This window comes from Pseudomonas sp. LBUM1644, assembly GCF_059716195.1.
This window is the reverse complement of sequence record NZ_CP166812.1, coordinates 3512865-3570535: the sequence shown is the minus strand read 5'-3', so window position 1 is coordinate 3570535 and position 57671 is coordinate 3512865. Positions and strand designations below refer to the sequence as shown.

The window sequence follows — 57671 nt, the reverse complement described above, 5'->3', positions numbered from 1 at the left end:
GTACGGTGATACTTGTGATCGTTAACATGGCCTTTTTCTTTGAGATTTGCACCCAGCATTTCAACAAGGGGGAATAGCGAATTACCCGAAAAACTGTCCTGAGCGGTAATCCCCCGCTCATAAGGTAATGCCAGTTTATAGAACGTTCCACCTAGATACGTCACGCCATCCTCATATAATATTTTCAATCGATGGCCATGATTTAAATACTCAACAACCCATTCGTGATCATCCCTTTCATTAGACGCACCGCAAAGTTTAACCTCAAAGCAAGAATTATCATCCAAATATATAAGGGATAGCTCTATTTCTTCGCCGTGCGCGTTAAAACTAATCCCATCTTTGTAATCTAAATAAAGAAACTCAGCATGGATTTCGCCATGCCCAATCGGTGTAGGGCCAGCCAGCTCAGTAAAATCCAGTAGTACCGAAAGAATTTCTGTATCTGGTTTGTCGGCTATAGGTTGAGCATAAGATTTGATAAGACGTCCAGCGTTGCCGCCTGCCTCGATACACTGACTGATAGCGTCGATCCACTGCGAAATATCATACAGCGTAAAATTTGACTCTTTCTGGTCTACGATCCGCCCAGATCTAGCGCCAATATAGAAGCTGCTGTCTCTCTTACCATCCACTCCAATATTATCGACTTTCACCATCGTTAGGGCGTATCGAGAGTTACTCTGGTTACTGCGGCTACCATCGAGATTTTGCCCTTTTAAAGCCACAGACTCTGGGCGACGGACAGCTTGCCCAATAGCTCGGGCATGAGTTTCTTTGATCTGATTAATTTTAGTCTTGGCTGCTAATGCCGTAAGCTTATCAATATGTATGGCATTACGAAGACGGTACTTCTCTTGATTGTAGTAACGTCCACCTCCACTATCAAATACCGCTACACCAGACTCAATTTCTTTCACGATTATCACGTGAAGCTTCGGCTCAAAAAAAAGTTTGTTTGAGAAGAATTTTGAACTATTGAACTCCACGTAGACCATGATTTTTAAGTCAAGGAAATCTTCATATACCTTGACCAGAGCCCCAGCCCCATGGAGTTCCCAGTACAACCTGTCCATTAATAGAGGAAGGGAAAAGTCATCTTCCTTCTGTATAAAGCATACTGACGCATGAGGAATTTTAAGATCATCTTCCGGGTTTAGGTGATTTAAGTCCACACGCTCCTTGAATCGTCCATCGAAATAGCTATATTTAGGAAAGCTTTCGAGAAAGGATTCAATCAAGTAACTTGTACTGAGAGAGCTTAAAAATTCTGAAGCCCCTCCGCTGGCAAGATAATCGTCGAACTTCAGATAACCTTCCCACATTCCCTCATTTGCGCCTCGGCTGAGGTCTAGCACCAATGGTTGCGCTTCTCCATAGTGGCGAACGATTCGGCCAACAGCCTGCACTAGCTCACGGCCACTACCTAATTCGTAAGTTAAGATTAATAGTTTGGCTTCGGGAATATCAACACCTTCATCCAACTTGTGCTGATGGATGATTACTCTGAGCCCTTCGACCTTAAGCGCTGGGCCGACTCGCTTGAATTTATTTTGTCCCTCGTTGATTTCTAATCGCTCATGCACGCTTGCTGTTACAAATAATGGAGACAATAATTCATGGTACTTCTGTATTTCTTCAAGGCTCTTACACTTAACAATGCACTTTAAACTGTCATCAGAATCAAGATGCTCTTTGATTTTTTCGAGCAGCCTGGGTTCATTGGAAACTTGTTCGTAGAGAGGTTCTGTGATGACCCCATCAGCAACAGCTTCCCTGAATGTAAAAACGTAAAAATGTTCCGTACTGACATTTAATTCGAATAAGTCATTTCGATATGGAGTCGCCGTAACGACTACTTTCATGGCAGAGGACTGGCGTATTATTTCCCGCCAAACAGGGGACGGCTCAGAGTGCCCCTCATCCACTATGATCAAATCGAAATCTCTTTGAACGTTTTCAAGCTCTTGATCCCCAAGCACCGTTAGCTTTTGAAAGCTAGTAATGTAGATGCCTTCGCCTTGGTCAAAATTATAATCTCGGTACGTTTTCTTCAGATCGAAGTTTTCATCTTTAATCGTGACGCGGAAGAATTTTTTCGATATCTCCCGGAATAGCTGGTCCTTAACAGCCTTACGGTGACATATAACAAGTATTTTTGAAGCCTTGGACAGATGCGATATAAGCGAAATCACCCCAGTCTTTCCTGCACCTGTTGGTAGATTGATCAGAAAACCTCTACCTGACTCATTCTCTTCAGCATACGCAACGAAGCTGCGCACTGCCTCCAGCTGGCAGCTCCTCAATTTTTCTTGTGCAGAGTCCAAATATTTCAAAATATCCACAACAGTCTTCCATGCGATTAAGGAGTGCTAATGTCAACTTGCTAGGCATGCGGCGTGCCGAGCAAGAGTAGCAGAGTGCCATGATCTGGTATTAGGAACCGAGTACACAAGGTGTTATTGAGCTGGAAACTTATCACTCAGAGCCGATGAATGGAGGGTGCGAGGGGATCGCAAATTAGTTAAAACGGTTCTGCACCGGATGAAGCGAGAGTCGGCTATTTGCGGTCTACTAGCTGCTGCCACCGTCAGTTTTGGGTAGAGCGATTTGGTGAAGGCCGGCTGCTTTTGGCCGGTAGCTACCTGTCGTTAGCAGCTTAAGGGGATAGGATTCCATCAGCAAAAGGTGCCTCAGGGGCACCTTTCGTGTGAATCGGCGACGGTACTTTGCTACCTAAACCAAGTCCTCAGGCTGCATCGTCAGTATGATTTTTCCAACATTCTCGGAAGACTCCATCCGGCGATGAGCATCGGCGGCACGTGAGAGCGGGAAAGTGCTATCCACGACTGGCTCTAGGCTTCCAGCGCCTTCGAACCGATCAAGCCAATGCTCCCGAAAGCGCTTGATCATGTCGTGTTTCTCCGGCTGAGTCCGGGACTTCATGACCGTGCCGATGATTTGCAGGTGACGGTAGAGAATATGCTCCAGCTCCACCGTTACCTTGCCGCCACCGCCCAAGATACCGACCTGGACCATGCGACCTCCGTGAGCGAGCGACGAGATGTTACGGGTGAAATACGCTTCCCTTTTGCTTGGTAGATACCATCGGTTGGGCGACGCCGCTTGCAGTCTGCGTGCTGGCCTACACGTTTTTTGGATTGGATGCCTTAGGTGATCAGATTTCGGATCCTTTTGACAGCCAAGCGAATGATCTGCCATTGGATGCCATATGCAGAAGCCTAGAGATCTCATTGCTGGAAATGCTTGATGAAGAAGCACCACTGCCGCTAGAGGCTGTGAATGACGTGTTGCTCTAAGCCCAATGCAAATGCAATATTTTGATCTTTTCGTTGCCAATTTGTAACTACGAAACTTGTTACTAAAACAAAAAAGTGGAGGAGATCAGATGCGTATCCTTCGACCTGTTTGAGGCGGTGGAGCGGCCCCCTCAAGTAGCTCAGGGTGTGCAGTGAGGTAATCCCGACACCAAGGGCTGGATGTTGTGAGGTACACCTTGAAGCATGTTGAAAACGTTAGAGCTGCGATAAAGCATGTTATTTGCGCTCAAACCACCGGCGACGCCATCCTCGGGTTCGAAGTAGCGAGTGTTTTCGTGTTCAAGTATGTAGGGGGCTAGGTAAGACTTCTCGGCGGGGGTCAACTCGCGTAAACGTTGTTCGCGAACGAGGCGGGAGGATCGGGTATTCCAGGCTTTGGCGATGATCTCTTTTAGCCAGAGGGTCAGTGTGGCTGAGAGATACGCGAGGGAAAGAAGGAGCGCGCCGCCGATCTCTGCCTTGTGCACTGTTCGGATGGTCGTGATCCCAAGGCTTTCGATCAAAGCGTCTGGTGAGAAGAGGACAAGGCCGCTTGCAATGCCAATGGCGAGTATCGGTCCTGGGGCGTTCTTAAGCACAGCGGATACGATGCTACCCAGCCATTCCATCGACATGCTCCGCACTCCAATAATTTTGGTGAATTGAAGCACATGGAGTGGGCATGGGTTTTCTTTTATAAGATGACAGTGTTGCTATTTGACGCCCGACTCTGTTGGGGTTCTTCTTTCGAGTTATCGGTTCTTGGCCTTAGCTTTTGTGCCTGAATGAGGGCTTCCGGGGTGCTGCTACAGAGGTGATCGTATTAGAAACAAGCAAGGATGTTGAAGCGGGCTTGCCGTGCCTACGGACGGATAAGCACGTACGGAACGCCTAGGGTCGACAGCTCGCCAAAAGAGCATGTCCGAACGTGAATGTTGACGTGATGCCTTGTCCTGCTAAGAGCTGCCCAGCGTCCAGGCGAATGGATAGTTTATTCTGTGACCGAAATTGACTTTGTGGAATTGGCTGTAGCCCTTGAGTTACGAGGGTTTCAGCTGTCGTAAACCGTATATTTTCTCTTAAAAGAAATATCGGTGGTGACGACTAACCAGCTTCGCTGAATTAGGCCAGTGGGACGGTGCTAGGGGAGGGGGGAGGAGTGTGAATATTGAAGGAGCGGGTGGTGCGGGGTGCGGGACTTGAACCCGCATGTCTTGCGACGGCGGATTTTAAGTCCGCAGCGTATACCAATTTCGCCAACCCCGCATAACGCGAGCGGATCATACTGATTTTTCACGGGTTTGTCACAAAATTTCCTTCAACATCGGAGTACCCGCTGGCCAGCTCAGCTCCGAAGGAGCTGTAAAATCCACTAACAAAGCAACATAATAACTATAAAATTTCACTTTAGCTTGAAAATAACTCTAAAGTCCGTTATACTGTAAATAAGCCGAACAAATTCACGAGTAAAAAAATGAACGTTCTTATCCTTTCAACCCATGATTCCTCATTGGGCCTGCCAGACATTGCTGGCTTGAGCTTACCTAACGCCCTTGTTCCGACAGTTGTTTATAGTCCGGAAGAGTTAAAAGCCGAAGCACACGAATACAAAATACGTTGCGAAAAATTCTATGTGATGAACACCTGCGCCCAAGCGGTTCTGCTTGCCATGCAATGTAAAGCTCCTATCTGCGACAAATTAGGCAACGCCATGTACTCCATTTCGTCGCAGCGTCAAGGCGAGCACGAAGTCAATGGAACCGTCTTCACCCTCAAAGAAATTCAGACCAGGGCAATCATCGAGTCTTCCTGCAATGTCCGCGATGCGGAACAAGCAAGTTGGAAGGTGAATCGGATGCTGAGCAATGGCCTGAATTTTTTCGGAGAGCTAACAAAACGAGATATTATAGAGCGCAGCGTTAACTCTCCTGAAATACTAGCTGTATTTCAAAAATCGTATGCGAAATATGTCAACGATTTCGAAAAGAGAGTTAGTCGAATTATCAAGCCATGTAGCCCTGAGATCGTGGATCTAAAGACCTTCCGTCCAACCGGTGCAAGCATCCTCAGTTTTGAAATGGGGTCAGGTAAATCCGTACTGATGAACAACGAGTTTGACGCAGCTCTGAATGGCGGTCGCTTGCCGATGATGCTTGTTCCAAACATTGCACTAACTGGACCGCATGCCTTACGTGATGAGCACTACAAAAATACTGTCGATGCAGACGGTCGAAAAATTATCAAAAAAGGTGCTATTTCGACGTTAAACTCCGCAAAAATCAGCACCCACTCTAGGATCAATGACAATGGAAAGGTGCTCATTGTTGATGAGGCCATTAAGGGCATTGAGCAGATCAATGGAGATGCGTTCTTTGATGGAACCATCGCGGACAAGCGCTCAGGTTTCAAATATCTGTTTGAGCGAATTAAAGACTGTGAAGACGTAACGATTTCTGATGCCCATTTCGGTCAAGAATACATTGATATCCTGGAGAATATCACCGGAAAAAAATTCACTGCTTTTACGGACAACGGTGGTCGCTATAAAAACACCAAGCTGAATTACGGAAACTTGAAATATGAAGATCTAATTCACAAGGCAAAGATTCAACTCGGTAACAAAGAGTCAATTATGTTTTTTTCTGATCGTAAGCAGGTTATTGCCAAATCAATGCATGATGAGCTTTGCGAATATGCCAAAAATAAGGGTGGCACTTCGATTCTGCTGAACGCTCATGAAATGAACATCGATGGAAGCATAGCTTCACGAGCAGCGTCGGACCCGTCAAACGTTCTAAAATGTTTCAACATGATTTTCTGCACACCAGCTGTTGGCCCAGGATTCAGTGCCGTGCTGCCAGAAGTTAAGAAAATCTTTATAGATTGCTGCGGAACGATATCACCACTTTCGCTAATCCAAACCTGCATGCGTTTTCGTAATGTAGAAGAGATTTATATCTCATTTTCACTAAATAAAAGAAAGGCGGCGCTTCCAGAAACGCGCTCAGACGTTTGCTACAGCCTGATCGAGCGCGAAAATGAAGTGAATCTCAGCGAGGGTGATACAGTCCTTTCGCATAATACTGCATTTCACTCAAATATGATGACTGACACAATTTTATGCGCGGCGTTTGATTTTCTAGCAATAGAAAACTGGGCTAGAAACAATTACACAAATTTTGTGATAACTGCTATGAAGCAACTGGGGTTTGTTTTGAAATTCTTATCTAGCGATAAGGATGAAGTGGCATTACAGTCTTCAAAATTAGCTGTGCGTAAAGCCGCTGAAGCTGAGTTTAAACGTAGTGTCTATAAATCTCCTGAGTTTATCGAAGCTAAAGACCTTTTACTAATGCAGAAGAAAGCCAAAGCCGGATTGGTTGGTCAACAAACTAAATATCTGATTGAAAAGACCTCTGATGCGTCAATTATGGGGGTGAAGGATTCTTTCTCAGATATCGATTACGACTTTGTAAGACGAAAAGGAGTGGCTTTGATTGGTAGAATTTGCTTGGCAAACGGAAATCCTGGTTCAGAGCGCACGACAGCTGATCGAGTGAGGGCGCAAGTTCTGAGAGATATCCGCAATTTCGTAAGCCTTGGCGAATTCACAACCGAGGCTTTCGAAAAATTTTTGACTCACATGAAATCCTCAAAGGGTATTTACGAAGGCAAGAACATTTCGCAAATCAAATTGCTAAAAAATTACTTCATGCTAATTGTTGATTCTAAAGATCACTACAAAGCGGTCAATTCAATGATCGGTCTGATGGGGTATAAGCTGCGTTCGGATAAGAACAAGAAGACAGGGAAGGGGGTAGACAGGAAAAATGTGTACGTTCTCGATTCTTCGTTTCGAGATGAGGCACTCAATTACATGCACAAGGCTGATCTTTGCTCGGTAGATTCCACCCTGCAAATTCTGGGCAAGATCGCTATGATCCAAGACAGCCAAAAGCTTGGGGCACTGGATCTTGAGGGGGGACAGGCTTGATACAGCTTTACCAATTTTAATCCGAAGGGATCAACTCGTCGTTCCTTCGGGCCGCTCTGAGCTGCTCTCTCAGCTGCACCAAGGCTTCTCGGTCAGTACCCTTCAGCATCCCTCCAAGATTGTCCAAATTGACCCCCCAAACCTTCGGAGAAGTCGTTTCCATCAGCTGAACCAAAGGTTCAGGGCAGGGCGCTGCAACTCCCTTGAAAGCGACTCCATCTTCCGACTGGTCTCAGTCATTCTCACCGCCTTTGAGCTTCTCGAACGCGATGCTTTGTCAGTAGTAACATGGCTACAAAACCCGGAGATACTGTTGGGCGGTCGCGAGCCCCAGGGCATGGTGAGTACTCAAGTTGAGGCGAACGATGTTTCGGCTTACTGGGCAGGTAGAGCATGGTGTCATTCGTTGAATAGCAGACAAAATAAAAGGGCTCTCACCGAGAGCCCTTTTATGGTCGCCGAACCAAATTGATACGCAAAGAATAAACGTTCCAACAGTTATAATTATGACTGCAATTAATTTACATGTCAATTAAATAACTATCTTCGAGTTTATTTTTTTGCATGCATTTCCAGGGCGAGTTTCAGGATTTCGGGATCAAATTTGCTGAACAGCTCAAGCGCATGTTGCAGTTCGTTCGTTTGGCTCTGTTCAATGCCAAATTCAGCTTTTGAGATTCCGCATTCCCTCATGATGAAATCAGTAACCTTCTGACTGTTTTTGAGCAGATAGTCGAAGTCATTTTTAAGGTTTGCATAGCCGTCTGTGACGTTCTGTTTCGTCGAGTGGTTCACAAGGTGCTTCATTTCAACGTCACCAATCCCTGCGCGACCACCGAGATTGATGAAGAAGTTTCTCATGGCGTTCAGGTTGTAGCGCTTGATTCCCGCCAACTCGCAAATTTTTGACATGTACGGCCTAAGAGAAGATTCAGAAAGCGGCGCTTCCCTCACGTCGCTTTGAAAAAGATAAGTTTTTTGAGGATCGTATTGCTCCACGGCAATCGAACGCAACACGTCTGAAAAGGCGACGACGTATCTTCCCGAGGTTTTCAGATGCTGGTCTGCATACACATCGGTGAAATCGAAGCCAATGGGAGAACCTGTTTTCGAAAGCATAAGCATTGAGTTTGGCGTTCGCCGCAGCTCACCACTTCGCATTCCAACAAAAACGTTTGTTAAAATTACATTGGTACATGCTCGGGCCTGATTCGTGCTGCGCCCGCGACTGGGTTGCTCTTCCCTGAATTTGAGGGCAGCGTTAAGGAATTTAGTTGCGGACTCAATGGTAATGTCATGCTTTCGGCGAGGTGTAGTCTCCTTTACCTTTGTCCTTTTCAAGATTGCTGTTGGGTCCGCAAATGCAGGGTCATCCTTATTTTCTCGGATGAAGGTGTAGAGTGCCGAAATGTACGTTCTCAGGTGTCTAGCCGTGGTTTTGTGTTTCTTCGGTTCGCCGTTCTCATCGAGCTGAGGTATTTCCTTCCCATCAGAATCAAGGACGGGAGCGCCTTTATTCCGCTTGATGCGTAGCCGTTCTTTCAGCGCTTTGTAACGCGTTTCGAACATCTGTTCTGTGATCTGACGCATGTCCAATTCGAGCCAATCGTCCGCATAGCTCCTCAATATTCGCTCATAATGTTGGCGGGTTGTTACCTTCCGTCCGTGTTCATTGTCCGGAGACTTTATGCCAAAAGCGGAAAACCGCAGCTCAATGGCGTCCATCAGCGTGATTTTTCCGCCGACTTTCGCTAGTTCGATTTCTGCGTCTTTTTCATCGAGAATGGCACGTGCTTTCGCCCTGAGATCATCCAAGTCATAGGCGTTCGGGTCATGCTCGATGTTTCGTTTGATGAGCTTGCCGCTTGCGTTCCGGCCGTTAACATAGAATCTCTTAACACCGGTGCCAATGCGTAATCGGAGTGGCGAATCAGCATCCTTCAGTAGCACCTCGGTGCCTGGGTCGGCGAAGGGGATCTTGTCGATTTCCTTCTTTTTGAACACCATCTCCGGGACTGATTCTTTAGCTTTTTTGGCGATCATGAGCGGCTCGGCGAAAGCTTAGTAACAGAGTTTAATCTGTCTTTCGCACGATGCCAAATGATTAGTAACGTTTTAGTAACAAGCCGCAGTTCTCGGGTTCTTAAAAAACGTGATAATAAATTGGCCAATTAGAAAGATGATTGTTTTGTGATCAGATTAGCGCCGTAAAGCCGGCACTTTTAGGTAATTTTGTTTAATTTGTCAATGTAAATATACAGTTATGTAAGTAGCGCGAGAGACTTAAAATCCCCCGCTCGTAAGGGCGTGCCGGTTCGATTCCGGCTTCGGGCACCATCTCTAAAACAAGGGTTTGCGGGCGAAAGCTGATGCAAACCCTTGTTTGTTTCCGGGTCGCAATAGTAGATGTGTTTCGCAATTCACAATTGCTTATCGATCACGCGGTCAGGTGAGCCAGTTCCTTAGCATCCCAAAACCGATATCTACTTTGCGAAAAAGCTCGGCGATGTACCGGACTGCCTGCTTTAGCTCGGCGCAGCATTGTCGGTTGGGTTGGTGGGTCCTAATGAAGAGTCACAATTCTGCGACTCTCCCCAATCCTGATTCGGTCCAACGCTCGATTTAGAGAATCCAAGGCATCAAGGAGAGCTTTCGCCTCGATCTCTCGCCCATCTCCCCAAAGGCGCTCAGCCATTTTATTCAAGGCTTGAATAGAACGCTCAATTTCAGCAGCAGTCGCTGCTTTACTTTCCGGTTGTTTCTTCGGCATTTAATAGCTCTGCAGGGCGTTGCTTTGTCGTTTTCGTGGCATTGTCTTTTGAGCCGAAACGTACACGATATCTCATGCGGTAACAGGGTTTGTAGCAGCTGGCGAAGCCTGCGCCCGGCTGCGCAGCAGTCGTGAAACCAGGCCCCGCGGTGTATAAGGAACACCGCGTGCTCAGGGTTTACGACTGCTGCGCAGTCGGACGCAGGCTTCGCCAGCTGCTACATAATGCCCGCAATTTCATAACTGATCTGTATTAAGCCCTGCAGCTATTCAGCCGGATCAGCATTGCGCCGATCCTCCCCGGCAGGGTTGCCGGTGTCGACAAGCCTTCTCTCTATCAGGACATTTTGCAGTGCTTGGCGAGCCGTAGGATCTAGCTGATGTTCTCTCTCCTTGAGCTCAAGCAGGATTGGGCTGGACCAGGCGCGATAAGTTTGTTCGGCAGTAGCAATGGGTGTCATCTGTCTCCTCCTTGATTAGGCGCCGGTCAACAAGGCGCTGCATTTCTATGCGCTAGAAACCCTAGTTGACGAACCTGATTGGCGCCATCAAATGACCGGGTGCTCTTAGTGTCGCGACTCCGATTTCAACCCTGATTTCCCCACACGCCCGTGGCGGCCGTACGCCGGACATAATCGGCAAAATCACGCGCCGGTCGGCCCAGTGCACGCTCCACACCATCAGCAATCGGCGTATTGCGTCCATCGAGCACGGTAGTAAAGAGGTACAGCACCAGATCGATCAGTTGCGCGGGAAGTTGTGCCTGTTCCAGCGCCTGGCGATAGGTGTCCGCTGGCACCGCGGCGAAGTGGATGGAGCGATTTGTCTCGCGGGCGATCACAGCGACGGCCTCTGCAAAGGTCAATGCCCTCGGCCCCGTCAGTTCATAGAGTTGGCCTGCGTGACCCGGTTCGGTCAGCGCCAGGGCAGCGATGTCGGCGATGTCTTCTACATCGATAAACGGCTCCGCGATGTTGCCGACGGGTAGGGCCAATTCTCCGTGCTGTATCGGCTCGAGGAAATGAGCCTCGCTGAAATTCTGGCAGAACCAGCTGCAGCGCAGGATTGTCCAGTCGACGCCGCTGTTCTGGACGACGCGTTCAGCTTGCTCCGCTTCAACTTCTCCACGGCCCGATAGCAACACCAGGTTGCTGATGCCGGTTTTGACGGCCAGGTCGATAAACGCCTGTACGGTGTCCAGTGCGCCGGGGATGGCGAGGTCCGGTTGATAGGCGATATAGGCTGCGTGAACCCCGTCAAGTACAGCCTCCCACGTGGAACGATCCTCCCAGTCGAACGACGGGGTTGCGCCACGCGAGCCGCGGCGCACGGATTGCCCGGCCACTTCAAGTCGCTGCGCAATGCGCCGGCCGGTCTTGCCGGTAGCGCCAAGGATCAGGATGGTTTGTTGTTGGTTGTTTTTCATCGCCTTCATCTCCATCGGTTTAATGTGAGTGATGCTCATGTTTAAAAGATGATAAACGCTCACGTTCTACCGTCAACTGACAGAATCGATGAAACCGACGTATGGCCAGTGCTAAGGTGAGCCTATGTCACGTTATTGATCGGGAGGCGCACAGTGCCGAAGAAAATGATTGAAGTGCCTGTACCGCCTACGCCGGAGTCGACGCGGCGTAATCCTACGCAGCAGCGCAGCCGTGAGCGTCAGGAGCGAATTTTGGCGGTGGCGACTCAACTGATCGCCACCAAGGGCAGCGATCAGGTAAAGATGAGCGAAATAGCCGAGCGATCCGAGATATCGATCGGGTCGCTATATCAGTATTTTCCTGACAAGAGTTCGGTTATCCGCACGCTCGCCGAGCGCTACAACGCCGAAAGCCGTCGCTGTATTGAAGAGGCTTTGGGGGCGGTAGACGATGAGCAAAGCCTGTGTGCGGCTTATTCAGGGCTTTTGGATTTGTATTACAAGGTCGTTCTGGCAGCACCTGCGATGCGTGATATCTATTGCGGCACGCAGGCCGATAAGCAGCTGATGGCGCTGGAACTGCAGGAGAGCCGGATCGCTGGCCGATTATTGGCGGACGCGGTGCTTCGAGTGTTTCCCGGCAGTGATGCGCAACAGATCGAGGAGTCGGCGTTTCTGATCTGGCAGTTGGGCGAAGCGACCATGCGCCTGGCCATCTCCTGCACACCCGAGGAAGGGCGGGGTCTGGTCGATGCCTTCAAGCGCATGTCGTTGCGGGAAATCCTGCAGCCAGCGGCTGGATCGAGTGAACCCGATGCAGCCACTGAAACTGTTGGCTAAACGAATGGTTGACCAGTAAACCCACGAGGCAACCGTTGCAGGCCGGCCATTGCGGTAAGCCGTTCAACCCAGGCGGCGCGCCAATCATTGGCGGTGTGAGTGACCTTGGCTTTGCGGGCGGCTCGACGAGCCGCGTTGCGTTCGTTCCTGCGAGCCTCTTTGAACGCATCGGAGTTTCGACAGCTTCTGCATTTGACGCGAGTCAGTTCGGTGCTTGAGGTGAGCTTGCTGCCTTTGTGACCGCAGGCCAGGTGCCCACCGACTTTGTAATGAGTAACCATCAGACGCCTCCTTCGTGACGTGTGATCGTTTGACCTCCGCGCGGCGATAGGAGTTGCGTGTCCGGCAGGCAAAAAAATACCCAGCGCAAAGCCGGGTTGGGGGATCAGGCAGGGACGCACCCGGTGACGGTCGTGTCGCCGTTCATGCGTCCTGAGTCAGGCCCTGGCGTCGTATCGAGTGCCCAGGCTGAATCATCTGAACCTTGGCAGAGGCCGATCGACAGGTTTGAGTGAAGACAATGTGTTGCGAATCAGGGGTGTGTCTTTCTCGATGTCGTTCAGGCGATCACGAATTCTGAGCGCGGTTGGGTGTCCGCCTTGATGATCGACCCAATCGGCGATTTCCTTGCACGCAGCTGCCAAGCGGGCCTGGCGTGAGTCGAGCAGGGTGAGCAGGGTGGTGATGGACTCTTTTTCGGACATGGCAAACACCTCCGTTCAAGAAACCTGTAATCAGTAACAAAAAGCCCGCTGGGAGCGAGCTTTCTGCCTATGGGGTCGCCGATCCTTCAGCTAATTCCAGTATAGACCCGGATTCATCAGCCTTGTCGGGCCGTCACTTGTGACCTCGCGTTCAGCTGCTGGCATTCCCTTAGGGCGTCTTCTTCAAGATCAAAACCGTCACCAATGAAGCCACGAGTGCGTGTATCGGCGATTCGAAACCAAACGGCCGCGTCGGGTGGTAGATGGCTGGCGTCTCCGGCTCGACGGCCATGGATGATGATCTTGTTGCAACGTTTCACGACGAAAATGTCGTCCATGGCCTCTCCGTAGCTGATTCGTGTTCAGATCAACTATAGAAGCCATTTGCGATTGTGCAAAAAACAGACAGGTCAGTTCGTCGATTCGGCTTGCTCGATCATTTTCTCCAGGTACATCGCCAGTCCGACTTCTTCGGCCCTGAGCCCTTTGCGCACTCGCGGTCGAGGTAGCTGAGCCAGCGCGCCCAGCATGAATCCGTCGAGCACGGCCGGGTGGATGTAGCACTTGCGGCAGACGGCCGGCGTATTGCCTAGCTGCCTGGCGACGTTCTTGACCATTTCCACCACGTGCCGTTTCGCATCCGACTCCGGTTCCCATTGCAGTTCTCGCAACACCGCTAACGCCAGGGCGCTGCCAGCCCAGGTACGGTAATCCTTGGCCGTGAAGTCTGCGCCGGTGAGGGTCTGCAGGTAGGCGTTGACGTCAGAGGAGCTGACGGTATGGCGCTCGCCATTTTCATCGAGGTACTGAAACAGGTTTTGCCCAGGAATTTCCAGGCAGCGCTTGATGATCCGCGCCAAGCGTCGATCTCTGACGGTGATCTGATGCTCGACGCCACTCTTGCCGCGAAACTGGAACAGGATTGCGCTGCCGTTGACCTCGACATGACGGTTACGCAGGGTGGTCAGGCCATACGAGCGATTGTCCCGCGCGTACTGCGCATTGCCGACGCGGATCAACGTTGCATCGAGCAGGGTGATGACCGTCGCCATGACCTTGTCGCGACTGAAGCCGGGCGCGGCGAGCAAGGCTTCCAATTGTTTGCGCAGTTTCGGCAGTGCCTGGCCGAAATCCCGCAGGCGCGAGTATTTGTCGGCATCGCGGACTTCTCGCCAGCGCGGGTGATAACGGTATTGTTTGCGACCCCGGGCATCACGGCCGGTGGCTTGCAGATGGCCGCGAGGGTCGGCGCAGATCCACACCTCGGTGTAGGCCGGTGGCACCGCGAGCGCATTGATGCGTTTGATCTCGTCCAGGTCGGTAATGCGCTGACCCGCCGGGTCGAAGTAGCAGAACTTGCCGCGCAGTTTCTTGCGGGCGATTCCGGGCTGGGTGTCGTCGACGTAATGCAGGTCGGGGGGCAGCAAATCAGGCAGCGCAGTGTCTGGCATGGCGGTAGTCCTTGGCGTGGAATCAGGGGCCGTTACAGCCATTGACCGCGTGCCTTGGCAGACGTGCCAGCGAATTTACGCGAGCACCGCCACCGCTTTGATCTGCGCCCAGAGTTGCTGGCCGGGGTGCACGCCCATCTGGTCGCGGGAATAGCGGGTGATCCGTGCCAGCAACGGGGTGCCGGCCGCGTCCAGGCGAATGAGGACATGAGCGGCGTTGTCCGCGCCCATTTCACTGATTACGGTGACCGGCAGGCGATTGAGGATGCTGCTTTGCTCGACACTGTGCAGGCTCAGGCTGACATCCCGTGCCTGGACCTTGCAGCGCAATGCGTGGCCTGGGGTCAATGGCGAGTGAGCGACCCGAATGTTCAAGGTCGAGTCAGGCAGTTGCAGCGTCAGTAGTTGGTAGTCGGCGTCATAGGCACTGACGCGTCCTTCGATGACCACACCGGCGTCGTCGCCCAGGGCCAAGGGCAGATCGAGTCGCGCCAGGGTTTCACCGATCGGTCCGCTGGCCAGCGCTTTGCCATTGCTGAGCAGGACCAGATGGTCGGCGAGCCGCGCGACTTCATCCTGTGAGTGGCTGACGTACAGTACCGGGATGTCCAGTTCATCATGCAGCCGTTGCAGGTAAGGCAGGATTTCGCTTTTGCGTTGCGCGTCCAGCGCCGCCAGCGGTTCGTCCATCAACAACAGTTTTGGGCTGGTGAGGAGGGCGCGAGCGATACCGACCCGCTGCCGTTCACCCCCCGAAAGGTTCAGCGGATGGCGGTCCAGCAAATGACCGATCCCGAGCAGTTCGGTCGCGTGAGCCATATCGACCCGACGTTGTTGTTTCGAAATTCGCTTGAGCCCGAATTCCAGGTTGGCCAGTACCGACAGGTGGGGGAACAGGCTGGCTTCCTGGAAGACGTAACCCAGCGCACGTTTATGCGGCGGCACGAAAATCTTCCGGTCGCTGTCCTGCCAGACTTCATCGTTGATCTGGATGAAACCCTGTTCAGCCCTTTCCAGGCCGGCGATGCAGCGCAGACAGGTGGTCTTGCCCGAACCGGAATGGCCGTACAGTGCAGTGACTCCACGGCCGGGCAATTGCAGATCCACCTGCAGGGCGAAATCCGCATAACCCAGTTTCAGACGCGTATGAATCATCGATCAGCTCCAGCCCGCTTTGGTTTTACGGCTGGAGTAGAGCACCAGCAATACCGCAAAGGAGAAGACCAGCATTGCTCCGGCCAGCCAATGGGCCTGGGCGTATTCCATGGCTTCGACGTGATCGTAGATCTGCACCGAGACCACGCGGGTCTTGTCCGGAATATTGCCGCCGATCATCAGCACCACGCCGAACTCACCGACGGTGTGGGCGAAGCCGAGAATGGCCGCCGTGATAAAGCCGGGTCGGGCCAATGGCACGATCACGCTGAAAAACGTGTCCCAGGGATTGGCGCGCAAGGTCGCGGCCACTTCCAGTGGGCGGGTGCCAATAGCAGAAAAGGCATTTTGCAGCGGCTGGACCACGAACGGCATCGAGTAGAGCACCGAGCCGATCACCAGGCCTGCAAAACTGAACGTCAGGGTGCCGAGCCCGAGTGATTGGGTGAAGTGGCCTACAAACCCGTTAGGGCCGAGCGCCAGCAACAGATAAAAACCAATCACCGTGGGTGGCAGCACCAGGGGCAGGGCGACGATCGCCCCGACCGGGCCGCGCAGCCAGGATTGAGTGCGCGAAAGCCATAACGCAATCGGAGTGCCGATGATCAGCAGGATGACGGTCGTCAGGGACGCCAGTTTCAGGGTCAGCCAGATGGCGGAAAAATCGGCACTCGATAGCGTCATTTAGAGTTGGTAACCGTAGGACTTGATGACCGCGGCGGCTTTCGGACCCTTGAGGTATTCAACCAACGCCTTGGCGGCCGGGTTGTCCTTGCCTTTGTTGAGGATTACCGCGTCTTGTTTGATCGGATCGTGCAGGCTGGCCGGGACGATCCAGGCCGAACCGCTGGTGACTTTGCCGTCTTTGTAGATCTGCGACAAAGCTACGAAACCCAGTTCAGCGTTACCGGTGGAGACGAACTGATAGGCCTGGGTGATGTTCTGGCCTTCGACAATCTTATCCTTGACCTTATCGGTCAGGCCTTCTTTAGCCAGTACTTGAGTCGCGGCCAGGCCATAAGGCGCGGCTTTCGGGTTGGCGATGGACAGGTGCTGGTATTCATTCTTTTTCAGCACTTCGCCCTTGGCGTCGACATAACCTTCCTTTGCCGACCACAGCGCCAGGGTGCCAATGGCGTAGGTGAAGCGCGAGCCCTTGACCGTATCGCCTTCACTTTCGAGTTTTTGCGGGGTGGAGTCATCGGCCGAGAGGAACACTTCAAACGGCGCGCCATTTTTGATCTGGGTGTAGAACTGGCCGGTTGCGCCAAAGGATGTGACCAGTTTGTGCCCGGTGTCTTTCTCGAAATCAGCGGCAATGGCCTGAATCGGTGCGGTGAAATTCGCGGCGACAGCGACCTGGACTTCATCAGCGTGGGCCGACCCGAAGGCGAATACCGCGAGCAGGGCCGCAAGGCTTGTAGGGGCAAAACGTGAGGCGCGAATGGTCATGAAACGGCTCCGTAATTAGCAGGTGCATCGAGAGGTAATCGCTATATATAGAAATATATAGCGAAATGCCTGCAAACGGAACGAATTGGATGCGCATTGCTCGTGGCGCGCTGCGTTCGCCTGTAGGAGCGAGCTTGCTCGCGATGGACGTTAACGATAACGCGTTCTTCCTGAATCAACGCGTTGCTCTCAAATCCATCGCGAGCAAGCTCGCTCCTACATCGAACGCGGCCTAATCAGGCATGAGTCAACTTCGCCAGCCCTTCCTCCGCCAGGCGCCGAGTCAGCTCGGCCGTGGTCATTTCGACGCCCAACGTAAACGCCTGCCCGGCCCAAAGATTGCTGAAGTCGGCTTCACCCTTGGCCCGCAGTGGCATCAGCGCGCCACCGGCCAGAGGAAAGGCCGGCGCTTTGGCACTCATCGGTCCGAGTTCCCGCATCACCCGATTTAGAATCCCGCGCGCCGGGCGCCCGGTGAAAATATTGGTCACGGCCGTCTCACTTTCCTTGGCGGTACGCAACGCCTTGTGATGAGACGCGCTAACCTTGGCCTCTGGCGTGAACAAGTAGGCCGTACCCACTTGCACTGCCGAAGCTCCCAGCAGAAACGCCGCCGCGACACCCCGTGCATCGGCAATGCCACCCGCTGCAATCACCGGCACCTTCACCGCGTCGACGATCTGCGGCACCAGGGCGAAGATACCCACTTGGCTGCTCAAGTCGTCGCTGAGGAACATCCCGCGATGTCCGCCCGCTTCGTAGCCCATGGCGATGATCGCGTCACAGCCATGCTGCTCAAGCCAGATGGCTTCTTCGACGGTGGTGGCGGATGACAGCACTTTTGCCCCGGTCGCTTTTACCCGATCCAGCAGGGATTTTTCCGGCAGGCCGAAGTGAAAACTCACGACTTCGGGGCGAAACTCTTCGAGCACTTCACAAGCCGCTATATCGAACGGAGCGCGATTGGATACCGGTGTTGGCGCGTCGAAGTCGATACCCAGCTCCCGGTAATACGGTTCCAGCAGGTTTTTCCAGTCCCGGGCGCGTTGCTCATCGGCGGCGGGAGGCTGGTGGCAGAAGAAGTTGACGTTGAAAGGGCGCTCGCTGTGCTGGCGAATCGTCTTCAGCTCGTCGCGCAACTGCTCGGTGCTCAACATCGCGGCGGGCATCGAGCCGAGGCCTCCGGCGTTGCTGGCGGCAATCACCATCGCCGAATTGGTCGCTCCGGCCATCGGCGCCTGAATGATCGGCAGTTCGATCCCGAGCAGGTCAAGAATGCGGGTGTCTGGCCATTGGTTCATTTCAAAGGTTCTCCGGCGTAAAACAGGGCAGGGACGGTAGAACCGGTTTTGTATCAGCATTGACTGGCGCAAGGCCAGTCGAGTTTGAAGAATAGTCGCCGGCGGTATAAAAGCCCGGATTGGCTTAAAGTCGACTACGGCAAAATGTTGCTTCGTGCTATTCGACCTATACGACAACCTGAGCGATTCCATTTGGAGGCAGTAATGTTCACAGGCATTTTGATCGACAAAGACGACAGCGGTTACCGGGCCACCCTGCAAGAGATCAATGACGATCAACTCCCCGAGGGTGACGTGACGGTGCGCGTGGCGTACAGCACATTGAACTTCAAGGATGGCCTGGCAATCACCGGCAGCAGCCCGGTGGTGCGAAAATTCCCAATGGTGCCGGGGATCGATCTGGCAGGTACTGTCGAAGTCAGTGAGCATCCGGACTACAAAGTCGGCGACCAGGTACTGCTCAATGGCTGGGGTGTTGGCGAAGGGCATTGGGGAGGGTTGGCGCAGAAGGCTCGTCTCAAGGGTGACTGGCTGATCCCGCTACCCCCTGAATTCACGGCCGCCCAGGCAATGGCCATCGGCACGGCGGGTTACACGGCAATGCTGTGCATCCTGGCGTTGGAGCATAACGGTGTGACGCCTGAGCAAGGCGAAGTGTTGGTGACCGGGGCCAATGGCGGCGTAGGCAGTTTCGCCATCGCCCTGCTGAGCAAGCTGGGTTATCGCGTGGTGGCGTCCACCGGTCGCACTTCCGAACATGATTACCTCAAGCAACTGGGTGCCAGCGAAATAATCGATCGCGCGACGCTGTCCGAACCGGGCAAGCCTCTCGCCAAGGAGCGTTGGGCCGCGGTCATTGATTCCGTCGGCAGCCATACTTTGGCCAACGCCTGCGCCAGCACGAAGGCCAACGGTACCGTCGCCGCGTGTGGATTGGCGCAAGGCATGGACTTTCCGGCCTCCGTTGCGCCGTTCATTTTGCGTGGTGTGACCCTCGCCGGGATCAACAGCGTGACCCAACCGAAAGCCAGGCGAGTCGTGGCCTGGAATCGTTTGGCCAAGGATCTGGACTTCGCCTTGCTGCCGGTGATCAGTCACGAAATTGGTTTGAGCGAGGTGGTTGATGCGGCGCCGCGGTTGCTTGCTGGCCAGTTGCGGGGAAGGGTGGTGGTGGATGTGAATCGCTGACCAGCAAAAAGATCGCAGCCTGCGGCAGCTCCTACAGGGGGACGCATTTCTAATGTAGGAGCTGCCGCAGGCTGCGATCTTTTGATCTTTGATCTATTGGCTTTCACGCTTCAGCAACTGCCGTTTGCGCTCTACGCCCCAGCGATAGCCCGACAGATCGCCGTCGCTGCGCACCACGCGATGGCATGGAATCGCCACCGCCAGGCTATTCGCGCCGCAGGCCTGGGCCACGGCGCGGAAGGCTTTGGGCGCGCCGATGCGTTGGGCGATATCGGCGTAGCTGGCCGTGCTGCCGACAGGGATCTCGCGCAAGGCTTGCCAGACCCGCTCTTGAAACGCAGTGCCACGAACGTCCAGCGGCAAATCCAGGCCAATGGCCGGTGCTTCGATAAAGCCGACAACCTTGGCGATCAGTTGCTCGAACGCGTGATCAGCACCGATCAACGTGGCCTGGCGGAATTTGTCCTGCAGGTCGCAGACCAACTGGTGCGGATCATCACCCAGCAGGATCGCGCAAACGCCTCGTTCACTTTGCGCCACCAGAATCGCTCCGAGCGAGCACTGGCCAACGGCAAAACGAATCTCGTTATTCTGGCCGGCGGCGCGGTAGTCGCCGGGTTTCATGCCCAGTAACTGATCTGCCGCCTCATAGAAGCGACTGTTGGAGTTGAAGCCGGCGTCATAAAGTGCGTCGGTCACCGAGCTTCCGTCCGCCAACCGCTCGCGGACCCTGCGTGAGCGATGGGCCGTGGCGTAACCCTTGGGGGTGAGGCCGGTAACCGCTTTGAATACCCGATGGAAGTGAAACGTGCTGAGGCCAGCGGCGTCGGCCAGTTCGCTCAGCGCGGGCAGATTCTCTGCTGTTTCGATCTGGCGGCACGCGGCGGCCACGGTGGCGGCATGTTGGGAAGCGACGTCGCTTTGGTCCTTTGCCGTCCGTTTGCTGGGGCGATAACCCGCTGCCTGGGCTTGTTCGGCGGTGTCGAAAAACTCGACGTTCTGCGGTTTCGGCAGACGCGCCAGGCCGCTGGGACGGCAATAGACACCGGTGGTTTTCACCGCATACACAAACTGCCCGTCTGCCCGGGGATCACGCGCGACGACGGCGGCCCAGCGAGGATCGTTTTCTGTGGCGATGGTTGGCGAATGGCGGGTCATGGCTTTATGTCCGTTGACTGGTTTGGTTCAGATTAACCAGCGGCCTGGTGCTTGACACTCCGGGTCTTGCGGTCGAATTCGAGGGCTTCATCCAGCGGTACGAAAAGTGAAGTTTATGCGTTGTTCGCCCAGGCGTGGATGCTGGCCTTCCTTGATGGGTAAGACCCCGTGATAGCGCAACCGATCCACGCCACCCCAGACCACGATATCGCCATGTAGCAAAGGAATCCGCAGGCTTTTATCGCCGCGTTCAAACCCTCCGAACAGAAACATCGCCGGCAACCCGAGCGATACGGAAACGATGGGTGCCGCGTAGGAACCTTCGTCCTTGTCCTGGTGCAAAGACATCTTGGCTCCGGGGACATAGCGATTGATCAGGCAGGAATCAGGCACGAAATCAACGAACCCGGCTTCGTGCGCCGCCGCTTGCGCCAACTCGAAAAACACGTCTGGCATTTTCGGCCAGGGTCGACCGGTCTGCGGATCGTGGCGGGTATAGCGATAACCGCTGCGGTCGGTGGTCCAGCCCAGCGTGCCGCAACTGCTCAAGGCCACCGACATGGTGAAGCCGCCCGGCGTGACCATTTGTCGAAACGGTGCCGCCGTCAGCACCGCTTGCAGTTCGGGTAACAATCGGTCGAGCCAAGGCAGGGCAAAGCCTCTCAGCACGTAGGACTGTTCGCCAATTTGATCGCGTCTGGGCTGCTGCTCAGGTTCCGCGTCGGCAAACAGATCCAAAGTGGTCGGGTTCATGGGGTCATGACGCATCGTGAAAGATAATTCCAAGGGTATGCCGTTTTCCACTGTGCAGGCGACTCACGCCGTGGCGCAGGGTGACGCGGTAATAGCCGCGAACGCCTTTGACGGGGCGCTGATTGACGGCAAAAATCAGCCCATCGCCTTTGCTCAGGCCGATGACCTGGGGCCGCGACTGCATCCGCGGGCGCTGCTCGGTCAGGACGAATTCGCCGCCGGTGAAATCTTCGTCCGGTTCTGACAGCAAAATCGCCACTTGCAGCGCAAAGACGTGTTCGCCGTACAGGTCCTGATGCAAACAGTTGTAGTCCTGTGGGCCATATTGCAGCAACAACGGTGTCGGCCGCTCCTGACCGGCGGCATGGCAACGCTCGAGAAACGCCTCATGGGTTTCGGGGAATCGGGGCGCAAGGCTCATCTGCTCGTACCAGCGGTTGGCAACCGGCACCAGCCGAGGGTAAAGGGCGCTGCGCAGTCGTGCCACCGGGTCGGGCAATGGGTATCGGAAGTATTTGTACTCGCCGCGGCCGAAGCCGTGACGGGCCATCATGACTTGCGAGCGGAAAGGTTCTTGCTGACTGTAGAGGGCGCTGATTTCGTCGCAGGAAGCGTGGGTTAACAGCGACCGGATGATGGCGCAGCCATCCTGATCAAGTTGCTGTTCCAGTGCATCCCAGTCGAGCGTATCAAGGTCATGCTCGCTAAACACCTTCTGACTCCTTAACCCAGGGTTGAGGTGGCCAGTCTAGGGCGTGGCGCCTTCACCAACACTCCGGTGCTTGCGGTCGAATTCACGGCGGGGAGCAGACATCCCTGTTGTTGCTCCGCAGTGGTTTACAGCGCTTTGCTGACACTGATGTCGCTGATCACGTCTTCGCTTTGGCCATGAATGGCGTCCAGCGCGGCCTTGGCTTCTGTCTCGGTGCCTGTTTCAAGCTGGGCAAATTCGAAGCGGCGTTCGCCGTTGAGTTTGTACTTGATGACGTATTTGGTGGTTGGCGTCGCGTTCATGCCTGCCTGTCCTCGTGGTGGGGCGTCACTCAGCTGAGTTTCGTGCTGGAGCGGCGGATGATCTTGATTGAATGGGTCAGGGTCGGTTTGCGAGTCACGCTGATCGGGCGGCGGTTGACCGTATCGATGGTGATGTTCCAGAAACCGGTGCTCGGTGCAGTAATTCGTGCCGGGAAGGTGTCGAACGCACCGCCATGGTAAGTGTGGCGGCCGCCATTTTTGAAGCTGCGGAAATTGGCGTCGTTCATCAAGCGGATGTTGCACGTTTGGGAGCACTGAATGACGACGATGTCGTCTTCGTTGAGGTGCTCGCGCTGGTGGATAAATTTCATGAGGCGCCTCCAGAAGGGCTTTTTCTACAAAATCAAAACGATAGCATGGGCGATTGGCGCAGTTTATCAGCCCGAACGGGTTATTATCCGGTCGTCGAGGTCCGCTTTGACAATTAAAAACTGTTATTCCGGATTCTATGCGGGATAAAAGCAATGAGCCTCGGAGAAAAACGGCATTTGTGCTGTCGGAGGGTCTTTATCGGAGGTTTCGTATGAAGTGGGGTGTGTGGTTGCTGCCGTTGGCGCTGGCGATGAGTGGTTGTGCGTCAGTCTCGGAAATCAATGAGACGCTGCCTACCATGAACGTGATCTCAGGCAAGAAGCCCCATGAGTACGCACAATGCCTGAGCGAAAAACTGGCCAACAGCCGAGGCGCCCTGCAAGTCGAGTCGCAGAAGGATGGCGTTCGTGTGATCGTTCCGCAGAAGTTCTCGTCGGGCCCGGCCGCGGTATTCGATATCGAAAACCGTTCCACCGGCAGCAGCATCAAGCTTCATGAGCGCATCTCCAACGTGCCTTTGCGTCCGCATGATGTACGCAACGCTGCCACCGCGTGCATTTCCGGCTGATAGAATGACGCCAATCGGCACCGATGCCGTCAAAGCAACGCTTTGACGGCATTGTCATTTCAGGAGCAAGCATGAAGCGAGAGCAGGTACGGGAGCGCCATGCAGAGGGTCACATCTCTGCCACCCACGTGATTCAAAATCCGGCGAATTCGGGCGAGTGGATCGTATTCTTCAAGAAAAGCGCCGGGCGCAGTTATTTCCTGGTAGACGAAAACGATGAAGTTGAATCCTTCGGTAGCCTGGACGAGTTGATTGAGACCGTGCGTGGTCTCGGGATCAAGTTCGCCGAAATTCACATGTAGGGCAGGGTGCCTTACTTGCAGACCACCACGACGCTGCGGTTCTTGTAGTTGCCTACGTCAACGCCCAGCGTCTTGTCGCTTTCCTTGGTCGAAGGTGTTCCGTCGGTACCGACAATTCGATAGCCGGTGCCGGCGCAAGAGGCATCGGCTTTTTCGTAGCAGGTGGCCCAGGAATTGGCCTCCCCCGAGCAATCAATGGCCAGACCTTGCTCGCCGTTATTCAGGTAGGTCGTTTCGGAAGTGGCGCAGCCGCTCAGGGCCAGCACCGCAATCAGTGGCAAGAATTTAGTCATGTCGTGGTCGTCGTCAGGATGATGGGGCTAAGCCTGTGACAGCGCCCGAATCAAAAGGTTATAGCGAATGGCCATCGGCAAGATCAAAAGATCGCCCTGTAGGAGCTGCCGAAGGCTGCGATCTTTTGATCTACCCATAAAAAAGCCCTGCGCAACGGCAAGGCTCGGGTCGAGTCAGATACTGCTCAGGACTTGTCCTTCCCGCGGCGCTTGGGCGCTGACGGCTGATCCTGCAACACCGATGCCACCTCGATCGCCAATGCTTCGGTAGGGAAAGGCCCGGCGATATTTTCGCCGCCAACGCTGTCTACCCACCACTGGCCGTCTTTTGCCTGATTGATCAAGTACCCGTTGACGCTTTTTGCTACCGACATCGATCTGCCTCGTTTGACTGGTTCAATCGCGCAATCATACCGCCAAATGCACTCAACCGGTGCTGATGGGTGTAGGGTGGTGCGATTGTCCGGTCGTGCAGATCTGGCCGTCTGTGCTATCAATAAAGGCGGCGCAGCGATCGGGGGGAACTATCCGCAAGAATATTTCTCTATGATGGCATCGGTTAGCCAGTGCGGGGCATTGTAAGGTGCACGCCGCCTGATTAGACTGCGCCGAAACTCGTACACACAGCCCTTTCAAGGACTTATATGATCAAGAAATGCTTGTTCCCAGCAGCCGGTTACGGTACTCGCTTCCTGCCAGCGACTAAAGCCATGCCCAAAGAAATGCTGCCGGTGGTAAACAAGCCACTGATCCAGTACGGCGTCGAAGAAGCACTGGACGCTGGCTTGACCGAAATCTCCATCGTGACCGGTCGTGGCAAACGCGCTCTGGAAGACCACTTCGATATCAGCTACGAGCTGGAAAACCAGATCAAGGGCACCGACAAGGAAAAATACCTGGTCGGCATCCGCAAACTGTTGGACGAGTGCTCGTTCTCCTACACTCGTCAGACCGAAATGAAAGGCCTGGGCCACGCCATTCTGACGGGCCGTCCGCTGATCGGCGACGAACCCTTCGCCGTGGTGCTCGCGGATGACTTGTGCGTCAACCTCGACGGTGACGGCGTCCTGACCCAGATGGTCAAGCTGTACAAACAGTACCGCTGCTCGATCATCGCGATCCAGGAAGTCGATCCGCTGGAAACCAACAAGTACGGCGTAATCGCCGGCGACTTGATCGGTGACGACCTCTACCGCGTCCGCAACATGGTCGAGAAGCCAGCCCCGGAAGACGCTCCGTCGAACCTGGCGATCATCGGTCGTTACATCCTGACCCCGGACATCTTCGACCTGATCAAACAAACCGAGCCAGGCAAGGGCGGCGAGATCCAGATCACCGACGCCTTGATGAAGCAGGCGCAGAATGGTTGCGTGATTGCCTACAAATTCAAAGGCAAGCGCTTCGACTGCGGTGGTGCTGAAGGCTACATCGAAGCGACCAACTTCTGCTTCGAGAACTTCTACAAGACTGGCAAGGCTTACTGATAGGGTTTGACTTGCTTGTTTCTTAAAAGCCACCTTCGGGTGGCTTTTTCATTTTCCGCCCTCATATCGTTTGCAGCGCTTGCCCAACGGACTTCTGCGGGTATGCTGTTTGCCTGCCGAGGAGATTGAAAATGGCCTACGATTTTGACCTTTATGTGATTGGTGCCGGTTCCGGCGGTGTGCGGGCTGCGCGGTTTTCGGCTGGTTTTGGCGCGAAAGTGGCGGTGGCCGAGAGCCGTTACCTGGGTGGCACCTGTGTGAACGTCGGTTGCGTGCCGAAGAAATTGCTGGTCTACGGCGCGCATTTCGCCGAAGACTTCGAGCAGTCTTCAGGTTTTGGCTGGACCCCGGGTGAGGCGAAGTTCGATTGGGCGACGCTGATCGCCAACAAGGACCGCGAGATCAATCGCCTGAATGGCATCTATCGCACGCTACTGGTTAACAGCGGCGTGACCTTGCACGAAGGCCACGCCAAGATCGTCGACCCGCATACGGTCGAGATCAATGGCGAGCGTCATACCGCCAAGAATATCCTCATTGCCACCGGCGGCTGGCCGCAGATTCCGGAAATTCCGGGGCATGAACACGCGATCAGCTCCAACCAGGCGTTTTTCCTCAAAGAGCTGCCCAAGCGTGTTTTGGTCGTAGGCGGTGGCTACATCGCTGTCGAGTTCGCTGGGATCTTCCACGGCCTGGGCGCCGAAACCACGTTGCTGTATCGCGGTGAGTTATTCCTGCGCGGCTTCGACGGTGCCGTGCGTAAGCATTTGCAGGAAGAGCTGACCAAGCGCGGGATGGATCTGCAATTCAACGCCGACATCGAGCGTATCGACAAGCAGGCCGATGGCAGTCTGAAAGTCACCCTCAAGGACGGTCGCGAGTTGGAGGCGGATTGTGTGTTTTACGCCACCGGCCGGCGTCCGATGCTGGACAATCTCGGGCTGGAAAACACCGGCGTCACACTCGACAAGAAAGGTTTCGTCGAGGTCGATGAGCAGTATCAGACCGCCGAACCGTCGATTCTGGCCCTTGGTGATGTGATCGGTCGCGTGCAACTGACGCCGGTCGCGCTGGCCGAAGGCATGGCCGTTGCGCGGCGCTTGTTCAAGCCTGAGCAATATCGCCCGGTGGATTACAAGATGATCCCGACGGCGGTGTTCAGCCTGCCGAACATCGGCACCGTAGGCTTCACCGAGGAAGAGGCTCGCGAAGCCGGCCACGACGTGGTGGTTTTCGAAAGCCGTTTCCGCCCGATGAAGCTGACCCTGACCGAATGCCAGGAGCGCACGCTGATGAAGCTGGTGGTGGATGCCAAGACCGACAAGGTTCTGGGTTGCCACATGGTCGGACCGGACGCTGGCGAGATCGTCCAGGGTTTGGCGATTGCGTTGAAGGCTGGTGCCACCAAGCGCGATTTCGACGAAACCATCGGCGTGCATCCGACGGCCGCCGAAGAGTTCGTCACCATGCGCACGCCGGTCGCGGGTTAATCGGCCCTGGTTGCGTCTGGCGCTGTCGCAATGACAGCCTGTAGGAGCGAGCTTGCTCGCGAAAAAACCATAGGCGCCGCTGGGGGCCTGGTTTTACGCGTTATCGTTGACGTCCTTCGCGAGCAAGCTCGCTCCTACAGTTGATTGGCGTTGGCTTTCTTCCAGGTCTGCTTGGATCTTGGTCAGTTGAATTTCCAGTGCTTTGTTGACCTGTAACTGATCTTCGACGCTTTGTTTCAGTGACTGGCTTTCCAGCATGGCTGCGCGCAGGCGTTCCTGGAGGAGGGTGCGCTCGCTGTCGATCCGGTTGACCTGTTCCAGCAGCTGATCCTGTTGGGCATTGGTTTGTTTGAGCTGTTCCTGCGTCAGGCTCAACTCGCGCAGCGTGCCACGGTTTTCGGTCAGCAGGCGCTCATTGTCGCGGTGTAGCTGGGTGATTTCGTCCTGACGCACCAACGCGCTTTGTTGAGCCTGGCGCAACTCCATCTGAATCTGCTGCACCTGGCCCTCATGGCGCCGCTGTTCCTGTTCACGTTGTTCCTTGACGGCGTTGCGGTAGTGTTCCAGCGCATCGCGCGCGTGCAGGTGCTTTTCTTCCAGTGAGCGGATCTGCTCGTCCTTGTCGCGCAAACGCAACTCGAAATCGGCCAGCGCCTGGTTCAGTCCTGCGTTACGCGTTTGCTCGGTCTGCAGCATGGCGTGGGTGTTCTGCAGTGTCTCCGACTCCTGCGTCAGAGCCAGGGTTTGAATCTCGTACTGCTGCTGCAGTTCGGTGTTGGCCTCTTCAGACACGGCCAATTGGCTTTCCAATGCTTTTCGTTGTTGATCGAACTGGGCGCGCGCCTGATCGATAGGTTCTTGCGCCTGCTCTTTCAAGCGCTGAGCGAGACGCGAGACCAGTGCTGTCAGTTCGTCATTGATGGGTTCGGAGGAGGGTGCGGCAGGTTCGACGCCGTCATCCAGTTCTTTCAAATAGCGGTGAATGGTGGTTTTCGAACCGGTATTGCCCATCTCGATCCGTACGGCGTCGATGCTGGGGTTTTCGCCGCGAGCCAAAATCGCCAAGCGTGCCGCTTGCACTACTGCTTTGTTTACACCACCGCGTGCCATGAACTCTCCTACGATTTCGTACTGTGGTACGTACCACCAAAGTACACAATGTACCACGCAGGAAGATAACTTTAAATACGCGAAGTATTCACGCGGGATATACTGGTATTACCCCGTGTGAAAGCATGGCGAAGCTTCTTATCGCCGTAAGTCCGTACACAATGCCCTTGTAGGAGCTGCCGCAGGCTGCGATCTTTTGATCTTCCCCAATAAGCAAAGTCAAAAGATCGCAGCCTGCGGCAGCTCCTACACTGGCCCACCAAAAGGTTCATTCCCATGACCGATCTGGATCGATATCTGCAAGCCGCCACACGCGACAACACCCGTCGCAGCTATCGGGCGGCCATCGAGCATTTCGAAGCCGGTTGGGGTGGTTTTCTGCCGGCCACTGCTGACAGCGTCGCGCGTTATCTGGTGGCGTACGCGGGGGAGTTGTCGATCAACACGCTAAAGCTGCGTCTGTCGGCGTTGGCGCAGTGGCACAACAGTCAGGGCTTTGCCGATCCGACAAAGGCGCCGGTAGTGCGCAAGGTCTTCAAGGGCATTCGCGCGCTGCACCCGGCTCAGGAGAAGCAGGCTGAGCCGTTGCAGCTTCAGCATCTGGAGCAAGTGGTGGCATGGCTGGAACAGGAAGCACAAACCGCAAAAACTGAAAATGACCGACCGGCTCTGCTACGGGCCAGGCGCGACACCGCACTGATCCTGCTCGGCTTCTGGCGTGGCTTTCGTAGCGACGAGTTGTGCCGGGTACAGGTCGAGCACGTGCAAGCGGTAGCCGGCACGGGCATCAGCCTTTACCTGCCGCGAAGCAAGAGCGACCGCGAAAACCTCGGCAAGACTTATCAGACTCCGGCGTTACAGCGTCTGTGTCCGGTCGAGGCTTACATCGCCTGGATCACCGACGCGGCGCTGGTTCGTGGCCCGGTGTTCCGCGGCATCGACCGCTGGGGTCATCTGAGCGAAGTGGGCTTGCACGCCAACAGCGTCATTCCCTTGTTGCGCCAGGCGCTCGAGCGCGCAGGCATTGCGGCCGAACACTACACCAGCCATTCGTTGCGCCGCGGTTTTGCCACCTGGGCGCACCAGAGCGGCTGGGATTTGAAGTCGTTGATGAGTTACGTGGGCTGGAAGGACATGAAGTCTGCCATGCGTTATGTCGAGGCCAGCCCGTTTCTGGGGATGAACCGCATCGCTGAAAAGCCGTTGGCAGGCTGAAATACGCTCCGTAGCAGCTGGCGAAGCCTGCGTTCGGCTGCGCAGCAGTCGCAGAATCAGAACTCGCGGTGTGTCAGGTAAACCATGCAAGCCGGGTTTTACGACTGCTTCGCAGCCGAACGCAGGCTTCGCCAGCTGCTACATCCATAGATACCAATTTCTTCTATTAATACAGCTGGCTAATAGCGAAAACAAATCAGCAGCATCAGGTTTGCCAATGAGCCATCGGTCCGTCGAGTGGGTAGAGTTCACTCCATCAACTTTTCAACCCCTGACGGAGAGTCACCGATGCCTATCATCAACAGCCATGTTAAACCGTTCAAAGCTGACGCTTTCAAAAATGGCGACTTCGTAAAAGTCTCGGACGCTGACCTGAAAGGCAAATGGTCTGTCGTGTTCTTCTACCCAGCTGACTTCACCTTTGTTTGCCCAACCGAACTGGAAGACCTGGCTGACAACTACGACGCGTTCCAGAAACTGGGCGTCGAGATCTACAGCGTTTCCACCGATACTCATTTTGCCCACGCTGCCTGGCACAACACTTCGCCAGCCATCGGCAAAATCCAGTACACCATGATCGGCGACCCGACTCACGCCATCTCCCGCAACTTCGACGTCCTGATCGAAGACGCTGGTCTGGCTGACCGTGGCACCTTCGTCATCAACCCTGAAGGCCAGATCAAAATCGTTGAACTGAACGATGGCGGCGTTGGCCGTGACGCTTCCGAGCTGCTGCGCAAAATCAAGGCTGCTCAGTACGTTGCTGCTCACCCAGGCCAGGTTTGCCCAGCCAAGTGGAAAGAAGGCGAGGCCACTCTGGCGCCGTCCCTGGACCTGGTCGGCAAGATCTAAGCCTGTGAGTCGCGCTGCATCAGGGCGGAACTCCGCACCTACTCAGTAAGCTGCACCGCCCACTAAAAACGCCCGGGCGCGATTCGCTCGGGCGTTTTTTTATGTCTTCGCAACAGTAAAAAGGAAATCGCCCGTATGTTGGACGCCAATCTTAAAGCCCAGTTGAAATCGTACCTGGAACGGGTCACTCAGCCGATCGAGATCGTTGCATCCCTCGACGACGGTGCGAAATCCCAGGAAATGCTCGAACTGCTGAAAGACGTTGCCAGTCTTTCCGGCCAAATTACCTTGCTCGATAACGGTGACGATGCACGCAAGCCATCGTTCTCGATCAATCGCCCCGGCGCGGATATCAGCCTGCGTTTCGCCGGCATCCCGATGGGCCACGAATTCACATCCCTGGTGCTGGCGTTGCTGCAAGTCGGCGGCCATCCCTCGAAAGCCAGTGCGGAAGTGATCGAACAGATCCGCTCGATCAAAGGCGAATTCAGCTTCGAGACTTACTTCTCGCTGTCTTGCCAGAACTGCCCGGACGTCGTCCAGGCGCTGAACCTGATGGCGGTGTTGAACCCGAACATCCGTCACGTCGCCATCGACGGCGCGCTGTTCCAGGCCGAAGTCGATGAACGCCAGATCATGGCCGTGCCAAGCATCTACCTGAACGGCGTGAACTTCGGTCAGGGCCGCATGGGCCTTGAAGAAATCCTCGCCAAGATCGACACCAGCGGCATCGAGCGTCAGGCCGAGAAAATCAGCGCCAAAGAAGCCTTTGATGTGCTGGTTGTCGGCGGTGGCCCGGCCGGTGCTTCGGCAGCGATCTACGCCGCTCGTAAAGGCATTCGCACCGGTGTGGCAGCGGAACGTTTTGGTGGGCAGGTGCTGGACACCATGGCCATCGAGAACTTCATCTCCGTGCAGGAAACCGAAGGGCCGAAACTGGCTGTAGCGCTGGAAGAACACGTCAAGCAGTACGACGTGGACATCATGAACCTGCAACGCGCCGACAAACTGGTGCCAGGTAAAAATGGCGAGCTGCACGAGGTTCACTTCGCAAGCGGCGCGACGCTGAAAGGCAGGACCGTGATCCTTGCCACGGGTGCGCGGTGGCGTGAAATGAACGTCCCGGGTGAGCAGCAATACCGCAACAAAGGCGTGGCGTACTGCCCGCACTGCGACGGTCCGCTGTTCAAGGGCAAGCGTGTGGCGGTGATTGGCGGCGGTAACTCCGGCGTCGAGGCGGCCATTGACCTGGCTGGTATCGTCTCCCATGTCACGCTGCTTGAGTTTGATGTACAGCTGCGCGCCGATGCGGTTCTACAGCGTAAATTGCACAGCTTGCCGAACGTCACCGTGATCACCCGTGCGCAAACCACTGAAGTCACCGGCGACGGGCAGAAGGTCAACGGCCTGCGGTACAAGGATCGTCAGTCAGACGAACTGCGCACTGTCGAGCTGGAAGGGATTTTCGTGCAGATCGGTTTGCTGCCAAACACCGACTGGCTCAAAGGCACCATCGAGCTGTCGCCTCGCGGTGAGATCATCGTTGATGCGCGTGGTGAAACGTCGATGCCTGGCGTGTTCGCTGCCGGTGACGTGACGACTGTGCCGTATAAGCAGATCGTGATTGCGGTGGGCGAGGGCGCCAAGGCTTCGCTGAGCGCATTCGATCACTTGATCCGGACCTCGGCCCCGGCATAAAAGCCGACGCTGAAAACACAAAACCCCATGAGTGATCATGGGGTTTTTTTGTGGATCAAAAGATCGCAGCCTGCGGCAGCTCCTACAGGGATTGGTGTAGGAGCTGCCGAAGGCTGCGATCTTTTGATTTTGATTTACAGCGGCGCCGGCTGAATGATTTCAACCCAATAAGCATCCGGGTCCTTGATGAATGCCAGGCTCTTCATGCGGCCGTCGTTCAGGCGTTTCTGGAAATCGCAGCCCAGTGCTTCAAAACGCTCGCACGCCGCACGGATGTCCGGCACCGAAATGCAGATGTGGCCAAAGCCGCGCGGGTCGGTGTTGCCGTTGTGGTAGGCGAAATCCGCGTCGTTCTCGGTGCCGTGGTTATGGGTCAGTTCGAGGATGCCCGGGATCGATTTCATCCACTCGGTGCGCGCTGCGGCGTCGGCCGGGATCTGGTTTTTATCGACCAGCGCCAGGAAGTACAGGCTGAATTCCGCTTCCGGGAAGTCACGTTTTTCCACCAGCGAAAAACCCAGGATGCGCGTGTAGAAATCCAGAGACTTGGTGATGTCCTTGACTCGCAACATGGTGTGGTTGAAGACAAACTTCTGGGTGGCGGTGTCAGGTTGGGCGGTGACACCCGCAAAGGTATTCAATTCGTGCAGGCTCATGGGCCCTCCGGTAATAAGTGGGGCTAACGAATGGCGACAATGATACGCAAGGGCTCTGACATCACCAAACCGAAAGCGTCGGCTATTGCCTGACGGGCGGGCGAGGCTCAGACTTTACCGCTCATCCCGTGAGTGTTCATTGCAATGATTCGATTGTCCGAAGTGCTGCTGGTCCTGACGGGCGTACTTTCAGGTATCACCTGCGCTCACGCAGACGCGCCGATCGTGACGTGGCCAAACGGCTGGGAAGTCGAAGCGGTGCAGGAGGACGGCGCCAGGCCAGAGGTGTCCCGTCAACGTGCAGTGAAAAACAATCAGGCTGGCACGCCAGTCATGGTGATGGAGCTGACCATGACTCAGGTCGAGAGCGGTCATCAGGTGAACCTGCAAGGTGTATTGCTGGAGATGCGCAAGTCGGTGCAGAAGGACTTTTTTCAGGGCGGCTATCAAAGTGTCTGTACCCGGATTCACTCCACGACCTTAAGCCGTTTATCGGCGCTGGAAACTACCTGCACGATTACGCAAAACGGCCGACATGTGTTGTCGCAAACATTGGTCGCAGCGGTGGATGCCGATAAGGCCTATGTTCTTTCGTACGCGGGGCAGGCGGAGGCTTATAAGGCAAGTGAGGAAGAAATAAGCGCTGCTCGTAACAGCTTGAAACTTTAGTAGAGGGTTTGCTGATTTTCAGCACGTTCGGTAATTTTTAGATACCCAAACGGATTAAGCACAAAGTTAGTCGGCAAGTAGCGAATTGATCGGCCCACATCGTTGCATTTAGATGCTATCCATGAAAAAGCCCTGCATTGGCAGGGCTTTTTTGTCACCGCGAGTGCTTAGCCTCGCAGCCAGGAATCAACGGTGGCAGCACCGTATTGTTCCTTCCAGGCTTTCAGGCCACGGTGGTTGCCGCCCTTGGTTTCAATCAGTTCACCGGTGTGCGGATTCTGATAAACCTTGACCACGCGAGCACGGCGGGTTTTAGGCGCTGGGGCATGTTGCAGGCCGGATTTGGCCGGGTTCGGATCGAGAATGGCGACGATGTCACGCAGGCTCTTGCCGTAGGTTTTCATCAGCCCCTGGAGCTTTTCTTCGAATTCGATTTCTTTCTTGAGCCCGGCATCGTTCTTCAGGGATTCCAGCTGTTTTAGCTGCTCTTGAAGGGCCTTTTCAGCTGCACGAAATTCAGCGAGTCTGGACAATATCTTTACTCCAATAGTGTGTTTGGCTGATACCAACCGCAAACAAAGCTATAAGCCAAGAGCCTTGAAGCGACTCGGTGATAATGGCTCACCTGCCAATCTAGCGCAGGCATGAAAAATTGTAGTAGTTAATGCGCAAAGAGTAAATCCTGACTTTTTCTTCATGTAACAAGAGTGGGTTTTTGATTCAAATTGGTGCGTAACCCGTTGTCTTGTCGATTAAAGCCGTTAGTTAATGATGGCTTAATGCTTGAACGAACTCTTCGCCGGGCATCGGGCGCCCAAAAAGATAACCTTGCAGGTAGTTCACGCCATGAGCGGTCAGGTAATCACTCTGCTCTTCGGTTTCCACGCCTTCAGCGACGATCCCCAGGTCGAGCTTGGCGGAGAGTTCGATGATGCTGTCCAGAATATGCCGGGAGAGCGCGTCGGCACCAATCATGGCGACAAAACTCTGATCGATTTTCAGGAAGTCCACGTTGAACTGGCGCAAATAACCCAGACTCGAGTGACCCGTTCCGAAATCGTCGATGGCGATCATCACGCCAAGCTCATGAAGCTGCTCGAACAATTGGTGAGTGATGGCTGTGGGCATGATGAGTTCGCGCTCGGTCAACTCCAGTACCAGGCAGACAGTGCCCGGCGCGAAGGCGTCAAGGAACTCGCGACAGTCCTGGACCAGTTTCAGGTCCTGGCAATGGCTGGCGGTAATGTTGATGCCGATGTGAAACGGCTCGTCGAACGAGGCTGAGACCGGCGCCAGCCATTGCGCGGTTTGTCGCATCAAGGAACGGGTCATCGGCACGATCAGCCCGGAATGTTCGGCAAACGGGATGAACAGGTCGGGACGTACCAGGCCTTCTTTCGGATGGTTCCAGCGCATGAGGACTTCGGTCCCCGACCACTTTTTGCTGTCGCCATGGACCAGCGGTTGAAAGTACGGAATGAACTCGGCGGCTTCCAGTGCACGCTGTAGTTCATGGCTCGGCGACGTCGAGCGCTTCTGCAGGAAATGACCGACAAAAGCGGAAATCACCCCGAAAAAAATCAACAGGCTGAACAGCGGTGGGTATTCACTGCGCATGTAGCGCCAGGTTTCGCCCGCGGGAAAGCCGGCCGCCACGGTGAAGGCATAACGAGCGGAGGTCAGTGTGGTGGGGGCCACCGGGAAGACGGGTAGGGGGCCGTCGTGGAATTTCATATCGGCATTTAACCAATTGGCGCCGACTTGCAGGACCAGCGACGTCCTGCGGCCGATCAGGCGCAGCACGTTACTCAGGTGATAACCGTCCAGCGTGCTGAGCGCGGCCTGTTTTCCTTCGCTGGATCGATACACCAGCAACGCGGAATCGGGCGTCACGGGGTTGCCTTTCATCAACAACAACCGACCCTGGACGTAGGCGTCGGCATTGATTTTTTCCTGAAAGTCGCCGAACAACGAACTGCAATAAGCGGTGTTGTCCCACACCAGGCTGGTCGAGCGCACAAACGGACGGCGTGTGACTTGTTCACGCAAAGCCAGATTGACATCGACGCAACGTTGGCCGGCCAGCGGCATCAATTCACGCGCGGCCTGGGCGGTGTTGTCGAGCATCAAGTCGAACTGGCGCACGGCTTCTTCAGCAGTCTGCCCGGTACTTTGTGAAAGTGTACGTTCAGCCTGCAGGTAAAGAATGGCGAAGCCCAGCACCATCGGGAGCAAGCCGCTCAAAACAGTGAATACAAGCCGGGTACCGCGCTTGCGGGGAGGGTCGGCAGTCAGTGGCATTCGCGAAACCTGTGGCGACGAAATAGGGCTCTCAAATGCTGGCAGGACAACGGCGCGCCTTCCAAAAAGAGTTCAGATACGGGCCATGATAGATGGCGCATGGGATTTATGCCGCTCAGCGGTAAATTCAGCGTGTAAACAAACCCCTTGCGCGACCAGCGGAAAAGGGGATTTGATACAGAAGGCGGACAAATAGATTTACGCTGTGTAGAATCCGGTTACGCATACAATAATAAACGTCTTCTGGCAGCAGAAGCCTCGCCCGCAAGAGCCTTGGGTCGACAATGAAGAGTTTTGGGTTTCAATTGATCTACGGTGACTTCCTCGCCCGCAGCGTGCGGGGCATCTCCTGCGCGCCACCCGCCGGTCTCAGCATTGCTAGCAACTAACATTTGTTAATTTCAGCTGTTAATTCTAAAAGCATGATGAGGCGCCAAAATGGCAGATTTATACGAAAACCCGATGGGCCTGATGGGCTTCGAATTCATTGAATTCGCTTCGCCAACCCCGAACACGCTGGAGCCGATCTTCGAGATCATGGGCTTCACCAAGGTCGCGACCCACCGTTCCAAAGACGTGCACCTGTATCGTCAGGGCCAGATCAACCTGATCCTCAACAACGAACCCAACAGCGTGGCGTCGTACTTCGCCGCCGAGCACGGCCCATCGGTGTGCGGCATGGCGTTCCGCGTCAAGAACGCCCAGCAGGCGTTTGCCCGTGCCCTCGAACTTGGCGCCCAGCCGATTCATATCGAGACCGGCCCGATGGAACTGAACCTGCCGGCGATCAAAGGCATCGGCGGCGCGCCGCTGTACCTGATCGACCGTTTTGGCGAAGGCAGCTCGATCTACGACATCGATTTCGTGTTCATCGAAGGCGTTGACCGTAACCCGGAAGGCGCGGGCCTGAAGATCATCGACCACCTGACTCACAACGTGTATCGCGGTCGCATGGCCTACTGGGCGAACTTCTACGAGAAGCTGTTCAACTTCCGTGAAATCCGTTACTTCGACATCAAGGGCGAATACACCGGCCTGACCTCCAAGGCCATGACCGCACCGGATGGCATGATCCGCATCCCGCTGAACGAAGAATCGTCCAAAGGTGCCGGGCAGATCGAAGAGTTCCTGATGCAGTTCAATGGCGAGGGCATTCAGCATGTGGCCTTCCTCAGCGATAACCTGCTGGACACCTGGGATCGCCTGAAAAAAATCGGCATGCGCTTCATGACCGCGCCGCCGGAGACCTACTACGAAATGCTCGAAGGCCGTTTGCCGAACCACGGCGAGCCGGTGGATCAGTTGCAAGCGCGAGGCATTCTGCTGGACGGTTCGTCCGAGTCGGGCGACAAGCGCCTGCTGTTGCAGATCTTCTCTGAAACCCTGATGGGCCCGGTGTTCTTCGAGTTCATCCAGCGTAAGGGCGACGATGGCTTCGGCGAAGGTAACTTCAAGGCGCTGTTCGAATCCATCGAGCGCGACCAGGTTCGGCGTGGTGTGCTGTCCACCGACTAAACCGTTTTAGATCAAAAGATCGCAGCCTGCGGCAGCTCCTACAGACATCCCATGTAGGAGCTGCCGCAGGCTGCGATCTTTTGCTTTTAAGGACGCCGCTGGCGCACCAGATGCTTGAACCCTTCAAACATCAACACCAGCACCGCCATCCAGATCGGAATGTACGTCAGCCATTCACCGGCCTTGATACTTTCCCCGAGCAACAGTGCAACGCCGAGCAACAGCACCGGCTCGACATAGCTCAACAGCCCGAACAGGCTGAACGGCAGCAAGCGACTGGCGATGATGTAGACCACCAGCGCCGACGCACTGATCACGCCGAGTATCGGGATCAGCAGCGACAACCACGGGTGCTGATCGAACACACTGAAGCCTTGTTCGCCACTCTGGACAAACCAGAACGCCACCGGCAGCGTCAATGCCATGTCCAGCCATAAGCCACCGAGGTTGTCGGTCGCCAGACGTTTGCGCACGACGAAGTAAGTCGGGTAGCCAATGCACACCAGCAACGTTGCCCAGGAAAAACCACCGACCTGATACACCTCATTGATCACGCCCAGGCAGGCGAAAACCACCGCGACCTTTTGCAGGTAGGAGAGGCGTTCGCCATAGGCGATACGCCCGGTGAGGACCATGGTCAGCGGCAGCAGGAAATACCCCAGCGATACCTCGAGGCTGTAGCCGTTGAGCGGCGCCCACATGAACAGCCAGAGTTGCACGGCGAGCAGGGCGGACGAGGCGATCAGGGCGGCAATCAATTTCGGATTGACGCGGACGCGCCGGACAATCTCGACCACACGCTTCCACTCGGCTGACACCACCATGAACACCGTCATGCATGGGACAGTGAGCAGCATCCGCCAGCCGAAAATCTCCACGCCGCTTAATGGGTTGAGCAACGACGTGTAGTAATACATGACGGCAAACAGCACCGAGGCTGTGACCGATAGAGCGATACCTTTAGACAAACTGTCCTCGCGAAGTTGAACGTGAAACGGGGTGCGGAGGATACGTGGTTTTACAGTCGAATATTGTCCGTTCGATCAACAACCCATTAATGTGGGAGCGAGCCTGCTCGCGAAAGCGGTGTGTCAGTCGACATTGATATTGGCTGGCAAACCGCCTTCGCGAGCAAGCCGGCTCCCACAATGGGATCTGAGTCGAAGCATAGTCATCGAATCGACACACAACCCCTGTGGGAGCGGGCTTGCTCGCGAAAGATTTCAAGCCGTACGCGGTTTACGTCCCGACACGAAGTGACTCACATCATTGAACCCCGGCGTCGACGCATGCCCCGGCGTCACCAGCGAATCGATAAACGCCTCATCCTCCGCCGTGATCCGCACCACCTGAGCCTTAGTGTAGGCATCCCACTGCTCTTCGGTACGCGGCCCGACGATGGCCGACGTCACGGCGCCGTTGTTCAGCACCCAGGCAATTGCGAACTCGACGATGCCGACGCCACGCTCCTGGGTGTACTGCTGGATTTTCTGGGCGATGCGCAGGGACTCGACGCGCCATTCGGTTTCCAGAATGCGTTTGTCTGCGCGCCCGGCGCGGCTGTTGGCATCGGGCTTCACATCCGGCGCGTACTTGCCGCTGAGCACACCACGCGCCAGCGGACTGTAAGGCACCACGCCGAGGCCATAGCTGTGCGCGGCGGTGATCTGCTCGGTTTCAGCCTGACGGTTGACGATGTTGTACAGCGGTTGACTGATGACAGGTCGGTCGACGCCCAGCTTGTCAGCCACGCGAATCACCTCGGCGATGCGCCAGCCACGGTAGTTCGACATCCCCCAATAGCGGATTTTGCCCTGGCGAATCAGGTCGCCAATGGCCGACACCGTGACCTCCAGTGGGGTGTTGTGGTCTTCGCGGTGAAGGTAATAAATGTCGACATAGTCAGTGCCGAGGCGCGTCAGGCTGGCGTCGATGCCGTTGAAGATGTGCTTGCGGCTGAGACCGCTGCGGTTCGGCAAGCCGTCCACCGGGCCGAAACCGACCTTGGTGGCGAGCACCCATTCGTGGCGGTTGCCGGCGATCGCTTCGCCGACGATTTCTTCGGAGCGGCCGTTGGTGTAGACGTCCGCGGTGTCGATGAAATTGATGCCCTGGTCCCAGGCCTTGTCGATGATCCGCAGGGAATCCTCGGTGCTGGTCTGTTCGCCGAACATCATGGTGCCGAGGGTCAACGTCGAAACCTGCAAACCCGAATGACCCAACGTGCGGTAGCTCATGACGAAATCCTTTTACCAGTGGGAAAGGCTCAATCAAATACCAGAAACGTCGTGTGTATCAAAATGAATTATCGGCAGCGTTAACGGGGAGGGCAGCAAGCCATTCGGGTGGCACTGGATGCGAGGCATAGAACTCGCGCATTTTACCCATGTCACGCACAAACCAGCTGTTCAGCCATTGACGGTACTGACTTTGGATCGTGTGTTGGTGGATCGGATGATCAAGGCTGTTGACGACGGCATGAGCGGCCATCATCCCGGACATAATTGCCTTGAGGACGCCATGAGAGGTTCCAGGATCAAGCACAGAAGCCGCGTCGCCGGCTATGAAATAACCGGCCCCGGCGCATTGGTGACAGACTCGCCATGTCACATCCGCCCCCCGTGCTTTAGAGCACTCATGCAGGTGCTTGAACAGTGACGGCGGTTGCATTCTCCTCGCCTGTTCACTGTCGAAGTTCAAACGGGTCCAGGTGTACGACTCGGTGCCTATTTTTGCGATCCAGCACCAGCCATCTTTATCCGCGATGATGTTGGGCGCGTCATCACACACCGCAGATTGGCCGCTTGCATAGCCATACATCGCAAGCAGTCGCGGTGAAAAAGCCGGACGTTGCAGTGCCAGTTGCCGAGCGAGCCATCCATTGGCGCCGCTTGCATCGATGAGGCGTGAACACTGGAAAGCACCGTCGTCTGTATCTACGCCAATCACGGTGTTTTCTTGCAGGATGACCTTTTTGGCGTGGCAAGGCCGCACAACGGATACACCGCAGGCTTGGGCTTTACTCAGTAAAAGGTTGTCCAAGGTGCGCCGGGGGATTTGAAAACCTCGCCATGGGTCGCGGGGATCCCCCCCGAAAGCGTTGAAGTGACGCCCAGTCCCCCATTGCACCCAGTTGCCGGTATGTCGAACAAAATCCCCTCGCAATACCTCATCGGCTACACCCAGTTGCTGCAGTAAAGGTTCGATTCCTGGAGGCAGGGTTTCACCGGGTCGATCCCGGCAAAAGGCTGATTGTTCAAGCAGCGCCACCTGTAATCCATGTTGCGCGCAAAGAATGGCGGCGGCGCTGCCGGCAGGGCCGGCCCCAATGATGACCACATCATGCCTACTCAATGTCTTGTGCCTGCCATGAGCCCTGATCGTGCTTGATCAGCAGTGACGTGGGACTGACAAACAGGTCAACCATTTCAAGTATTTGCGCATGACGCTTGGTGAAATCGTCGGCCGGTGTCGTCGTGTTCTCGATGTCATTTCTATAGATTTGATAGCAATGAACAGGCGCTTGCAAAACAGTCCCTGTCGCTGACTCGGCCCGTTCCAGGTCGGCGTCGGAGCGTGTGACTTTCCTGAAAGTGAGCACGGACCACGCCGCTTTTTTCACCCGGTCAGTGGCGCCTAATGACCTGAAAGCGTGGTTTAGGGACACTATTCGAGCCTGATAATCATCGGCTGTTGTTTGTGCAAGGTGGTGCACTGAGAGCAGGCCGGCGAGGGCGTTTTTTGTATAGTCGGTGTGTTCGAACGCCGTGTATTCCACGACCTGTTTACCGTCGCCAACCTCTATCGGTTGCGGGCCGCGGACGCCGTCCCATGACGATGCGTTTGTCTGGCCGCTTTCCTCATTGGTCAACGGAATGATCGGGATCCGGCTGGTAGCGGGTTCGAAGGTCCTTGAGGTGTCCGGTGAAACGGCGGGCCAATAGCCGCCTATGGAAGCGCAAATCCGCACATCTTCAGTAAAGGGGCTGCCCAGCTCATAGGCGCACAACGATTCGGGACGCGGCCCGCCACCCTCAGGGCCACTGATCTCCCAGCCAGGGCTGAGTGAGCCTGCTGCGGCGTCGGATAACCAGGTCTGACGTTGCGCAGGGGCAACTTCACCGGCACCCGCCTGTTCTGCGTTGTCCAAAACATGCGAGACGATGGCCGTGATGCCTTTATCTTCCCTCTGGAAGTGATTACCCGATAAATCGGCGTTGCCGGCGGCGCGTGTGTCTGCCAGAACCCTGAGGGTTTGTCCGAAAAAAGGCGTGCTGAATATCGGGCCGCTCCACTCAAGTAACTGGCGCTGAGTGTAGAGAGGGTAAAAGTCCGGGGCGGCAACCAGCGAATAAGCTACCGCATTGTTCACCACTGCAGTCTCGAGTTGTGGGCAATGCGCGCGAACCCAACCTTCGGCGGTAAAGTCGATAAAGTGCAAGGCTCTGTAGTTGCCCTCTGTAACGATCCGCACCACCTCTGGTTCTGTATTCAGGTCATGGACTGATCCGTCTTCAAGCTGTTTGTAACGTCGATTAATGATATAGCCGCGAAAACCCGGGTTGGGCGGGATCGAAAAAAATACCTTTTTACCGTCATAAGTGGCTTCTTCCACCAGTCGAGCCTTGGGCACCGGGGTTAACAAGCCTTTGCCGTATTCCTCTTCGTTTGCCCATTCAACAAGATCATCGGTGATGACAAACGGTGGTCCGGAAATGACCGGTTCCTGCCAGGCGGGTTCGGGAAACCTGAGGTGAAACTGGCGGAGTTTTTCGTTGATTTGATAACACGTCATGTCCAGCTTCAACTCCAGCCCGGCAATGCATTCAGGGCCCTCAAACAGTTTATGCAAGGGAACCCAGAAATCCTGTTCACTGTCGTTGGCTTGAAAAGGTTGCGGCCCAAATGCACAGGCATCGCCTTTTTTCTGCATCGCGATATAAGGGCAATAACGTGCCGGCGTCACGCAGATCGCTTGCGGGTCCGTTTCGATCCATGGCAAAAAACCACGCCGCGCCGGGTCGTAATTTGCCGGTGCAGTACCGACGCGCGCTATACCTGTGCGGGAGAAACACAGATCGGCATGTTTTCGATGAACCGTGCCCGGTCTCGGCCGGTATTCAGTGGCAAACACCACAATGGCCAGTGTCGTTCCTTCACCGGCCTGCTGTTGGAGATCGCCTAGAGACGGCGGCCGTGCGCCATACACATAATTTAAAACCGTTTCTATTTCGGCCGCGCTCGGGTAAAGCCGCAAGGCCGTGCCATTCGGGGCGGTCACCACATTGGGAGACGCGAGGGCATGGTACAAAAGACTGCGGGACGGATTTCTGGCTTCAATGCCCCGTTGCCCGCTTAAAGAGAAATCCTCGAAGCCTTTAAGGGTTCGATCCACCGACAATGGTTTATTTAATTCCGTCTCTAAAGGACGAGCCTTGATATCGAGCCCGTGCCGTAGCAGCAGCGTGTGCCAATCACTGTCTGCTGCCAGCCGTTCACATACGTGCTCAACGGATTTGATCAAAGTCATGTTGTTCCCCGCGTGCCGTGTATTGATTTACACAAACTCGGGGCTGACTTACAGGTAGGTAAAAGAGCCGATCCGATACATCTTTGTGACGTAATGAATCAGCTTAGATCAGAAAAGTGAACCCACAAGATCCGTAGGTGCTGCCGAAGGCTGCGATCTTTTGTTCTTGCTTTTTAAGATCAAGGTCAAAAGATCGCAGCCTTCGGCAGCTCCTACAGGGTAAAGGCCGGTTTCGTGGAAATGAACAATAATCCTCATGAGCGCTTGTGCAGCGGACCGGCGTTATTGTTCGGGCCTGCTGGCAGCATGAGGGCTTTGGAACTGGAGAATTCGCATGAAAATCGTCATCGCCCCCGATTCGTTCAAGGACAGTCTCAGCGCTCAAGGTGTGGCCGATGCCATTGCCCTCGGATGGGCGGAAGTCTGGCCCGATGCGCAGCTGATCAAGTGCCCGATGGCTGATGGCGGGGAAGGGACCGTCGCGTCGATACTGGCGGCCTGCGGGGGTGAACTGCGTCGCGCCGAGGTTCGCGGGCCACTGGGTTCATCGGTCCATGCCACCTGGGGCTGGTTGCCCGACAGCCACACCGCGATCATCGAAATGGCTGAAGCCAGTGGTTTGCAGTTGGTGCCTGTCGGTCAGCGTGACGCCTGCATCAGCAGCACATTCGGCACCGGTGAACTGATTGGCGCGGCCCTCGATGCCGGGGCGCAGCGGGTGATCCTGGCGATTGGCGGCAGCGCCACCAATGACGGCGGCGCCGGGGCGATGCAAGCCTTGGGCGTGAAACTGCTGGATGCACAAGGCCAGACGCTGGCACCGGGCGGACTCGCACTGGCGCAACTGGCGCGCATCGATTTGCACGACATCGACCCGCGCCTGGCCGACGTGCGTTTCGACATCGCCGCCGACGTCGACAATCCGCTGTGTGGCCCTCACGGCGCCTCGGCGATTTTCGGTCCGCAAAAAGGTGCCTCGCCAGAGCAGGTCGAGCAACTGGATCGCGCTCTCGGACACTTTGCCGATCACTGCGCGCAGGTGTTGAAAAAAGACGCGAGAGACGAACCGGGCAGCGGTGCAGCAGGCGGCCTGGGGTTTGCCGCCAAGGCGTTTCTGGGGGCGCAATTCAAGGCCGGGGTTGAGGTGGTTGCCGAGCTGGTGGGGCTGGCCGAAGCGGTCAAAAATGCCGATCTGGTGATCACCGGCGAAGGGCGATTCGATGCACAAACCCTGCGCGGCAAGACACCGTTTGGCGTGGCGCGCATCGCTCGCGAACACGGCGTACCCGTCATCGTCATCGCCGGCACGCTGGGCGAGGGTTATCAGCGACTGTATGCCCATGGCATCGATGCCGCGTTTGCCCTGGCGAGCGGGCCGATGACGCTGGAACAGGCGTGTGCCGAGGCGCCGCGCTTGTTGCGTGAGCGGGCGACTGACATCGCTCGCGTTTGGCAAATGGCTGCCCGATAAAAAGCAAAAGATCGCAGCCTTCGGCAGCTCCTACACGCGATCCCCTGTAGGAGCTGCCGAAGGCTGCGATCTTTTGATCTTCTACAAACCCCTACTCACGCGGATCAATCTGATCCAGCACCCGGTTCGCCGTGATCTCCGCCAACATGATGCTGTTGGAAATGCCGAGCAGGGCATTGCGGTCTCCGCCCTCCAGATGATCGACCAACTGATGGACCATTACATCGACCGAGGCCAGTGTTTCGACCAGATACACCATCAGGGTTTCGGTCGTGACCTCGGGGTCCACGGTAAACAACGTGCTGGGCGTACGCGGCTTCGCTTTGATATCGGCAGTCGAGGGGAAGTGGTAATCAAGGGCCCGTTCGGCGGCCTCGTTGAGTTTATTTGAATCGGGTTCGTATGGGGAAACCGGATCGGTGTCCGGCGGGTTGGGTGAAGGTTTAATCATATTTCTGTCTCCAAAATGTGGAGCCATCACCCACTTGCGACTAAACGAGAGGGTGGCAGCTGTACGCAGGTTAGTCGACCGGGGAGACACGAAACCGGCGCGCCCGAAGGCGCCCTGCGCACAGCTACCATAAAGAGCAGGCATGAAATGACCTGACTGTCTGGACGCAAATGCGCTTCGTGAAACCACGGGCGACTAAACCCGATCACTGATGAGCAGTGACACGAATCAAGTTACCGGTAGACCCCTAGGCGCACAAGCCGGCGAATTCTGGCGTACGCGTAGGCAACGGCGCAAGGTCTTGTAGCTTGCATGAAGTAATCTGACGCGCTTTTAAACAAGCGCTCGGCGGAGATGTTTAATGAGCGCGCCAACCCTGTTGTAGAGCGCGTTCGACCCTGCACAACCTCGTCCCCACCGCACAGGCAATCCGGGGGTACCTGTCAACTTTGACAGTATCGCGTTTTAAAAAACCGGCGCTCAATTCGCCCAGGTCGTGGGACCGGGCAGAACGACAGGGCGCTGCGCAGTAGTTGAGCCATGCGTTGAACTGCCAGAAAAGTTTTGAAGGTCATGAGCCTGCTGATGACCGAACTAAAACGGATTTGGAGAGATTAAACATGGCAAGCGCATACGAAAAATTGACGGCTGAGCAGGTGCGGGCCAATTACCGTGAGCAATTCTTTACCGCCGATCTAAAGGTCCCCAAAATCGTGGCCGCTCTTGATAGCGACGGTTTGATCCACTCAACCAAGATTAACGCTCCGTTGGACGTCGAAATTCCATTGTGGGATGACCGGCCTCCTGCTGCAGGGCTGGTAAACGTGTTGACGATGGAGTGCCTGCTTTCAAGTTCACCCGAGTGGGTGCGTGTCGGCGCGCCAGAAGATATCCCCGGGCCTGACGGGCTGCCTGATTCAGCCTTTCCTCTAAAAAAGGCGATCCCTCTGGATATTTTCAATAACTATGAAGGCACGTTTCAATTTCGTTATCGTGTAAAGAACTGGAATGGCGCCTCTGAAAGAGACTCTCCAGCGGCCTCAGTGACCATCGACAGAACCGGGCCGAAATGGGTGGATGCAGAACACGCGATGATCGATATCGTTGCAAAGCCCGTGATCACCGATAAAGTTCTAACCGATGATGGTGGGGTCAAATGCGTGATCCCGGATTTTATTGAGGCGAAGAGGGCTGATGTATGGGTTCATGTCGCCTGGCTGAATAGAGTGCCGTTGCCGACGGAAGATATTACTCAGTTTATCGTTTATTCGAAGTTGCTCGGTCCAACCCGCGAGGTGCTGATAGATAAAAATATTGTCACGAACTATGGTTCGATAACCCAATACGCCGTGGCCATCCTGGTAGACAAGGCGGGTATCCGTAGTGAATTGTCGTTACCGGCAACGGTGCAGGTTGCACTGGGAACACTGCCCAGTGCATTGCAGTCCTGCACAGTCCCTTTGGCCGCCGATGGGGTGATTGATCGGGCGGATGCGGTCGTTCCAACCAGGGTACATATCGAGTCGTACACAGGATGTTGCGACGATGATGGCATCGTCGTGAAGTGGGGGACGAAGGAACTCGCCCGGACTTCTGTTGGCGCGCACAAGCCGTTTCCTTTGATGATCACGGTGCCTTGGTCGCATATGTCAAACGAGTACGACTTCAACTCACTCACACATGTGCAACCTGTCGATGTGGACTACACGATACTCAGGGGCGATTACCCCTTTCCTGCGCTCAGCGCCATCACGGTCAATACGGACTTCGCGATCCCCGGGCCGGTTAACCCGGATCCCGACCCGATCAATCCAAGCCTGAATTTAATTGCCTTCGAGAGTTCCGAAGGCAGCAGTACCGAATTGACGCTGGACGATATCGGCGAAGATGCCACCGCGTCTATCGAGTTGTTTGATGACCCCGAAGTCGGCGACACCGTGACGCTTTACTACAATGGCGTTCGCGTTACTTCGGCTTCTAACCCTTATGTTGTTGACGGTACCGAGGCGGCAAACGAGGTCATCGTCATCGACATACTGTGGGCCGATATCGCACTCACTCCGGTGATGGATGACTTGCCGATGCATTACACCCTGACGCGCACGGGCTTCGCCAACCCGCAGGAATCACGTCCCACCACCATCGATGTGCTCGTTGAAATCGTCGATCTCCCTGAACCGGTATTTCCTGTGGCAGATTTTCCAAATGGGATTGCCAATTGCAACAGCCTGAAGCTGAAGGCTGTGGGAGGCGAATGGGGGATCTTCGTACATATTCCTGCATCGACTTTCCTGAAAGAAGACGTAGATGTGAAGTTGGAATGGCAGACCTACGAATACGACGGCACTACGGAAATATCCGGCACCGACCACGAGGAGACTGTGACCGTTTCTGAGGCACAGGAAGCGAACGGTATGGACTGGTTTGTTCCCTACGTTAAATGTCTGAAACCTACCTATAGACCCGCCATTAGTGGTGGGAAGGGCACTGTGAAGTACACCCTCGACGTTCGCGGCACAGATGTGTCATCAGACCCGGTCAGCGTAATCGTTGCCGTATTTGAATCTGACGGCGGCCCGGGTAACGACCACTGCGTTATCCCTAGACCTTGAAGTCATGCAACAACAGCAGCAGGAGGGCGACTCCCTCCTGCCTGTCTTTGAATGTGTTGATACGCAGGATAAGTCCTACAGACACGTCCTGGCGGTCTGAGTAATTTGTCGCCGCGGTACGTAGGGCAAAACCATCAGCCCTGACGAATTCCAGTTCAACGACTTCTTGCGGTGCTAGATGAACGATAAACGAATCTTTGCCTTACATCCTCTTGCGGCCACTCTAAAGTGGATGACGCTCCTGCCCTTGTTGCTGGCCAGCACGCACTCGTGGGCAAAAATTGTTGATGCGGAAACGCTGGCGATCGACGGCAGCGTTGCTCCCGATCAATACCTGCTGCGAAATCAGGCGAGCCTGACGGCCACCGGTGCGACGACCAACGACATCCGGGTTGAATCAAACTCCTCCTTGACCCTGAACGGTTCGACGGTGACTTCGGTTGCCAGCACCATCGGTGTCGAGTTGGTCAATAGCGACGCAACTATCAACGGCAGCACCGTCACCGGTGCCAGAGTCGGCCTGTCAATGGGCTCTCTCGCCGCCTCGCCTGTGGGTTCCAAGGCTACGGTTACGGGCAGCGCCATCACGGGGGGCACTACCGGCATTGAGGTCGGGAGCCTGGGTGATCTGACCCTGACACGAACCGTGGTCACTGGCAGCAGTACCGTCGGGACGGGTATTCAGCTTTCCACTGGCACCGTTTCTGCAAGGGCCAGCACGATCCGCGGCGGCGCCCAAGGGGTGCGTTTTGTACCCGGCGATGCCGGCGCGCCCAGCCGTCTGGTATTGGACAGTACCCTGGTGCAGGGCCAAACCGGCTCGGCGATTGTCGTCAACGACTTTGGCCTGGCGCCGATTCTGGCCACCATCGAAGTCAATAACGGTTCCACCCTGGTGGGTGGCAACGGGCGCATCCTGCAAGTCGATGGCGTCTCGACTGCCAACATGAAGGTCGACAACAGCCACCTGGTGGGTGACGTTGTTGCGGGCTCCGGTGCCACGGCCAATATCACCCTGCAAAATCAATCGACCCTGACCGGCCGGCTGGAAAACGTCAGCCAACTGACCGTCAACAGCGATGCCCGCTGGGTGATGGTCGGTGACGGCAGCGTCGCCAACCTGGCACTCAATGGTGGTGGCGTGCAGTTCGGCAACCCCGGTGAATTCTTCAAGTTGTCGGTGGGCAATCTGTCGGGCAGCGGCGGTACGTTTTACATGCACACCAATTTCGGTCAGGTCGATACCCTCACCGTTACCGGTACCGCCACGGGCAATCACGACGTCAGGATTGATGCCAGTGGTTTCGAGCCGGTGGCTGCCACCTCCCTGCCGGTCATCCACATCGCTGACGGCGACGCGAAGTTTTCATTGCTCGGCGGTCCGGTGGACCTGGGCACGTACTCCTATGACCTGATCCAGCAGGGCAATAACGACTGGTTTTTGAACACCGCATCGCGAGTGATCAGCCCTGGCACGCAGTCGATACTGGCGTTGTTCAATACGGCACCCACTGTCTGGTATGGCGAACTCACGACGCTGCGTAGTCGCATGGGTGAGTTGCGGCTGGACGGCGGCAAGGCCGGTGGCTGGATTCGCGCCTACGGTAACAAGTTTGATGTCAGTACCGGTTCCGGTGTTGACTACCAGCAAACCCAGCAAGGCCTGTCGTTCGGTGCCGATGCACCGTTGCCGGTCGGTGACGGCCAGTGGCTGGGGGGGTTGCTGGGCGGTTACAGCAAGTCCGATCTCAACTTGAGCCACGGCACCAGCGGTACGGTCGACAGTTACTACGTCGGTGCCTACACAACCTGGCTGGATGAACCGAGCGGCTACTACTTTGATGGCGTGCTGAAACTCAACCATTTCGAGAACGAGTCCGATGTACATCTCAGTGACGGCAGCAAAACCAAGGGCCGCTACAACAACAAAGGTGTCGGTGCGTCTCTGGAGTTCGGGCGGCACATCAAGCTGGCCGATGACTACTTTGTCGAGCCGTACACGCAATTGTCGGGTGTCGTGATCCAGGGCCAGAGTTATGAACTGGACAACGGGCTGGCGGCGGACGGTGATCGTACCCGCTCATTGCTCGGCAAACTGGGCGCCACCGCGGGGCGCAACTTCAATCTGGGTGAGGGCAAGGTCGTGCAGCCGTATGTTCGCGCCGCTTATGTGCATGAGTTCGCCAAGAACAATGAAGTCGAAGTTAACAACAATGTGTTTAACAACGACCTGTCGGGCTCCCGTGGCGAGTTGGGTGCCGGGATCGCGATGACCCTGACCGACAAGGTTTCGCTGCACGCTGACATTGATTACAGCAACGGCGACAAGATCGAACAGCCGTGGGGTTTCAACTTCGGTGCTCGCTACAGCTGGTGATCACACCGAAAGCTGATAAGGGGGAGGGCCTTCCTCCGCCGATTTTTTTGACTTTAACGCCTGACTGTTTGTGGCGTGCGTATCAAGCAAAACATGACGCTGTTTTTGTAGGAGACTTCTCTGGCTTTATTCGTCCTACAGTTCGAACGCTAATTTTCTGATTCGATTGATTTTTTACGGTTAATGGACGCAAAAGAGGTGGGTCCAATTTTGATCGGTAGGGCGCCTGAGACGTGTCGTCTCCCAATAATTTATGGGGTGGTCCGTCCGTCGATTTGCAAGCCGCGCTGGCGCGCTACGCGATTTGAGATAGGGTTGTGGCTTGGAACCCGCGCGACAGGAGAACCACATGCGCTATTCAGCCTTGACCCAACGCATTGCCGGAGACGGAGCGGCGGCCTGGCAAATTCATGATCGAGCGCTGGAGCTGCGCGAGCAGGGTGTCGACGTGTTGTTGCTGTCGATCGGCGATCCGGACTTCGATACCCCTAAACCCATTGTTCAGGCGGCGATCGACAGCCTGCTGGCCGGCGATACACACTATCCGGAAGTACGCGGCAGCCGGGGGCTGCGCGACAGCATCGCCCGCCGCCATCGGCAACGCAGTGGTCAGGTGGTGGATGCCGACCACGTGATCATTTTTCCCGGCGCGCAATGCGCGGTGTATTCGGTGGTGCAGTGCCTGCTCGATCCGGGCGATGAAGTGATCGTCGCCGAGCCGATGTACGTGACCTATGAAGGTGTGATCGGCGCTTGCGCAGCGAAAGTGGTGCCGGTGGCGGTGCGCCCGGAGAACGGTTTTCGGGTCGCCCCGGCGGATGTGGCGGCACTGATTACGCCGAAGACGCGCGCCATTTTGCTCAACAGTCCAAACAATCCTTCCGGCGCCAGTTTGCCGCTGATGGTCTGGCAGGAACTGGCATCGCTGTGTATTCGTCATGACCTGTGGCTGATCAGCGACGAAGTCTACAGCGAATTGCTGTATGAGGGTGAACACATCAGCCCGGCGAGTCTGCCGGGCATGGCCGAACGCACAGCGACCATCAATAGCCTGTCGAAATCCCACGCCATGAGCGGTTGGCGGGTGGGCTGGGTCATCGGGCCGAAACCCATGGCCGAGCATTTGGTGAATTTATCGTTGTGCATGCTGTTTGGCATTCCCGACTTTATTCAAAACGCTGCGCAATTGGCGGTGGATGAAGACTTGCCGGAAGTGGCGCTGATGCGCGAGGAGTATCGCCAACGCCGCGATATGGTGTGCGCGAGCCTCAACCAATGTCCGGGCATCCGCGCCATTCGGCCGGATGGCGGGATGTTCGTCATGGCCGATGTGCGCCAGACCGGGCTGTCTGCCCAGCACTTCGCCGAGCGGCTGCTGGAAGGTTATGGCGTATCGGTGCTGGCCGGTGAGGCGTTCGGGCCGAGCGCGGCGGGGCATATTCGCATTGGTTTGGTGGTGGATCAGCGCAAACTCGCCGATGCGTGCCGGCGCATTGCGTTGTGTGCGACGGAGTTGCTGGTCGCGCGGCGGGCTTGATCGCCAAAGCAAAAGATCGCAGCCTGCGGCAGCTCCTACATTGGAATGTGTACCCTGTAGGAGCTGCCGCAGGCTGCGATCTTTTGATCTTCAGCCCTTCCAAACCACTGGGTTCACCAAATTGGCCGGCCGCTTCCCAGCCAGTGCCGCCAACAAATTCTCCACCGCACACCGCGCCATCGCCTCCCGCGTCTCATGAGTCGCCGAGCCCATGTGCGGCGTCGCCACCACGTTGTTCAACTGCAACAACGGCGAATCAAGGTTCAACGGCTCACGCTCAAACACATCCAGCCCCGCCGCGCGAATCTGTCCCGCGCGCAATGCCTCAATCAGCGCCGCTTCTTCCACCACCTTACCCCGGGAAATGTTGATGAAAATGGTCTCGGGGCGCATCTGTGCAAACTGATCGGCGCCGATCAGGCCTTCGGTTTCAGCGGTCAACGGCAAGGTCAGGCAAACGAAATCGGCCTGCTGCAACAGCTCCGGCAAGTTGCGGTATTGCGCATTGAATCGTTGCTCCACCGCCGGCTTCGGCGAGTGGCTGTGATAGATCACTGGCATGCCGAAACCGAAATGTCCGCGCTGGGCCAACGCCTCTCCGATGCGACCCATGCCGATGATGCCCAGCGTCTTGCCGTGCACATCGCTGCCGAAATGCGCGGGGCCGATGTTGCGATTCCACTGGCCGGCGCGAACCATGTTTGCCAGTTCCACCACGCGCCGCGCGGTTGCCAGGATCAGCGCAAACCCGGTGTCGGCAGTGGTCTCGGTGAGCACGTCCGGCGTGTTGCTGAGCAGGATACGGCGCTCGGTCAGGTAGTCGATGTCGTAGTTGTCGACGCCCACTGAGACGCTGGCGATGGCCTGCAGGTTTGGCGCCAGATCGAGCAACGCCGCATCCAGTTTCAGACTGGCACCGAGCAACCCGTGAGCGCGGGGCAGGGCGTCGCGCAGTTGCGCCAGACCCTCTGGGTTGAGGTTGTCGATCAGCGTGACCTCGGCCTGCTCATGCAGGCGAGCCATCAGCAACGGCGAGAGTTTCTTGTACAGCACGACCTGCTTTTTCATCTGAGTCATCTCAACAGCGATTCATGGGTGGGCAGTGGTATGGCGGGTTAGCGCAACGGTGGCACGCTCCCGGTCACTGGCGCCGGGCTTGAGGAGCATCGTCAGCACCACCGAGAGCATCAACGCGCCGCTCATCAACAGGTACGACGCACCGGGTGATCCGGTTGAGCTGTTCAGGTAGCCGACCAGGTAGGAACCGCCAAACGAACCGAGCGCGCCCATGCTGTTGATCAACGCCATGGCACCACCTGCCACGTTGGCCGGGAGGATCTCCGGAATGATCGCGAAGAACGGGCCGTACGGCGCATACATGCAGGCACCGGCAATCACCAGCAGCGTGTACGACCACCAGAAATGTTCGGCGCCCAGCGTGTAGGAACCGTAGAACGCAATGGAGGCGATCAGCAGCGGCGGCCAAACGAAGCGTTTACGCTTCTGCAGTTTGTCCGAGCCCCAGGACACCAGCAGCATGCCGATCACAGCCGCCAGATACGGCAGCGCCGACAGCCAACCCGCCTCGATCATGTCCATCTGTGCGCCAGCCTTGAGGATCGACGGCAGCCACAGCACGAAGCCATAGACGCCGATGCTCCAGCAGAAAAACTGCAAGGCCAGAAGGATGACTTTGGGCGAGCGGAAGGCTTCGGCGTAATTCTTCACCGCTTTGATGCCGACCTGTTCGGCGGCCAGGGCGCTTTCCAGATCCTGCTTTTCCTGGTCGCTGAGCCACGTGGCCTGGGCTGGGCGTTCATCCGCCAGACGCCACCAGATAAAGGCCCAGAGCACCGCCGGCAAGCCTTCGACGATGAACATCCAGCGCCAGCTGAAATGCTGCACCAGATAACCCGAGACCACCGACATCCACAGCATCGTCACCGGGTTGCCGAGGATCAGGAAGGTGTTGGCGCGGGAGCGTTCGGCACGGGTGAACCAGTGGCACAGGTAGATCAGCATCGCCGGCATCACCGCGGCTTCGACCACGCCGAGCATGAAGCGGATGACGATCAGCCAGTAGGCATTGGAGACGATACCGGTCAACGTCGCCAGGCCGCCCCAGAGGATCAGGCTGACGAAAATCAGTTTTTTCACGCTGTGTTTCTGCGCGTAGATCGCGCCCGGTACCTGGAAGAAAAAGTAGCCGAGGAAGAACAGCGCGCCGAGCATCGACGACAGGCCGGGCGTGATCATCAGGTCGGCGGCCATGCCCGAGGCGGCGGCGAAGCCGTAGTTGGCGCGGTCCAGATACGCCAGGCTGTAGGTGATGAACACGATGGGCATGATGTACCACCAGCGGCGGGCGGCAAGTGTTGCGGTTTTCATGGTGGTGCTCCTGAGCTTGTTGTTTTTGTCGCAGCAGGTAACGGTTAGATCTTCAGTGACTGTGTGGGCCTTTTCGCGAGCAAGCCCGCTCCCACATTGGCTCTATGTGCAACACAAATCCCCTGTGGGAGCGGGCTTGCTCGCGAAAGCGGCCTCAAGTTCGACGGACATTTGCGCCCGAGTGGGCAACCCCTCCATATCCCCCCGACTCTGCACCGCCCGGCTGCCAATCCAGTTGGCCCGTTTCACGGCGTTGGCAAAGCTGTGGTTTTCCAGGAGCGCGCTGATCATGCCGACGGCAAAACCATCGCCGGCGCCAACCGTGTCGACCACCGTTTCCACGGGCACACCCGCCACAAATCCTTGATCCAGATGAGTTCGGTAGTAAGCCCCGTGCGGGCCAAGCTTGATCGCCACGGCTTCGGCCCCCTGATCGAGATAAAACGCGGCGATGTCGGCCGGATCTTCGAACCCGGTCAGCAAGCGACCTTCACTCAGTCCCGGCAACACCCAGTGCGCGAGCGCGGCTAGGCGGTTGATCTCGCTGATCATCTGCTGCTCGCTGGCCCACAGGCTCGGGCGCAGGTTCGGGTCGAACGACACGCTGCGCCCGGCGTCGCGCATGCGGGTCATCAATTCGAAAGACATTTCCCGCGCAGTGGCGGACAGCGCCGGCGGAATACCCGTGGCGTGCAAGTGCCGGGCCTTGAGCAATGGCAGGGCAATCGATTGCACCGACAAATGACTGGCCGCTGACCCACGGCGGAAATACTCGACCACCGGATCGCTGCCGTCGTCGGCACGGGATTTGAGTTGAAATCCGGTCGGGTGTGCGCTGTCGATGGCGACGTGGCTGCAGTCCAGACCTTCCTTTTCCAGGGTGTCGATCACGAAGCGCCCCAGGGAATCAGCGCCGACACGGCTCAACCACGCCACGTTGAACCCCAGCCGCGACAAACCGATGGCGACGTTGCTGTCGGCCCCCGCAATACGTTTATGGAAGTGACCAACGTTGGCCAGGTCGCCACTGTGCTCGGCGACAAACATTGCCATGGTTTCACCGAACGACAGGATATCGATCTCAGACATGAGCACTCTCCAACCGGGATTGACCGAGGCGGGCGAGGGCGGCGACATGTTCGGTGGTGAGCTGAACCAGGTCGTCGCCTTGCAACGGATATTCCGCCGCCCGCATTACGCCTTGGGCCATGTGCCGTAGCAGTTGTTCCCACAGATGCAAGTCGCTGGCGGCGGGCGGGACGGCGACCAGCTTGCCATCAGCGCGGCGAGTCACCGCTTTGCAGTGCACATAGCCGACGTGGCGACCCAGCAGGCGCGCGGCGCTGGCGGCGGACTGGTCCTGCCAGTGCCAGTTGCCGATGTCGAAGGTCATCTGGATCGGCAGGTGGTGTTGCTCGACGTCGGCGAAAAAACGCTGGAACGGTTCGATGCGGCCACCGTGCAAGGTCTGGTCGTTTTCCACCAGCAGGTTCACCGCGCTTTTTCCCAGCATTTGCTTGAGGCAATGGAGGTCGCAGGTGTCGGTGAAATAGCCCAGGGAAACCTTCAGCCATTTGGCGCCGAATGCCTGGGCGCGTTGCAGCGCGGTGATCAGTTCAGGATTGGGTTTCGACTGGCCGGCCTGCCACAATTCCAGCGGTGCGGAATACACGCTTTCGAGGCCTTGGGCCTGGGTGGCGTCGGCCAGTTGGGCGGGGTCTTCGCTGGTCAGCAATTCTTCGCGCCATTCAATGCGCGTGGCGCCAGCGGCGGCGAGTATTTCGATAAATGATCCTTGGCCGCGTTGGCGCACAAGGTCGGCGCCGTAGCTGGAGAGGCTGATGGAGACGGGTGGTTTATGCATTGTTGTTCTACCTCTGAAACCGGTTTCATTTTTGTTCAAAAAAATAGGCATTGAGTTGTGTGGGGCTCTTTAGGGCCTCTTCGCGAGCAAGCCCGCTCCCACATTGGTTTTGTGAACACAGTTCCAATGTGGGAGCGGGCTTGCTGGCGAAGAGGCCAGACCAATCACCGAAAATCCCCAAGGGTCGACCCCCGCACAATCAACCGCGCCGAAAAATCCAGCGTCCGCACCGGCCCGACATCCCCGCGCAACCGCTTGAGCAAACACTCAAACGCCCTCGCGCCAATCTCGGCCGTCGGCTGGGCGAGGGCAGTGATGCCGCTGCCCACCAGCGGATACCAATCCAGGTCATCAAGGGCAATCAGCCCGACATCCTCGAACAGCTTGCACTGCAACTCACGCAACGCATGGGTGCTGGCCAGCGCCGCGATCCCGTTCGCACAGAACAGCGCTTTCGGGCCGGGGCCGGGCGTATCGAGGAAGGTTTTCAGGTGCGCGTTCAGGTCACTGCCGGTTTCGACGAGGGTGCCTTTAAGCGCAGGACGCTGCTCGATCTGCGCCTTGAAACTGCTGACCCGCTCGATCCGCGAACTGGTGCCGTCAAACGGTTCGGTGACCAGCAGCACATCGCGATAGCCGCGTTCTTCAAGGTGGGCGAGGGCCATCTCGACCGCGGCCGGGTTATCCAACCCGACCAAGTCACTGTCGAGGTGTTCGACCTTGCGGTCCACCAGCACCATCGGCATTTCCCGGTGCAGTTCGTGCAATTCGTCACGGTGATGGCCGAGGGTGTTCACGATCAGGCCTTCGATGTTGTACGAGCGCAACAGGGCCAGGTGCTGGCGTTCCTGCTCGTCGTCGCGGTCGGTGTTGCACACCACCAGGCTGTAGCCGTGCTGACGGCACGCGGTTTCCACCCCGTGCATCACGGCGATTGAATACGGGTTGCGGATATCGGCCACCAGCATGCCGATCAGGCGGGTACGCCCGCGTTTCAGGCCACGGGCCATCTGGTTTGGGCGGTAGCCCAATTCGGCAATCGACAGTTCGATGCGTTGGGCAATCGCGTCGGAAAGCAGCGCGCGATCATCGCCGATGAACCGCGAGACGCTGGCCTTGGAGACCTTGGCGTGTTCGGCCACGTCGAGCATGGTCACGCGGCTGCGCTGGGCGGCGGAGAAATCGTTCACGGGCTGAAACCTTCTTATTGGATTTATAAGGTCAAGCGCCTAGCGCTGAAACCGGTTTCAGAAGACACCAGAACCCAATCCTTCGTCAAGCCCCCGTGAGGACGTACGCCGACCAGCGGCGGTTAAACCCACACACTTGACCACGCGCAAACCAGCAACAAAACGGCCATGCAGCGGTTGAAACGTTGCATCGCTCGCGGCGACCGCAACCACCGCACAGACCCTGCGCCGAGCAGCGCCCAGACGCCAAGGCACGGCAGGGAAATCAGGAAAAACACCAGCGACAGGTACGCCACATGCACCAGCCGTTGTTCGCCGCCCCCGGCAAACACACTGACCACGGCCAGCGCCATCATCCAGGTTTTCGGGTTGATCAATTGCAGACTGGCAGCGCCTGCCATACCGAGCCGGGATGGGGTGTCCCGAGCGTCGAGGGCTTCGGCCGGGGCACTGAAAATCTGCCAGGCCAGATAGCTCAGCCACGTCACGCCGATCCACTGCATCGCGCTTTGCAGCAACGGTAAAGCGATCAGTGCCGAACCGGCACCAGTGCCTACCAGCAGGACAATCAATGCCGCACTCGCGCACGCGCCGAAGATGATCGGCACAGCCGCTGCTAATCCGTAGCGAGCACTGTTGCTCAACACCAGAATATTGGTCGGACCGGGCGTGATCGACGCCACGAAGGCAAACAACAGGAAGGGCAGCAACGTCGGGAAAGAGGACAGCATCGCAGGTTAACTCCGGTGAAGATCATTGAACCTGATCTTCACAATCCCGGGTCTACCTGTCTGGAAGATTTGAGCAGCGCTTGAGGTACAGCGCCGGCGTCAGGCCGTAAGCCCGCACGAACCAGCGCCCTAGATGACTTTGGTCAGCAAAGCCCAACGCCATTGCAACGCTCGCCGGTTGCTCGCCACGGGCCAGCATGCGTCGGGCAGTGGCCAGGCGCAATTGCACCAGGTACGCGTGGGGTGCCATGCCATAAGCGGCCTTGAACGCGCGGGTCAGACGGAAGCGGTCAACGCCGGTGGCAGCAGCCAGTTGGTCGAGACCGATGTCATGTTGCGTATTGGCATGCAGGTACTCGCGAGCCTTCTGCGCCACCAAGGGCAGGCGTGGATCTTCACCATAACGGGCGCGCCAATGCAGGTGGTGGGTCAGCCGTTCAAGCAAGCCGTCGAGGGCGGTCTGGCGGACGATTTTCAGCTCGCCGCAATGCAGGGATTCAAACGCCAG

Annotated in this window: 53 protein-coding genes, 1 tRNA gene and 2 pseudogenes (2 of these 56 cut by a window edge); 17 read left to right on the top strand and 39 right to left on the bottom strand. The window is 56.2% G+C overall.

The features are described from left to right. Positions 1-2345 carry the 5' portion of a DEAD/DEAH box helicase gene (locus tag ACA052_RS16095; RefSeq protein WP_497645772.1) on the bottom strand. 667 nt of this gene lie to the left of the window's left edge, so only the first 2345 of its 3012 coding nucleotides appear in the window; it begins with the start codon at positions 2343-2345; its stop codon lies beyond the left edge, outside the window. A gap of 391 nt (positions 2346-2736) precedes the next feature. Beyond that, positions 2737-3087 (bottom strand): annotated as a pseudogene (locus tag ACA052_RS16090) (zinc-binding dehydrogenase); the annotation flags it as partial. Between ACA052_RS16090 and ACA052_RS16085 the strand changes: the two are divergent. Beyond that, positions 3084-3320 (top strand): annotated as a pseudogene (locus ACA052_RS16085) (bestrophin family protein); the annotation flags it as partial. The pseudogenes ACA052_RS16090 and ACA052_RS16085 sit on opposite strands and share 4 nt — an antisense overlap. Before the next feature lie 140 nt (positions 3321-3460). Here ACA052_RS16085 and ACA052_RS16080 read toward each other — a convergent pair. Both ACA052_RS16080 and ACA052_RS16075 read right to left on the bottom strand, forming a co-directional pair. Beyond that, positions 3461-3955 (bottom strand): super-infection exclusion protein B, encoded by a 495-nt coding sequence (locus tag ACA052_RS16080; protein WP_497645771.1) that lies wholly within the window; start codon positions 3953-3955, stop codon positions 3461-3463. A gap of 546 nt (positions 3956-4501) precedes the next feature. After that, a tRNA-Leu gene (locus tag ACA052_RS16075) sits at positions 4502-4586 on the bottom strand. A 208-nt stretch (positions 4587-4794) separates the two neighbouring features. Here ACA052_RS16075 and ACA052_RS16070 point away from each other — a divergent pair. After that, the gene (locus ACA052_RS16070; protein WP_497645770.1) at positions 4795-7314 is read left to right on the top strand and encodes a hypothetical protein; all 2520 of its coding nucleotides are present in this window, start codon (positions 4795-4797) and stop codon (positions 7312-7314) included. 552 nt (positions 7315-7866) lie between these two features. On the opposite strand, the gene ACA052_RS16065 is transcribed toward ACA052_RS16070, so the two are convergent. From ACA052_RS16065 to ACA052_RS16050, 4 genes are all read right to left on the bottom strand, one after another. Continuing rightward, positions 7867-9357 carry a site-specific integrase gene (locus ACA052_RS16065; RefSeq protein ID WP_497645769.1) on the bottom strand — a complete coding sequence of 497 codons (1491 nt, stop codon included), beginning with the start codon at positions 9355-9357 and terminating at the stop codon, positions 7867-7869. Between the two features lie 520 nt (positions 9358-9877). Next, positions 9878-10084: a hypothetical protein gene (locus ACA052_RS16060; protein ID WP_497645768.1), complete on the bottom strand. Its 207-nt coding sequence runs from the start codon at positions 10082-10084 to the stop codon at positions 9878-9880. Positions 10085-10350: 266 nt separating this feature from the next. Beyond that, positions 10351-10545 (bottom strand): hypothetical protein, encoded by a 195-nt coding sequence (locus ACA052_RS16055; RefSeq protein ID WP_497645767.1) that lies wholly within the window; start codon positions 10543-10545, stop codon positions 10351-10353. A gap of 125 nt (positions 10546-10670) precedes the next feature. After that, positions 10671-11510: an NmrA family NAD(P)-binding protein gene (locus ACA052_RS16050; protein ID WP_497645766.1), complete on the bottom strand. Its 840-nt coding sequence runs from the start codon at positions 11508-11510 to the stop codon at positions 10671-10673. Positions 11511-11675: 165 nt separating this feature from the next. Here ACA052_RS16050 and ACA052_RS16045 point away from each other — a divergent pair, with 165 nt between their 5' ends. Then, positions 11676-12350 carry a TetR/AcrR family transcriptional regulator gene (locus ACA052_RS16045; RefSeq protein WP_497650337.1) on the top strand — a complete coding sequence of 225 codons (675 nt, stop codon included), beginning with the start codon at positions 11676-11678 and terminating at the stop codon, positions 12348-12350. Here ACA052_RS16045 and ACA052_RS16040 read toward each other — a convergent pair. From ACA052_RS16040 to ACA052_RS16005, 8 genes are all read right to left on the bottom strand, one after another. Next, on the bottom strand, positions 12347-12631 hold the full coding sequence (locus ACA052_RS16040) for a hypothetical protein (protein WP_497645765.1): 285 nt from the start codon (positions 12629-12631) through the stop codon (positions 12347-12349). The two genes, ACA052_RS16045 and ACA052_RS16040, sit on opposite strands and share 4 nt — an antisense overlap. 192 nt (positions 12632-12823) lie before the next feature. Further along, positions 12824-13054, bottom strand: coding sequence for a hypothetical protein (locus ACA052_RS16035; protein ID WP_140671772.1), 231 nt, complete (start codon positions 13052-13054; stop codon positions 12824-12826). Between the two features lie 116 nt (positions 13055-13170). Then, positions 13171-13392, bottom strand: a complete 222-nt coding sequence (locus tag ACA052_RS16030) for a hypothetical protein (RefSeq protein WP_497645764.1) — start codon at positions 13390-13392, stop codon at positions 13171-13173. A 72-nt stretch (positions 13393-13464) separates the two neighbouring features. Then, complete coding sequence (locus ACA052_RS16025; protein WP_497645763.1) at positions 13465-14505, bottom strand: DNA topoisomerase IB; 1041 nt, start codon at positions 14503-14505, stop codon at positions 13465-13467. 75 nt (positions 14506-14580) lie between these two features. After that, positions 14581-15660: a molybdenum ABC transporter ATP-binding protein gene (gene modC / locus ACA052_RS16020; RefSeq protein WP_497645762.1), complete on the bottom strand. Its 1080-nt coding sequence runs from the start codon at positions 15658-15660 to the stop codon at positions 14581-14583. Between the two features lie 3 nt (positions 15661-15663). After that, positions 15664-16344: a molybdate ABC transporter permease subunit gene (modB, locus tag ACA052_RS16015; RefSeq protein WP_497645761.1), complete on the bottom strand. Its 681-nt coding sequence runs from the start codon at positions 16342-16344 to the stop codon at positions 15664-15666. Beyond that, a complete protein-coding gene (gene modA / locus ACA052_RS16010; RefSeq protein WP_497645759.1) occupies positions 16345-17112 on the bottom strand; it encodes a molybdate ABC transporter substrate-binding protein in 768 nt (255 codons plus the stop codon). 236 nt (positions 17113-17348) lie between these two features. Further along, complete coding sequence (locus tag ACA052_RS16005) at positions 17349-18413, bottom strand: NAD(P)H-dependent flavin oxidoreductase (protein WP_497645757.1); 1065 nt, start codon at positions 18411-18413, stop codon at positions 17349-17351. Between the two features lie 204 nt (positions 18414-18617). Between ACA052_RS16005 and acuI the strand changes: the two genes are divergently transcribed. Continuing rightward, entirely contained in the window at positions 18618-19601 is a 984-nt protein-coding gene (gene acuI / locus ACA052_RS16000) for an acrylyl-CoA reductase (NADPH) (protein WP_497645756.1), read from the top strand. 93 nt (positions 19602-19694) lie between these two features. Here the strand turns inward: acuI and ada are convergent, their stop codons facing one another. The 5 genes from ada to ACA052_RS15975 all read right to left on the bottom strand — a co-directional run bounded on the left by ada (position 19695) and on the right by ACA052_RS15975 (position 22858). Beyond that, positions 19695-20759, bottom strand: a complete 1065-nt coding sequence (ada, locus tag ACA052_RS15995) for a bifunctional DNA-binding transcriptional regulator/O6-methylguanine-DNA methyltransferase Ada (RefSeq protein ID WP_497645754.1) — start codon at positions 20757-20759, stop codon at positions 19695-19697. A gap of 87 nt (positions 20760-20846) precedes the next feature. Further along, a complete protein-coding gene (alkB, locus tag ACA052_RS15990) occupies positions 20847-21527 on the bottom strand; it encodes a DNA oxidative demethylase AlkB (RefSeq protein WP_497645752.1) in 681 nt (226 codons plus the stop codon). Beyond that, entirely contained in the window at positions 21517-22224 is a 708-nt protein-coding gene (locus ACA052_RS15985; RefSeq protein WP_497645751.1) for a 2OG-Fe(II) oxygenase, read from the bottom strand. The genes alkB and ACA052_RS15985 overlap by 11 nt, the downstream gene beginning before the upstream one ends. A 125-nt stretch (positions 22225-22349) precedes the next feature. Continuing rightward, entirely contained in the window at positions 22350-22526 is a 177-nt protein-coding gene (locus ACA052_RS15980) for a hypothetical protein (RefSeq protein WP_497645750.1), read from the bottom strand. A gap of 29 nt (positions 22527-22555) precedes the next feature. Beyond that, a complete protein-coding gene (locus ACA052_RS15975) occupies positions 22556-22858 on the bottom strand; it encodes a DUF1883 domain-containing protein (RefSeq protein WP_007946189.1) in 303 nt (100 codons plus the stop codon). Between the two features lie 212 nt (positions 22859-23070). Here ACA052_RS15975 and ACA052_RS15970 point away from each other — a divergent pair, with 212 nt between their 5' ends. Both ACA052_RS15970 and ACA052_RS15965 read left to right on the top strand, forming a co-directional pair. Continuing rightward, on the top strand, positions 23071-23427 hold the full coding sequence (locus tag ACA052_RS15970; protein ID WP_497645748.1) for a hypothetical protein: 357 nt from the start codon (positions 23071-23073) through the stop codon (positions 23425-23427). Between the two features lie 71 nt (positions 23428-23498). Further along, a complete protein-coding gene (locus ACA052_RS15965; protein ID WP_497645747.1) occupies positions 23499-23729 on the top strand; it encodes a hypothetical protein in 231 nt (76 codons plus the stop codon). 11 nt (positions 23730-23740) lie between these two features. Here ACA052_RS15965 and ACA052_RS15960 read toward each other — a convergent pair whose 3' ends face one another. Next, positions 23741-24022 (bottom strand): hypothetical protein, encoded by a 282-nt coding sequence (locus tag ACA052_RS15960; RefSeq protein ID WP_462009982.1) that lies wholly within the window; start codon positions 24020-24022, stop codon positions 23741-23743. Positions 24023-24207: 185 nt separating this feature from the next. Beyond that, a complete protein-coding gene (locus tag ACA052_RS15955; protein WP_497645745.1) occupies positions 24208-24396 on the bottom strand; it encodes a hypothetical protein in 189 nt (62 codons plus the stop codon). Between the two features lie 270 nt (positions 24397-24666). Here ACA052_RS15955 and galU point away from each other — a divergent pair, with 270 nt between their 5' ends. Together galU and gorA are read left to right on the top strand one after the other, a co-directional pair. Beyond that, positions 24667-25506, top strand: coding sequence for a UTP--glucose-1-phosphate uridylyltransferase GalU (gene galU / locus ACA052_RS15950; RefSeq protein ID WP_054050566.1), 840 nt, complete (start codon positions 24667-24669; stop codon positions 25504-25506). Positions 25507-25637: 131 nt separating this feature from the next. Continuing rightward, positions 25638-26996, top strand: coding sequence for a glutathione-disulfide reductase (gene gorA / locus ACA052_RS15945; RefSeq protein ID WP_497645744.1), 1359 nt, complete (start codon positions 25638-25640; stop codon positions 26994-26996). A gap of 93 nt (positions 26997-27089) precedes the next feature. Here gorA and ACA052_RS15940 read toward each other — a convergent pair whose 3' ends face one another. Next, the gene (locus ACA052_RS15940; protein WP_497645743.1) at positions 27090-28106 is read right to left on the bottom strand and encodes a DNA-binding protein; all 1017 of its coding nucleotides are present in this window, start codon (positions 28104-28106) and stop codon (positions 27090-27092) included. A gap of 276 nt (positions 28107-28382) precedes the next feature. Between ACA052_RS15940 and ACA052_RS15935 the strand changes: the two genes are divergently transcribed. The 3 genes from ACA052_RS15935 (at position 28383) to ahpF (ending at position 31871) form a co-directional block, all read left to right on the top strand. Next, on the top strand, positions 28383-29321 hold the full coding sequence (locus ACA052_RS15935; RefSeq protein ID WP_497645742.1) for a site-specific integrase: 939 nt from the start codon (positions 28383-28385) through the stop codon (positions 29319-29321). Positions 29322-29609: 288 nt separating this feature from the next. After that, positions 29610-30173: an alkyl hydroperoxide reductase subunit C gene (gene ahpC / locus ACA052_RS15930; protein ID WP_027922996.1), complete on the top strand. Its 564-nt coding sequence runs from the start codon at positions 29610-29612 to the stop codon at positions 30171-30173. A 135-nt stretch (positions 30174-30308) separates the two neighbouring features. Next, positions 30309-31871, top strand: coding sequence for an alkyl hydroperoxide reductase subunit F (gene ahpF / locus ACA052_RS15925; RefSeq protein ID WP_497645741.1), 1563 nt, complete (start codon positions 30309-30311; stop codon positions 31869-31871). Positions 31872-32005: 134 nt separating this feature from the next. Here the strand turns inward: ahpF and gloA are convergent, their stop codons facing one another. Next, on the bottom strand, positions 32006-32527 hold the full coding sequence (gene gloA / locus ACA052_RS15920) for a lactoylglutathione lyase (RefSeq protein ID WP_497645740.1): 522 nt from the start codon (positions 32525-32527) through the stop codon (positions 32006-32008). 144 nt (positions 32528-32671) lie between these two features. On the opposite strand from gloA, the gene ACA052_RS15915 reads away from it, so the two are divergent. Next, a complete protein-coding gene (locus ACA052_RS15915; protein WP_497645739.1) occupies positions 32672-33196 on the top strand; it encodes a DUF4946 domain-containing protein in 525 nt (174 codons plus the stop codon). Positions 33197-33363: 167 nt separating this feature from the next. Here the strand turns inward: ACA052_RS15915 and ACA052_RS15910 are convergent, their stop codons facing one another. Continuing rightward, positions 33364-33729: a histone-like nucleoid-structuring protein, MvaT/MvaU family gene (locus ACA052_RS15910; protein WP_497645738.1), complete on the bottom strand. Its 366-nt coding sequence runs from the start codon at positions 33727-33729 to the stop codon at positions 33364-33366. A 232-nt stretch (positions 33730-33961) separates the two neighbouring features. Further along, positions 33962-35497 carry an EAL domain-containing protein gene (locus ACA052_RS15905; RefSeq protein ID WP_497645737.1) on the bottom strand — a complete coding sequence of 512 codons (1536 nt, stop codon included), beginning with the start codon at positions 35495-35497 and terminating at the stop codon, positions 33962-33964. A gap of 438 nt (positions 35498-35935) precedes the next feature. Between ACA052_RS15905 and hppD the strand changes: the two genes are divergently transcribed. Beyond that, positions 35936-37012, top strand: coding sequence for a 4-hydroxyphenylpyruvate dioxygenase (hppD, locus tag ACA052_RS15900; protein ID WP_497645735.1), 1077 nt, complete (start codon positions 35936-35938; stop codon positions 37010-37012). Between the two features lie 86 nt (positions 37013-37098). Here hppD and rarD read toward each other — a convergent pair whose 3' ends face one another. From rarD to ACA052_RS15880, 4 genes are all read right to left on the bottom strand, one after another. Then, positions 37099-37980: an EamA family transporter RarD gene (rarD, locus tag ACA052_RS15895; RefSeq protein WP_497645734.1), complete on the bottom strand. Its 882-nt coding sequence runs from the start codon at positions 37978-37980 to the stop codon at positions 37099-37101. 255 nt (positions 37981-38235) lie between these two features. Further along, on the bottom strand, positions 38236-39249 hold the full coding sequence (locus tag ACA052_RS15890; protein ID WP_497645733.1) for an aldo/keto reductase: 1014 nt from the start codon (positions 39247-39249) through the stop codon (positions 38236-38238). A 58-nt stretch (positions 39250-39307) separates the two neighbouring features. Then, positions 39308-40351: an NAD(P)/FAD-dependent oxidoreductase gene (locus tag ACA052_RS15885; protein WP_497650336.1), complete on the bottom strand. Its 1044-nt coding sequence runs from the start codon at positions 40349-40351 to the stop codon at positions 39308-39310. A 7-nt stretch (positions 40352-40358) separates the two neighbouring features. Next, on the bottom strand, positions 40359-42542 hold the full coding sequence (locus ACA052_RS15880; RefSeq protein ID WP_497645732.1) for a hypothetical protein: 2184 nt from the start codon (positions 42540-42542) through the stop codon (positions 40359-40361). 334 nt (positions 42543-42876) lie between these two features. Here ACA052_RS15880 and ACA052_RS15875 point away from each other — a divergent pair, with 334 nt between their 5' ends. Then, positions 42877-44013: a glycerate kinase gene (locus tag ACA052_RS15875; protein WP_497645731.1), complete on the top strand. Its 1137-nt coding sequence runs from the start codon at positions 42877-42879 to the stop codon at positions 44011-44013. A 91-nt stretch (positions 44014-44104) separates the two neighbouring features. Here ACA052_RS15875 and ACA052_RS15870 read toward each other — a convergent pair whose 3' ends face one another. Next, entirely contained in the window at positions 44105-44464 is a 360-nt protein-coding gene (locus tag ACA052_RS15870) for a DUF6124 family protein (protein ID WP_497645730.1), read from the bottom strand. A gap of 620 nt (positions 44465-45084) precedes the next feature. Between ACA052_RS15870 and ACA052_RS15865 the strand changes: the two genes are divergently transcribed. From ACA052_RS15865 to ACA052_RS15855, 3 genes are all read left to right on the top strand, one after another. After that, positions 45085-47076 (top strand): hypothetical protein, encoded by a 1992-nt coding sequence (locus ACA052_RS15865; RefSeq protein WP_497645729.1) that lies wholly within the window; start codon positions 45085-45087, stop codon positions 47074-47076. A 232-nt stretch (positions 47077-47308) separates the two neighbouring features. Further along, a complete protein-coding gene (locus tag ACA052_RS15860; protein WP_497645728.1) occupies positions 47309-49453 on the top strand; it encodes an autotransporter outer membrane beta-barrel domain-containing protein in 2145 nt (714 codons plus the stop codon). A 349-nt stretch (positions 49454-49802) separates the two neighbouring features. Next, complete coding sequence (locus ACA052_RS15855) at positions 49803-50990, top strand: pyridoxal phosphate-dependent aminotransferase (protein ID WP_497645727.1); 1188 nt, start codon at positions 49803-49805, stop codon at positions 50988-50990. Between the two features lie 90 nt (positions 50991-51080). Here ACA052_RS15855 and ACA052_RS15850 read toward each other — a convergent pair whose 3' ends face one another. The 7 genes from ACA052_RS15850 to ACA052_RS15820 form a co-directional block, all read right to left on the bottom strand. Then, the gene (locus ACA052_RS15850; protein ID WP_497650335.1) at positions 51081-52058 is read right to left on the bottom strand and encodes an NAD(P)-dependent oxidoreductase; all 978 of its coding nucleotides are present in this window, start codon (positions 52056-52058) and stop codon (positions 51081-51083) included. Positions 52059-52079: 21 nt separating this feature from the next. Further along, positions 52080-53378, bottom strand: coding sequence for an MFS transporter (locus ACA052_RS15845; RefSeq protein ID WP_497645726.1), 1299 nt, complete (start codon positions 53376-53378; stop codon positions 52080-52082). Between the two features lie 102 nt (positions 53379-53480). Further along, entirely contained in the window at positions 53481-54467 is a 987-nt protein-coding gene (locus ACA052_RS15840; protein WP_497645725.1) for a sugar kinase, read from the bottom strand. Then, positions 54460-55242 carry a sugar phosphate isomerase/epimerase family protein gene (locus ACA052_RS15835; RefSeq protein WP_497645724.1) on the bottom strand — a complete coding sequence of 261 codons (783 nt, stop codon included), beginning with the start codon at positions 55240-55242 and terminating at the stop codon, positions 54460-54462. The genes ACA052_RS15840 and ACA052_RS15835 overlap by 8 nt, the downstream gene beginning before the upstream one ends. Positions 55243-55406: 164 nt before the next feature. Continuing rightward, positions 55407-56432: a LacI family DNA-binding transcriptional regulator gene (locus ACA052_RS15830; protein ID WP_497645723.1), complete on the bottom strand. Its 1026-nt coding sequence runs from the start codon at positions 56430-56432 to the stop codon at positions 55407-55409. Positions 56433-56554: 122 nt separating this feature from the next. Further along, complete coding sequence (locus ACA052_RS15825; RefSeq protein WP_497645722.1) at positions 56555-57163, bottom strand: LysE family translocator; 609 nt, start codon at positions 57161-57163, stop codon at positions 56555-56557. 52 nt (positions 57164-57215) lie between these two features. Beyond that, positions 57216-57671 carry the 3' portion of an AraC family transcriptional regulator gene (locus ACA052_RS15820; protein WP_497645721.1) on the bottom strand. It continues 384 nt past the right edge of the window, so only the last 456 of its 840 coding nucleotides appear in the window; its start codon lies off the right edge, out of view; the stop codon is at positions 57216-57218.

Bases quoted from the DNA above. Each gene is read 5' to 3' on its own strand.
- ACA052_RS15855 (WP_497645727.1), top strand. From the start codon at position 49,803: ATGCGCTATTCAGCCTTGACCCAACGCATTGCCGGAGACGGAGCGGCG.
- galU (WP_054050566.1), top strand. From the start codon at position 24,667: ATGATCAAGAAATGCTTGTTCCCAGCAGCCGGTTACGGTACTCGCTTC.
- ACA052_RS15915 (WP_497645739.1), top strand. From the start codon at position 32,672: ATGATTCGATTGTCCGAAGTGCTGCTGGTCCTGACGGGCGTACTTTCA.
- ACA052_RS16040 (WP_497645765.1), bottom strand. From the start codon at position 12,631: ATGGTTACTCATTACAAAGTCGGTGGGCACCTGGCCTGCGGTCACAAA.
- ACA052_RS15845 (WP_497645726.1), bottom strand. From the start codon at position 53,378: ATGAAAACCGCAACACTTGCCGCCCGCCGCTGGTGGTACATCATGCCC.
- gloA (WP_497645740.1), bottom strand. From the start codon at position 32,527: ATGAGCCTGCACGAATTGAATACCTTTGCGGGTGTCACCGCCCAACCT.
- ada (WP_497645754.1), bottom strand. From the start codon at position 20,759: ATGACCCGCCATTCGCCAACCATCGCCACAGAAAACGATCCTCGCTGG.
- ACA052_RS16055 (WP_497645767.1), bottom strand. From the start codon at position 10,545: ATGACACCCATTGCTACTGCCGAACAAACTTATCGCGCCTGGTCCAGC.
- ACA052_RS15965 (WP_497645747.1), top strand. From the start codon at position 23,499: ATGAAGCGAGAGCAGGTACGGGAGCGCCATGCAGAGGGTCACATCTCT.
- gorA (WP_497645744.1), top strand. From the start codon at position 25,638: ATGGCCTACGATTTTGACCTTTATGTGATTGGTGCCGGTTCCGGCGGT.
- ACA052_RS15980 (WP_497645750.1), bottom strand. From the start codon at position 22,526: ATGAACGCGACGCCAACCACCAAATACGTCATCAAGTACAAACTCAAC.
- acuI (WP_497645756.1), top strand. From the start codon at position 18,618: ATGTTCACAGGCATTTTGATCGACAAAGACGACAGCGGTTACCGGGCC.
- ACA052_RS16070 (WP_497645770.1), top strand. From the start codon at position 4,795: ATGAACGTTCTTATCCTTTCAACCCATGATTCCTCATTGGGCCTGCCA.
- ACA052_RS16080 (WP_497645771.1), bottom strand. From the start codon at position 3,955: ATGTCGATGGAATGGCTGGGTAGCATCGTATCCGCTGTGCTTAAGAAC.
- ACA052_RS15940 (WP_497645743.1), bottom strand. From the start codon at position 28,106: ATGGCACGCGGTGGTGTAAACAAAGCAGTAGTGCAAGCGGCACGCTTG.
- ACA052_RS15825 (WP_497645722.1), bottom strand. From the start codon at position 57,163: ATGCTGTCCTCTTTCCCGACGTTGCTGCCCTTCCTGTTGTTTGCCTTC.
- modC (WP_497645762.1), bottom strand. From the start codon at position 15,660: ATGATTCATACGCGTCTGAAACTGGGTTATGCGGATTTCGCCCTGCAG.
- ACA052_RS15870 (WP_497645730.1), bottom strand. From the start codon at position 44,464: ATGATTAAACCTTCACCCAACCCGCCGGACACCGATCCGGTTTCCCCA.
- ACA052_RS16045 (WP_497650337.1), top strand. From the start codon at position 11,676: ATGATTGAAGTGCCTGTACCGCCTACGCCGGAGTCGACGCGGCGTAAT.
- ahpC (WP_027922996.1), top strand. From the start codon at position 29,610: ATGCCTATCATCAACAGCCATGTTAAACCGTTCAAAGCTGACGCTTTC.
- ACA052_RS16025 (WP_497645763.1), bottom strand. From the start codon at position 14,505: ATGCCAGACACTGCGCTGCCTGATTTGCTGCCCCCCGACCTGCATTAC.
- ACA052_RS16060 (WP_497645768.1), bottom strand. From the start codon at position 10,084: ATGCCGAAGAAACAACCGGAAAGTAAAGCAGCGACTGCTGCTGAAATT.
- ACA052_RS16050 (WP_497645766.1), bottom strand. From the start codon at position 11,510: ATGAAAAACAACCAACAACAAACCATCCTGATCCTTGGCGCTACCGGC.
- ACA052_RS15865 (WP_497645729.1), top strand. From the start codon at position 45,085: ATGGCAAGCGCATACGAAAAATTGACGGCTGAGCAGGTGCGGGCCAAT.
- ACA052_RS15960 (WP_462009982.1), bottom strand. From the start codon at position 24,022: ATGACTAAATTCTTGCCACTGATTGCGGTGCTGGCCCTGAGCGGCTGC.
- ACA052_RS15875 (WP_497645731.1), top strand. From the start codon at position 42,877: ATGAAAATCGTCATCGCCCCCGATTCGTTCAAGGACAGTCTCAGCGCT.
- modB (WP_497645761.1), bottom strand. From the start codon at position 16,344: ATGACGCTATCGAGTGCCGATTTTTCCGCCATCTGGCTGACCCTGAAA.
- modA (WP_497645759.1), bottom strand. From the start codon at position 17,112: ATGACCATTCGCGCCTCACGTTTTGCCCCTACAAGCCTTGCGGCCCTG.
- hppD (WP_497645735.1), top strand. From the start codon at position 35,936: ATGGCAGATTTATACGAAAACCCGATGGGCCTGATGGGCTTCGAATTC.
- ACA052_RS15880 (WP_497645732.1), bottom strand. From the start codon at position 42,542: ATGACTTTGATCAAATCCGTTGAGCACGTATGTGAACGGCTGGCAGCA.
- ACA052_RS15955 (WP_497645745.1), bottom strand. From the start codon at position 24,396: ATGTCGGTAGCAAAAAGCGTCAACGGGTACTTGATCAATCAGGCAAAA.
- ahpF (WP_497645741.1), top strand. From the start codon at position 30,309: ATGTTGGACGCCAATCTTAAAGCCCAGTTGAAATCGTACCTGGAACGG.
- ACA052_RS15840 (WP_497645725.1), bottom strand. From the start codon at position 54,467: ATGTCTGAGATCGATATCCTGTCGTTCGGTGAAACCATGGCAATGTTT.
- ACA052_RS16030 (WP_497645764.1), bottom strand. From the start codon at position 13,392: ATGGACGACATTTTCGTCGTGAAACGTTGCAACAAGATCATCATCCAT.
- ACA052_RS15975 (WP_007946189.1), bottom strand. From the start codon at position 22,858: ATGAAATTTATCCACCAGCGCGAGCACCTCAACGAAGACGACATCGTC.
- ACA052_RS15890 (WP_497645733.1), bottom strand. From the start codon at position 39,249: ATGAGCTACCGCACGTTGGGTCATTCGGGTTTGCAGGTTTCGACGTTG.
- ACA052_RS16005 (WP_497645757.1), bottom strand. From the start codon at position 18,413: ATGAACCAATGGCCAGACACCCGCATTCTTGACCTGCTCGGGATCGAA.
- ACA052_RS15935 (WP_497645742.1), top strand. From the start codon at position 28,383: ATGACCGATCTGGATCGATATCTGCAAGCCGCCACACGCGACAACACC.
- ACA052_RS15850 (WP_497650335.1), bottom strand. From the start codon at position 52,058: ATGAAAAAGCAGGTCGTGCTGTACAAGAAACTCTCGCCGTTGCTGATG.
- ACA052_RS15860 (WP_497645728.1), top strand. From the start codon at position 47,309: ATGACGCTCCTGCCCTTGTTGCTGGCCAGCACGCACTCGTGGGCAAAA.
- ACA052_RS15905 (WP_497645737.1), bottom strand. From the start codon at position 35,497: ATGCCACTGACTGCCGACCCTCCCCGCAAGCGCGGTACCCGGCTTGTA.
- ACA052_RS16035 (WP_140671772.1), bottom strand. From the start codon at position 13,054: ATGTCCGAAAAAGAGTCCATCACCACCCTGCTCACCCTGCTCGACTCA.
- ACA052_RS15835 (WP_497645724.1), bottom strand. From the start codon at position 55,242: ATGCATAAACCACCCGTCTCCATCAGCCTCTCCAGCTACGGCGCCGAC.
- ACA052_RS15970 (WP_497645748.1), top strand. From the start codon at position 23,071: ATGAAGTGGGGTGTGTGGTTGCTGCCGTTGGCGCTGGCGATGAGTGGT.
- alkB (WP_497645752.1), bottom strand. From the start codon at position 21,527: ATGCGTCATGACCCCATGAACCCGACCACTTTGGATCTGTTTGCCGAC.
- ACA052_RS16065 (WP_497645769.1), bottom strand. From the start codon at position 9,357: ATGATCGCCAAAAAAGCTAAAGAATCAGTCCCGGAGATGGTGTTCAAA.